The sequence below is a fragment of the Delftia sp. DS1230 genome, from assembly GCF_040112715.1.
In the GTDB taxonomy this organism is placed as follows: domain Bacteria; phylum Pseudomonadota; class Gammaproteobacteria; order Burkholderiales; family Burkholderiaceae_C; genus Comamonas; species Comamonas tsuruhatensis.
On record NZ_CP157763.1, the window covers coordinates 279994 to 334580 of the forward strand.

Here is a 54587-nt window from a genome sequence, read left to right on the forward strand (position 1 = left end):
GCGGCCAGGGCGATCACGAGAGAGGGCAGCGCCATGCGGCGAGCGAAGCGTTGGAGAGTCATGCAAGAGTCCTTGGTCTGCTGAAAGAGGGCGCGCATGCCGCGCGCAAGGGAAGGCGGAAAAACGCCGATGAAAAAAAGCAAAGACGGGGGCGCTCAGGCCGCCAGGAAGTGCAGCCGTTCGCGCAGCGCAGCCAGCGACTGGGTCTGCAGCGGCGGCAGGCCCGGCGCGATCAGCGTGGGAATGGAGCGCAGGCCCATGCGCTGTGCCAGAGCGCGGTCCTGGCGCACCTGCTCCAGCGCCTGGGCGCCTTCCATGCAGCCTGCGAAGGCGTTGCGCTCGAAGCCCGTGCGCGTGGCGATGTCCAGCAGTACTTCGGCGTCGCCGATGTTGCGGTGCTCGCTCATGTGGGCGTGCTGGATGGCGTCGAACAGATCCCAGTGCGCGTCATCGCCGCCCAGGATCTGGGCCGCCTGGCAGGCCAGTGCGCCGGCCATGCCGCTGGGGTACTCGAAGGCCTCGCGGCGCATGCCCTCGATGTCGATGCGGTCCTCGTCGTCATGCTGCGCGCAGGCCTGCCAGTGCTCCAGGATGACCTGCTTGGCGCGCTCCATGGAGCCGAAGGCCGCCACCATCTCGGCGCGCGAGGCCTGCAGCACGAAGCTGCGGTGGCGCACGCGCAGGCCCAGCTCGCGCGCCACCTGGCGCAGGCGTGGCGACATCACGTAGCACCAGCCGCAGACCACGTCATGGAAGAAGTCGATGGCGGGGGCGACCGCAGGCGCCGCTGCGGGCGCCGCCTGCAGGGCCTGCTGCGGCGAGGCGGCCGCCGCATCCTGCGCGGGCAGGGCGCAGGAAAAATCATTGCATTGCGTCATGCTTGTGTCCTTCATGGCTGTGATGGACGGCAAGCGTAGGCCGCAAGCCCGGCGCGAAAAAGGGGCGCGCGCTTGAGGAACTCTTAACGCGGCGTCAACAATCCTCGCCCATGGCGGCGGGCAGCTCCTCGGCCAGGAAGTCCACGAAGGCGCGCACCTTGGGCAGCAGGTGGCGCTGCGTGGGATAGACCGCGTAGACATGGCGGGCCTGCGCGGCCTGGTCCGCAAGGTCCAGTGCGACCAGCTGGCCTGCCGCAATCGCCGGCCGCGCCAGGAACGAGGGCAGGGCGCCAATGCCCAGGCCCGCCACCAGCAGGTCGCGCAGCATCAGGCTGTTGTTGACGTTGGCGCGCGCCTCGGACGGCGCCTGTGGGCTCTCGCCCGCTTCGCGGGGCGCATGCGCCAGGCTGTAGTTCAGCAGCGCATGGCCGCGCAGCCCGGCGGCACTGGCCGGGCGGCCATGCGCCTGCAGATAGGACGGGGCCGCGCACAGCATCTGCGACAGCGAGGCCAGGCGCCGCGCGATCAGCGAGGAGTCCGCCAGCTCCGCGCTCAGGCGGATGGACACATCGAAGCCCTGGCCCACCGCATCCACCAGCCGGTCTTCCATGGACAGGTCGATCTGCAGCTGCGGATGGCGCTGCATGAAGCGCGCCAGCAGCGGCGACAGCGTGCTCAGCGCAAACGACAGCGGCGCATTCACGCGCAGCCGGCCGGCCACCTGCTGCGACTGCGCGCGCACCGACTGCTCCAGCGCATCGAATTCATCGAGCAGGCGGCAGCACTCGGCATAGTAGGCCTGGCCCGTGTCGGTCAGGCTCATGCGGCGCGTGGTGCGCTGCAGCAGCACGGCGCCCAGATGGGCTTCGAGCGCGCGCAGCTGCTTGCTCAGCGCGGCCGAGGACAGCTCCAGCGCGTCGGCCGCCTTGGCGATGGAGCCCAGTTCTACGATGCGCCGGAAGGCGCGCAAGGGGGTCAGCGTATCCATGGGGAAAAAGCAAAGAGTGGCGCGCAGCGTAGCAGGCCGCTCGGGTTTGCCGGTGCATGCCTGCGGGGGCAGGGGCGACAATCGCCAGGTACGGCGCGCCCGCCGCGCCTCTTTGTCTTCACCGAATCTGTTCAATCCCATGCCCCAGACCACTCCCGCCTGCCCCCAGTGCGGCCTTGAAAACACCTATCCCGACGCCGCCAGCTACATCTGCCCCGACTGCGCCTTCGAATGGCCCATGCAGGCCGAAGAAGAGTCCGGCGAAGCCGCCGCTGGTGACGGCATCGTGCGCGACGCCAACGGCAATGCGCTGGCCGACGGCGATGCCGTGATCCTGGTGAAGGACCTCAAGGTCAAGGGCTCGTCCACCGTGCTCAAGAAGGGCAGCAAGATCAAGGGCATCCGCCTGGTCGATGGCGCCGACGGCCACAACGTGGACTGCAAGACCGAACTGGGCTCCATGCTGCTCAAGTCGGAGTTCCTCAAGAAGGCCTGAGCATGCTGGCGCTGTCGCTTGCGGTATCGGCGGTCCTCGGGCTGCTGGCGCTGTGGGTGTTTGCGCCCTTGTTCATTGCGCTGACCGCTGGCGCGGTGGTGGCCCTGCTGCTGCTGGCACTGGCCGGCCGTACGGGTCTCACGGGTCTCACGGGCCGCACCGCGCGCACCCTGCCCGTGGCGGGCTGGTGGGCCGTTGCGCTGTGCGCCGGCGCGGCCTGCGTGGCCATGCTGGTGCTGCTGCCCGACCGGCTCGATGGCGCGCCCTTCCTCGCCTTCGGCATGGGCCTGCTGGCGGCCACCTGCGCGGGGGCGCTGGTCTGGTTGACGGGCTGGCTGATCGCCGGGCGGCAGCCTGTGCCGGTGTCATGGTGGACCGGATCGGCCCTGGCCGGCCTGGGCGCCTTCCTCGCCCTGCTGCTGGGCGGCCCCGACACGGCGGGCTGGATGGCCTGGCGCGACCAGCTGCGCGGCTACGAGGCCGTGCCACTGCGCATCACGCTGGCCGAAGCGCCCACGGCGCAGCGCGAGCAGGCCCTGGCCGAACTGCTGCAGCCCTTGCTGGAGCAGGGCAGCCGTGCCGTCCGCCATCGCCAGTCCACGCGCTTCGGCAACTCGGTAGAGCATGCCGTGGTGCCCGCCCGCTGGCGCATCGAGGGCACTCTGCTGGAGGTCATGCTGGCCGAGAAGCCACCCGCGCCCCTGCTCAGCGCCCATGTCGCTTTGCTGGAGCAGTTCGCCGCCAGCGGCCCCGCCCAGGCGGGCCAGGCACCGTCCTGGCTGATGCTGGCCAGCGCCCAATGCCTGCCGCCGCCGCGCCTGCGCGAGCTGTCGCGCCTGCTGGGCCAGGGCAGCGAGCTGCTGGCCCGCGCGCGGCGCTGCACGCAGCAGCGCTCGGCGCAATTGCAGCGCCTGTGGCCGCTGCTGGCCGGCAGTGTGGAGCGTGTGGAGGTGGGCGAGGCGCGGCGCTTTCATCCGTGGCTCGGCCTGCAGGGCTGGCAGGCTGTGGCACCTACCGACAATCCGGAGCCTTAGGCGGGCTCCACGTCCTTCCACTGGCCGGGCTCCAGGCCGTCCAGCGTGTAGGGCCCGATGGCTGCGCGCACCAGCCGCAGTGTGGGGTGGCCAATGGCCGCCGTCATGCGGCGCACCTGGCGGTTGCGGCCTTCGCGGATGACCAGTTCGATCCAGCAGTCGGGAATGTTCTGGCGCACGCGGATGGGCGGGTCGCGCTGCCACAGCACGGGCGGCGGCTCCAGCCGGCGCGCCTGCGCGGGCAGCGTCATGCCGTCGTTGAGCTGCACGCCCTGGCGCAGGGCCTGCAGCGCGGTCTCGTCGGGCAGGCCCTCGACCTGTACCCAGTAGGTCTTCTCCATCTTGAAGCGCGGATCGGCGATGCGCGCCTGCAGCGGGCCGTCATTGGTCAGCAGCAGCAGTCCTTCGCTGTCGGCGTCGAGACGGCCTGCCGCATGCACGCCCGGCACGTCGATGTATTCCTTGAGGCCACGCCAGCGGCCCTCGGGGGTGAACTGGCTGAGTACGCCGTAGGGCTTGTTGAAGCACAGCAGGCGTGAGGGGCCGGTGTCGGGCCGGTCGGCGAAGGCGGTCTGCGGGCGCCGGGATGGGCCCGCAAAAGAGCGCGAAGGAGGGCGTTTTCTGGGTTGCATGGACTCAGCGATTGTCGTCGGGATAGACCGCACGCACGCACTCCAGCCAGGCCCTCGCCGCGCGTGACAGATAGCCGCTGCGCCACAGCTGCACCACGTCCCAGTGCAGTTCAGGCCCCACCAGCGGGCGGCTGGACACGCGCCGGGGGTCGAACCGCGCGATCACGTGCTCGAACATCACGGCCACGCCCACGCCTTCTGCCACCAGGTCGCCGATGAAGTCCCAGTAGCGCGTCTGCAGCCGCACCTGTGGGCTGAAGCCTGCCGCCGCGCAATGCTCCAGCACGGCCTGGTGCAGGGCGAAGTCCGAGGTATAGAACACAAAGGGCCGCCGGGCCAGCTCGCTCCAGTGCACGGGGGCGTCCGGGTCGGGCACCTCGTGCGCGGCAAAGGCCACGCGTGTCTTCTGGTGGGCGATGGTGCAGTACTCCAGGCCCTCTCCGGCCAGGTCGCCACCCGCCTCGCCCGCGCCGTGCAGGCCCAGCGCCATGTCCAGCTTGCCGTCCAGCAGCAGCTGGCGCTGGGCGCGTGCGCCCTGCTCCTGCACATGCAGTTCCACACCCGGATGCAGTTGCTGAAAGCGCGCGATCACGGGCGCCATATAGTGCCCGGCCGTGGGCATGATGCCCACGCTCAGGCTGCCGCGCGCAATGCCGTCCACCTCGGCCACCTCCTGCAGCAGCTGGCGTGACTGCTCCAGCACCTGCAGGCCGCGCGCATGGACCACCTGGCCTGCGTCGGTCAGTTGCACACCGCGCCCCTCGCGCAGCAGCAGCGGGCCGCCCAGCTCCTCCTCCAGCGCCCGCACCATCTTGCTGATGGTGGGCTGGGTCACATGCAGCGCCTCGGCCGCACGCGTGAAGCTGTTGCAGCGCACCACCTCGACAAAGTAGCGCAGCGCGCGCAGGTCCATGAGGATTCCTTTTGTGCATGGGAAAAATGGAGATTATTCATTTTACGAATCTGAGTGCAAACCCTAGGATTGCCCCATGTCAAAGATTTCCGCCATGCCCGTTCTGCGGCCGCAGGTGTTTCAGGGTCTGCTGCACCGCTGCTGGCCGCTGCTGCGCGGCGTGCTGCAGGTGGGGCTGCTCAGTGCGCTGTGGGTGGCCATGGAGGCCGTGCGCGCCCATTTCGGCTGGGGCATGCCGGCTGGGCTGATCGGCTTCGCGCTGCTGGCCACGGGCCTGTTCAGCGGGCTGGTCAAGGCGCGCTGGCTGCAGGGCGGCACCAACTGGCTGCTGGCCGAGATGCTGCTGTTCTTCGTGCCCGCCATGCTGGTCGTCACCGAATACACCGACCTGATCCAGCACCAGGGCCTGCGCATCCTGGGCGTCATCGTGGCCAGCACGGCCTGCGTGATGGCCGCCACGGCGCTGGCCGTGGACCGCGTCTACCGGCTGGAGCTGTGGCTGGCCCGGCGCCGCTCCACGCGCGCCGGGCTGCACAGGGAGCAGGAATGAACGCCATGTCCGACCAGGCCATAGGTCTGCTGTCGCTGCTGGCCACGCTGGCCTGCTATGCGGCCAACAAGCGCGTGTACCGCCGCCATCCGCATCCGCTGCTCATGCCCATCGTCGCCACGCCCATGGTGCTGATCGCGCTGGCGCTGCTGACCCATGTGCGCTACCCGCAGTACATCGCCCAGACGCACTGGCTGGTCTGGCTGCTGGGCCCCACCACGGTGGCCTTTGCGCTGCCCCTGCACGAAAACCGCCACTTGCTGCGCAAGCACTGGATGTCGATCGCCACCGGCGTGCTCGTGGCCAGTGGCGTGTCCATTGCCACCACCATCTGGTTCGCACAGGCCTTCGGACTGCCCGTGGACCTGCAAAAGGGCCTGGCCGTGCGCTCGGTGACCACCCCCTTCGCCATCGAGGCCGAGCGCGTGCTGGGCGGGCCCACCGACCTGGCCGCGCTGTTCGTGCTGCTCACGGGCGTCAGCGGCATGCTCATGGGCGAGACCATCCTGCGGCTGCTGCCGCACGTGCGCAGCAAGCTGGCTGCGGGCGCCATTCTGGGTGGTGCCGCGCATGGCAGCGGGGTGGCGAAGGCGCGGCAGTTTGGGGATGTGCAGGCGGTGGTTGCTTCGTTGGTGATGATGATTGCGGGGGCGTTGAATGTGGTGGTGGCGCCTTGGGTGAGGGTGCTGTTTTTCTGAAGTGATGCGGGAGCTACTATCCGTGACCGGGGTTTGATGGCTGGGGTTTTTGGGGACCCGGCTGTCTTTGGGTTTGGGGCGGGATGGGGCTACCCGTGAGGGCGTCCGCATGCCTTGCACATGTTCTTAACTCCCGCCCACCTTGTTTGTGCCTCGATTGCTTTTGGCTTAGGTGCAATCTTTTGCCCCTGCCGGGTGGTTGTTTTTCGAGGCCGGGTCTCGGCCCGGCAGCCGACTGCCCTTTCTTGATTCGCCAAGAAAGGTCAGATCAAAGAAGGCGACCCGGATGTCCGCGACCCCTTCGCTGCGCTGCGGGGCCACCTGCGCCGTGGCGGTTGCGGGGTTCGCCGTGAAACTCACTTCGCTCTGCGAGCTACGTTCAAACAATCACGGCGAGTCAGATGACGAAGCAGTCCTGTCCTGCGGCAGGACTGCAACCCCGCAACCACCACGGCGCAGGCGCGGACATACGGGGAGTGGGTGCGGGCCTTCGCTGCGCTCGGCCTGGAGTGCTGGGGCGCTTGCCATCTTGAAAGCCTCTATCATCGCGGCAGCCCCCTGTTCCGGGGCCGGTGCGTAAGAACATCCAAAACGAAGCGGTGCGGCCTCGCCGTCAAGGAGGCCTTGTCACGTCTGATTTCCGGAGCGTGGGCGCAAGCCTGCGTTCCTGCGGTTACGGACGGGATGGGGCTACCCGCAAGGGCGTCCGCACGGCTTCGTTCGTGTTCTTAACATCCCGTCCACCTGTCTGTGCGTAAGAACACGGGCCGGTGGTTTTTGTTCTCACGAAGGAGTACGAAACCATGCACGGCATTTCTTCTTTTGCATTTCCCTCTGCCACCCGAGCGCCTCACTCTCGCGCATCTGCCGTGGGAAGGGTGGCGCCATGAGTACCGCTTCCACAACCCTGACCCAGCCCAGCCCGCAGCAGTTGAGCCATGCCGTGACCGAGATCGGCCGGCTGACGCTGCAGGGCAGCAGCGAGGTGTACTCGCTGGGCCAGCTGGCGCTGGCCTGGCTGGAGCGGCCCGAGGGCTACCGCAATCTGGAGGTGGTGGCCAATGCGCTGCAGGCCATTTGCGGGGCTGCGCAGCGGATGGAGGAACTGGTGGAGGACGAGGTCAACCACGTGCATTGCCTGCAGGAAGACCCGGCGTATCTGCGGCGGATAGCGGCTGCTGCGGTGGCGTTCCAGCGCTGATTCGCTGGTCCGCTTGCCAGGGCGCCCCGGGCTGCTGACACCCGGAATCCGCCCAATGAAAAAGCACCTCGAAAGGTGCTTTTTTCTCGTCAGCCGGATGCTGTTCAGGCCAGCGTGTAGGCGGTCTTCACCGTCGTATAGAACTCCTGCGCATAGCGGCCCTGTTCGCGCGGGCCGTAGCTGCTGCCCTTGCGGCCGCCGAAGGGCACGTGGTAGTCCACGCCGGCCGTGGGCAGGTTGACCATGACCATGCCGGCCTGGCTGTGGCGCTTGAAGTGGGTGGCGTGCTTGAGGCTGGTGGTGGCAATGCCTGCGGCCAGGCCAAAGGGCGTGTCGTTGGCCACGGCCAGGGCTTCTTCATAGTCCTTGACGCGGATGACGCTGGCCACGGGGCCGAAGACTTCCTCGCGGTTGATGCGCATGGCGGCCTGGGTGTCCACGAACAGGGTGGGCGCCATGTAGTAGCCCTTGTTGCCGCTGCCGGTGTGGCAGGCGGCGGCTGCGCCGCCCGCAGCCAGCACGGCGCCTTCGGCCTTGGCGATTTCCACGTAGCTCAGGTCCTGCTCCAGCTGGGCCTGGCTGACCACGGGGCCCATGTCGGTGCCTGCGGCGCGGGCGTCGCCCACCTTGATCCTGGCCATGCGGGCCTGCAGGGCCTCGATGAAGGCGGGGTAGATCCTGTCGGTGACGATGAGGCGGCTCGATGCCGTGCAGCGCTGGCCCGTGGAGTAGAAGCCGCTTTGCGCGGACAGCTCCACGGCCTGGGTGAGGTCGGCGTCGTCCAGCACGATCTGCGGGTTCTTGCCGCCCATCTCCAGCTGCACCTTCTTGCCGCTTTCCACGCAGGCGCGGGCAATGCCGCGGCCCACGCCGACGGAGCCGGTGAAGCTGATGGCGGCCACGTCGCTGTGGCGCACCAGGGCATCACCGATGACGCGGCCCGGGCCCATGATGAGGTTGAACACGCCGGCCGGAATGCCCGAGCGGTGAATGATGTCGGCCAGCGCCCAGGCGCTGCCGGGCACGAGGTCGGCAGGCTTCAGGACCACGCAGTTGCCGAAGGCCAGGGCCGGGGCGATCTTCCAGGCGGGAATGGCGATGGGGAAGTTCCACGGCGTGATCAGGCCCACCACGCCGACGGGCTCGCGCGTGATTTCCACGCCGATGCCGGGGCGCACGGAGGGCAGGGTTTCGCCGGCCAGGCGCAGGCATTCACCCGCGAAGAACTTGAAGATCTGGCCTGCGCGGCCGACTTCGCCAATGGCTTCGGGGCGGGTCTTGCCTTCCTCGCGCGCCAGCAGGTCGCCCAGCTCTTCCTTGCGGGCCAGGATTTCGTTGCCGATCCTGTCCAGGGCGTCGTGGCGGGCCTGGATGCCCGAGGTGCTCCAGGCGGGAAAGGCCGCGGCCGCCGCGGCGATGGCGGCTTCCACATCGGCGGCATTGCCCTGGGCGTACTCGCCGATCACATCGGACAGGTCGCTGGGGTTGGTGTTGGCGCTGTAGCCGTCGGCGGCCTTCCATTGGCCGTTGATGAGGTTGTCGTAGCGGGACATGAGGTGCTCCGGGAAAGGGGTAACGGAAGGAAGGGGTCAGCGGACCATGCAGGGGCGCTTGTTGTCGAAGGTCCAGCCCGGGATCAGGTACTGCATGGCCATGGCGTCATTGCGGGCGCCCAGGCCGTGCTCCAGGTACAGGGCGTTGGCGCGCTGCAGCGCGGCGCGGTCCACGGTGACGCCCAGGCCCGGGGTCTTGGGCACTTCGACGAAGCCGCCCTTGATCTGCAGCGGGTTCTGGGTGAGGTACTGGCCGTCCTGCCAGATCCAGTGCGTGTCGATGGCCGTGACCTTGCCGGGCACGGCGGCGGCCACGTGGGTGAACATGGCCAGCGAGATGTCGAAGTGGTTGTTGGAGTGCGAGCCCCAGGTCAGGCCCCAGTCGCGGCAGGTCTGGCCCACGCGCACGGAGCCGGCCATGGTCCAGAAATGCGGGTCGGCCAGCGGGATGTCCACGGACTGCAGCGACAGCGCATGCACCATCTGGCGCCAGTCGGTGGCGATCATGTTGGTGGCCGTGGGCAGGCCGGTGGCGCGGCGGAATTCGGCCATGACTTCGCGGCCCGAGAAGCCGTTCTCGGCGCCGCAGGGGTCTTCGGCATAGGCGAGCACGCCGTGCATGTCGCGCATGAGGCGGATGGCGTCCTTGAGCAGCCAGCCGCCGTTGGGGTCCAGCGTGACGCGCGCCTGCGGGAAGCGCCTGGCCAGCGCGGTGACGGCCTCCACTTCCTGCTCGCCGGCCAGCACGCCGCCCTTGAGCTTGAAGTCGTTGAAGCCGTAGCGCGCGTGCGCCGCCTCGGCCTGGCGCACGATGGCGGCCGGGTCCATGGCGGTCATGTGGCGCACCTGCGTCCAGTCGTCGCTGCCGCTTTGGTCTTCGCCGGGCTGGACGTAGGGCAGGTCGGTCCTGTCGGTGGGGCCGGTGAAGAACAGGTAGCCCAGCATCTCCACGCGGTCGCGCTGCTGGCCTTCGCCCAGCAGGGCCGCCACGGGCACGCCCAGGTGCTGGCCCAGCAGGTCCAGCAGGGCCGACTCCACGGCGGTGACGGCATGCACGGCAATGCGCAGATCGAAGGTCTGCAGGCCGCGCCCGCCCGTGTCGCGGCCGGCCAGGGCCTGCTGCAGGTTCTGCAGCAGCTTGAGGTGGTTGCCCACGGACTGGCCGATGAGCAGGGCCTTGCTGTCCTCCAGCGCCTGGCGTATGCCTTCGCCGCCAGGCACCTCGCCCACACCGGTGTGGCCCGCGCTGTCGTGCACGAGCACGATGTTGCGCGTGAAGTAGGGCGCATGCGCGCCGCTGAGGTTCATGAGCATGCCGTCGCGGCCGGCGACGGGAATGACTTCGATCTCGGTGATGGTCGGGGTGGAGGACATGGCGTGCTCTTGGATCGTTTGGATCGGTCTCTGGGAAAAAAAGGGCTATGCGGTGGTGGCGGTGGCCGGCTGCTGCGCGGCCGACCAGGGCACTTCGGCCTCGGGCCGGCCCATGGCGATGAACTGCGCCAGGTTGCGCAGCACGAGGTCGGCCATGGCGCGGCGGGTTTCGTGCGTGCCGCTGGCGATGTGGGGCGCAAGCACCACGTTGTCCTGCGACAGCAGCTCGGCATGGGGGCGTGGCTCGTCCTCGAACACATCCAGGCCCGCGCCTGCGATGCGGCCCTGCTGCAGGGCCTGGACCAGTGCGGCCTCGTCGACCACGCTGCCGCGCGCCACGTTGATCAGAAAGCCCTGCGGGCCCAGCGCGTCCAGCACCTCGGCGTTGACCAGGTGCTGCGTGCCGTCGCCGCCTGCGGCCGTGATGACGAGGAAGTCGGCCCAGCGCGCCAGCTCCAGCAGCGAGGGCTGGTAGAGGTGGGGCGATCCCTCGACCGGGCGGCGGTTGTGGTAGGCCACCTCCATGTCGAAGCCGGCCGCGCGGCGCGCCACGGTGGAGCCGATGCGGCCCATGCCGAAGATGCCCAGGCGCTTGCCGCTGGCACGCGTGCGGATGCCGAAGCGGCCCTGGCTCCAGTCGCCCCGGCGCACGAAGCGGTCGGACTCGCTCAGGCCACGCGCGGCGTCCAGCAGCAGGGCGAAGGCCATGTCGGCCACGCAGTCGTCCAGCACGCCGGGCGTGTAGCCCACGCGGACGCCCTGGCGCAGCAGGGACTCGCGGTCCAGCGCGTCAAAGCCCACGCCGAAACTGCTCACGAAGCGCAGCCTGGGCAGGGCCTGCACCACGCTCGCGGGCACGCCCATGGCGGCCGAGGTGACCAGGTATTCGAACTGCGCGCCGTGCTCGGCGAGAAAGCGCTCGCGGTCGGGCTGCTCGGACAGCAGCGTCACCTCATAGGCCTGGGCCAGCTCGGCATCGAGCTGGGGCAGCGGCATCTTGCCGAACTGGAGAACGCGTGGACGGGAGGTCGCCATGCCTTGGAATCCTTGGAACTTGCAGGGGCTGGAAGCCCCAGTGAAAAGGGCCTGCGGTGCGCAGGCCAGCGGGCAAAGGCCGGCGGGCAAAGGCCCCGGGGCCGGCCCGTTGTTTCCAGCTCAATCAGCGGTGATCTTTCTTGTCTGGATGAGCTGCCTCCAGCGCTCCGATTCCTGGGCCTGGTAGCGCGTGAATTCCTCGGGCGTGTTGCCCACGATCTCCAGGCCCTGCTCCACGAAGCGCTTGCGGATGTCGGGCTGCTGCACGGAGGCGATGGCGGCCTTGGCCAGCTTGGCCTTCACATCGGCGGGCAGGCCCTTGGGTGCGGCCAGGCCTTGCCAGGAATAGACCTCGGCGCCCTTGACGCCGGCCTCGGCCAGCGTGGGCACATCGGGCAGCACGGGCGAGCGCTGGCTGCCGGTCACGGCGATCGCATGCAGCTTGCCGCTGCGCAGATGGGGCAGCACGGCGTTGACGTTCTGGAACGAAAAGTCCACCTGGCCGCCGATCAGGTCGGTGATGGCCGGGGCGCCGCCCTTGTAGGGAACGTGCATGCCTTCGGTGCCGCTTTGCTGCCAGAACAGCTCGGCCGACAGATGGTCCGAGGAGCCGTTGCCCGAGCTCGCGAAACTGATCTTGCCGGGGTTGGCCTTGAGCGCGGCGATGACTTCGGCCACGGTGCGGGCCTTCTGCGCGGGGCTGGCCACGAGCACGTTGGGTGCCTGCACGGGGATGGTGATGTAGTCGAAGTCCTTGCCTGCGTCATAGGGCACGTTCTTGACCAGGTGCGGCGTGACCACGAAGGGGCCCAGCGAGGCCACCAGCAGGGTGTAGCCATCGGCCGGTGCGCGCTTGACGGCGCCTGCGCCGATGGTGCCCGTGGCGCCGGGGCGGTTTTCCACCACGAAGGGCTTGCCCAGCTGTTCGCCCATGCTCAGGGCCATGGCGCGCGCCACGGTGTCGGTGGAGCCTCCGGCCGGGAAGGGCACGATGATGTTGACGGCCTTGTCCGGAAAGCTGCCGGCCGCCTGCGCCGTGAGGGCCAGTGCGGCACCCAGCGCGATCAGAATCTTTTTCATGTTCTTGTCTCCTGGGGGGCGCAAGGGCCGGACTGGCCCCTGCGCCCGGTCTTGTGGCTTATTGGGGGCCGAGCTTGTCGATCAGGGCCTTGAGCTCTTCCAGCTCGGAGGGCTTGAGGTCCGTCAGCGGGGCGCGCACGGGGCCGGCGTCGTGGCCCACCAGCTTGGCGCCGGCCTTGATGATGCTCACGCCGTAGCCTTCGACGCGGTTGCGGATCTTCAGATAGGGCATGAAGAATTCCTTGAGCAGCTTGTGCTGCGTGGCCATGTCGTCGGTGCGCACGGCTTCGTAGAACGCCATCGCCGTCCTGGGGATGAAGTTGAAGACGGCCGAGGAGTACACCGGCGTGCCCAGGGCCTTGTAGGCGGCCGCATAGACCTCGGCCGTGGGCAGGCCGCCCAGGTAGGCGAAGCGGTCGCCCATCGTCATGAAGATGGAGGACATGGTCTCGATGTTGCCCATGCCGTCCTTGAAGCCCACCAGGTTGGGGCAGCGCTCGGCCAGGATGGCCAGCGATTCGGGCGTGAAGCGGGTGCGGTCGCGGTTGTAGACGATGACGCCGAACTTCACGCTCTTGCAGACCTGCTCCACATGGGCGATCAGGCCTTCCTGGCCGGCTTCGGTCAGGTAGTGGGGCAGCAGCAGGACGCCGTGGGCGCCCAGGCGCTCGGCCTCCTGGGCGTGTGCGATGGCCGTGCGCGTGGGGCCGCCGGCGCCCGCGATGATGGGCACCTTGCCGCGGCAGGTGTCCACGGCGGTCTTGATGATCTGGCCGTATTCCTCGCCGTACAGCGAGAAGTACTCGCCCGTGCCGCCGGCCGCGAACAGCGCGCTGGCGCCGTAGGGGGCCAGCCATTCGAGGCGGGCCGCATAGCCCTTGGCATTGAAGTTGCCGTTGCTGTCGAAGTCCGTCACGGGAAAGGACAGCAGGCCGGAACTCATCACGTCTTTGAGGTCTTGGGGGGTCATGGTGCTCTCGGGAACAAGGGTGGGGAAGAAAGAAAAAAGGGTGGAATCAGTCGAGCTTCAAACCGGCTGTCTGAACCACTTTTTGCCAGCGCTGGCGCTCGGTGGCCAGGAAGCGCGCGGTCTCGGCGGGGTTCATGGTCACGACCTCGGCGCCCTGGCCCGTGAGGCGGGCGCGCACCTCGGGCGAGCGGATGGCGGTGATCAGGGCCTCATGCAGGCGCTGGACCACGGCCTCGGGCGTCTTGGCCGGAACGACCACGCCTTGCCAGGTGCCGGTCTCGAAGCCGGGCACGCCCTGCTCGGCGATGGTGGGCACGTTGGCGGCCAACGGCATGCGCGTGCCCTTGGACAGGCCCAGCAGCTTGAGCTTGCCGCTTTGCACATGGGGGTAGGTGGCCAGCATGCCGTTCATCAGCACCTGGGTCTGGCCTGCCACCGTGTCCTGGATGGACTGCACGCCGCCCTTGTAGGGCACGTATTCCCAGCGGGCGCCCGTGGCGCGCGCCAGTTCCACGCCGGCCAGGTGCGGGGCGCTGCCCGTGGCAGTGACGGCAAAGCTCAGGTCTTCCTTCTTGGACAGGGCCACCAGCTCCTGCAGGTTGTTGGCCGGCACCGAGGGATGGACCACCAGCAGGTGCGGCGAGTAGGCCAGCATGGTCGCGCCGCGCAGGTCCCGGGACAGGTCGAAGGACAGCTTGGTGTAGAGCGAGGGCGAGATGGCCAGCGCACCCAGGTCGCACAGCATCAGCGTGTGGCCGTCGGGCTGGGCCTTGGCCACCATGTCGGCGCCCAGGTTGCCGTTGGCGCCAGGCTTGTTCTCGATGACCACGGGCTGCTTGAGTTCCGCCGACAGCAGCGGGCCGATGGCGCGCGCAATGATGTCCGAGCTGCCGCCCGGCGGGTAGGGCACCACCAGGCGCAGCGGCCGCGTGGGCCAGTTGCTCTGGGCCAGCGCGCCGGCGCCGGTGGCCACGAGGGCGGTGGCGCCAGCGGCGCGCAGGAATTGCTTTCGGCTCAGGGTCATGCTTTTGTCTCCGGGTTTTATGTTGTCAGTTGTCGTACAACTGGAGCGAATTTTCAACCGAGACATGCATGCCGTGATAAAGGGTTTTCCCTTGGTTGTCTGAATTCCTGTGCCGGCGCCATCGGTCCCGCAGGGCGCAGGGCGGTCCAGGATGCCCAGAAGGCGTCAGAAGGCGTCAGAAGGCGTCAGGCGGCGCTGGTCTTTTGCGCCAGGCGCAGGCGTTCGCGGCTGTTGGTCAGGTGGATGCGCATGGCCGCGCGGGCCGAGTCGGCGTCCTGGCGCTCGATGGCGGCGAGGATTTCCTCATGCTCGCGGTTGACGCGGCGCAGGTAGTCGGGGTCGCGCTGGGGCTGGTGGATGGAGGCGATGCGCGTGCGCGGAATCAGCTGGGCGCCGAAGTGGCGCAGGATGTCGCCGAAGTAGCGGTTGCCCGTGGCCTCGGCGATCTGGGTGTGGAAGGCCAGGTCATGGGCCACCGTGTCCTCGCCGCGCGCAAAGGCGATCTCGAAGGCCTGCAGCGCCGTGCGTATGCCCTGCAGCTGCTCGGGGCTGCGGCGCAGCGCGGCCAGGCCGGCGCTTTCGGTCTCCAGGCTGATGCGCAGCTCCAGCACGGCCATCACGTCCACGGCGGCCGTCAGCTCGTCGGCATTGAGCATCAGCGTGGACGCGGGCTGGGCGGCGCGCACGAAGGTGCCTATGCCATGGCGCGTCTCCACCAGGCCCGAGGCCTGCAGGCGCGACAGCGCCTCGCGCACCACGGTGCGGCTGACTTCGTAGGTCTGCACCAGCGACGATTCCGTGGGCAGCTTCTCGCCTTCGGCCAGCAGGCCGTTGCGGATCTTGCTCGCGAACTCGTCGAACAGCAGGGCGGCCAGATTGCGGCCGCTGCGACCGGACTTTCCTCGCAGGGGAAGCTCGATCGTTGGGGGTGATGCGGGAAATCCCTTTGCCGAACTTTCCATGGTGCTGATCATAATCGCTCCAAGTTGTACGACAACGTATCACAAGACGTCAACGCTTTCGCAGATTTTTCCGATTTTCCTACCCCGTCCGCAGTCCAGATGAGCACCTCCCAAGCGACCCACGCGATCCGCCACGTCCGCATCACGCCCATTGCCTTCCGTGATCCGCCGCTGCTCAATGCGGCCGGCATCCACGAGCCCTGGGCGCTGCGTTCCATCATCGAGATCGAGACGGCATCGGGCCTGGTCGGCATCAACGAAAGCTACGGTGACCAGCCCATGCTCGATGCGCTGGCCAAGGCCGCGCCCGCGCTGGTGGGGCTGTCGCCCTGGGCGCTCAACGAGATGGAGGCCCGCGTCGCGGCCCTGGTGGCGCCGCCTGCGCTGACGGCCTCCGAATTCCTGGGCCAGCAGGTGTCGCTGGCGCCGGGCACGCATGTGTCCAAGACGGTGGCCAAGGTGGTCAGCGCCTTCGAGGTCGCCATGCTGGACCTGCAGGGCCAGATGGCGGGCGCCCCCATCGTGGACCTGCTGGGCGGCGCGGCGCGCGACAGCGTGCCTTTCTCGGCCTACCTGTTCTACAAGTATGCCGAGCACATCGACAGGCCCTATGGACCAGATTCTTCTCCCGACGCCTGGGGCGAGGCCCTGGCGCCGCAGCAGCTGGTGGAGCAGGCGCGGCGCATGATTGCGCAGTACGGCTTCCAGAGCATCAAGCTCAAGGCCGGCGCGCTGCCGCCCGAGCAGGAGGCGGCCGGTATCCTGGCGCTGGCCGATGCCTTTCCGGGCACGCCGCTGCGCATCGATCCCAATGGCAACTGGACGGTGGAGACCAGCCTGAAGATCGTGCAGCAGCTGCAGGGCGTGCTCGAGTACTACGAGGACCCGGCGCCCGGCCTGGACGGCATGGCCGCCGTGGCACGCGAGTGCGATGTGCCGCTGGCCACCAACATGGTGGTGACGGACTTTGCCGAGTTCCGCCGCAACGCCGAGATGGGCTGCCCCGTGAAGATCGTGCTCAGCGACCACCACTACTGGGGCGGGCTGCGCGCCACGCAGCGCCTGTCCACGCTGTGTCGCACCTTCGACCTGGGCCTGTCCATGCACAGCAACTCGCACCTGGGCGTGAGCCTGGTGGCCATGACGCACCTGTGCGCCAGCGTGCCCCTGCTGACCTATGCCTGCGACACGCATTACCCCTGGCAGGACGAGGAAGTCGTCGAGGGCGGCCGGCTGCAGTTCGAGCAGGGCAGCCTGCGCGTGCCCACGGCGCCCGGCCTGGGTGTGCGGCTGGACCGCGAGGCACTGGCCCGCCTGCACGACAACTACCTGCACTGCGGCATCCGCAACCGCGACGACCTGGGGCAGATGCGCAAGTACGACCCCGCGTTCACCGGCCACCAGCCGCGCTTCTGAACCCGCTTTCACACCATTCCAACGACAAGCCCTTCCCGGAGACAAGCACCATGCAACGCCGCACACTCATCCAACATTCCCTCGCCAGCGCCCTGCTGCTGGGCACGGCCCTGACCGCCATGCCCGCCGCCGCGCAGGGCAACTGGCCCACGGGCAAGCCCATCACCTACCTGGTGCCGTTCCCGCCTGGCGGCAATACCGATACGCTGGCGCGCGTGATCGCCCAGCCGCTGAGCAAGGCCCTGGGCACGCCCGTGGTGATCGAGAACAAGGGCGGCGCGGGCGGCAGCGTGGGCTCGGCCATTGCGGCGCGCGCACCGGCCGATGGCTACACCATCCTGGGCGGCACCATCAGCTCGCACGCCATCAATGTGAGCCTGTACGCCAAGCTGGACTACGACCCGGTCAAGTCCTTCACGCCGGTGGCCATGCTGGGCTCGGGCCCGCTGGTGCTGGTGGTGCCGGCCTCCAGCCCCTACAAGACGCTGGCCGACGTGCTGGCCGCCAGCAAGGCCAAGGCAGCGGCGGGCGGCCTGACCTCGGCCTCGCCGGGCAGCGGCACCTCCAACCACATGGCGCTGGAGCTGCTGGGCTACCAGACGGGCGTGAAGTTCACCCACGTGCCCTACAAGGGCAGCGGCCCGGCCGTGCAGGACGTGATCGGCGGCCAGGTGGACATGATGTTCGACACCGCCCTGGTCGTCGGCCCCCATGTGCAGGCCGGCAAGCTGCGCCCCATCGCCGTGACCAGCTCGCGGCGCCTGGAATCCCTGCCCGATGTGCCCACCATTGCCGAGGCCGGCGAGAAGGGCTTCGACATGGGCTCCTGGCAGGCCGTGTTCGCGCCCGCAGGCACGCCGGGCCCCATCGTGGAGCGGCTGCATGCGGAGATCATGAAGATCGTCGCCACGCCCGAGGTGCAGGCGCGCCTGAAGAACTTCGGCATGCTGCCTTCGCAGATGACGCCGGCCGAGCTGGGCGAGTTCCAGAAGGCCGAGGTGGTCAAGTGGGGGAAGGTGATCAAGGCTGCTGGAATAAAAGCAGAGTGACCCCCTGAGGCGCTTCGCGCCTTCCCCCTTCTCGCTTCGCGGAGGGGGACGACACCCTCGCTGCGGGGCGGCGCGGCCGGCGTAGGCCCTTGCTTGGTGTCCCTCGCTTTGGGCCGCGCCGGTTGCGTGGGCTGTGCCAGCTGCTTTACTGCTGTAGTGCCAGCCCTTTAGAAAATTGAGACATTGCCATGAGTACCCCACTTCCTCTTTCCATCCGCATGCATCCGGCCGACAACGTGGCCATCGTGGCCAATGACGGGGGTTTGCCTGCGGGCACGGTGATGCCCGGGGGGCTGGTGCTGGTCGACAAGGTGCCGCAGGCGCACAAGGTGGCGCTGGTGGACATTGCCGAGGGCGGCGAGGTGCGCCGCTACAACGTGGTGATCGGCTATGCGCTGCAGGCCATTGCCGCGGGCAGCTGGGTGCATGAGCGGCTGCTGCGCATGCCGGGGGCGCTGTCTCTTGAGGGGTTGCCGATCGCCACGGTGCAGCCGCCCGAGCTGCCGCCGCTGACGGGCTACACCTTCGAGGGCTACCGCAATGCCGATGGCACGGTGGGCACGCGCAATATCCTGGCCATCACCACGACGGTGCAGTGCGTGGCCGGGGTGCTGGATTTCGCGGTGGGCCGCATCAAGGCCGAGCTGCTGCCGCGCTATCCGAACGTGGACGATGTGGTGGGCCTGGAGCACAGCTATGGCTGCGGCGTGGCCATCGATGCCGTGGGCGCCGAGGTTCCGCAGCGCACGCTGCGCAACATCAGCCACAACCCGAATTTCGGCGGCGAGGTGATGGTGGTGAGCCTGGGCTGCGAGAAGCTGCAGCCCGAGCGGCTGCTGCCGCCGGGCTCGTTTCCCATCGTCGATGAGCGAGAACCCGCGCTGGACGTGGTCTGCCTGCAGGACGAGGCGCATGTGGGCTTCATGTCCATGGTGGACTCCATCATGGGCCGCGCCAGGGTGCATCTGGAGCGGCTGAACGCGCGCCGGCGCGAGACCGTGCCGGCCAGCGCCCTGGTGGTGGGCGTGCAGTGCGGCGGCAGCGATGCGTTCAGCGGCGTCACGGCCAATCCGGCCGTGGGCTTTTGCACCGATTTGCTGGTGCGCGCAGGCGCCACCGTGATGTTCAGCGAGGTGACCGAGGTGCGCGACGGCATCGACCAGCTCACCTCGCGCGCCTCCAGCCCCGAGGTGGCCCAGGCCATGATCGAGGAGATGGCCTGGTACGACGCCTACCTGGACAAGGGCCGCGTGGACCGCAGCGCCAACACCACGCCGGGCAACAAGAAGGGCGGCCTGTCCAACATTGTCGAGAAGGCCATGGGCTCCATCATCAAGAGCGGCACGGCGCCCATCACCGGCGTGCTGTCGCCGGGCCAGCGTCTGGCCGACCGGGGCATTCAAAGCGGCCTGGTCTACGCGGCCACGCCGGCCAGCGACTTCATCTGCGGCACGCTGCAGCTGGCCGCCGGCATGAACCTGCATGTGTTCACCACGGGCCGGGGCACGCCCTACGGCCTGGCCCAGGTGCCCGTGATCAAGGTGGCCACGCGCAGCGACCTGGCGCGGCGCTGGCATGACCTGATGGACGTGAACGCGGGCCGCATCGCCGAGGGCCAGGCCAGCATCGAGGACGTGGGCTGGGAGATGTTCCGCCTGATGCTGGACGTGGCCAGCGGCCGCAGGAAGACCTGGGCCGAGCAGTGGAAGCTGCACAACGCCCTGGTGCTGTTCAATCCAGCGCCCGTGACCTGAGCCGCGCGCACAGGCCCCTGTCGGCACAGGCTGACAGGGCGCCGGTGCGCCGCTGCGCACAATGGGGGCCATGCCCTCAGATACCCCGGAAACTCCCCCCGCCTCGTCCTGGTCCGCACGCCTGGACCGGCTGCTGGAACTGAACCCGCTGCGCGCCATGTGGAACGCCGTGCAGCTGTGGCTGGACGCCGATGGCCTGCGCATGAGCGCCGCCATGTCCTTCTACGGCATCCTGAGCCTGGCCCCGCTGCTGCTGCTGCTGGTCGGCGTGCTGGGCTGGTGGGTGGACCGCAGCTATGTGGAGCACCAGCTCATCGACCAGGTGCAGGACGTGATCGGCGAGCGCGGCGCCCAGGTGGTGCGCGGCGCGCTGGAAAGCGCCCAGCGGCCCGACGAGGGGCGGCTGGCTTCGCTGTTCGGCTTCATCCTGCTGATGTCGGGCGCCACCGGTGTCTTCGTGGAGCTGCAGTCCGCGCTGGAAAGGCTCTGGACCTCGAACGGCGAGCCGCCGCCGCCCAAGGCCGTGTGGTGGCGCATGGCCGCGCTGCGGCTGCGCGGCCTGACCTATGTGCTGGCGCTGGGCTTCTTGCTGCTGGTGTCCATGGCCCTGTCCACGGCCATCCAGCTGATCACCAACTGGGCCGGCACCAAGCTGCAGATGCAGCCGCTGGGGCCGCTGGTCAGCCTGATCAACGAGTGCGTGTCCTTCGGCATCACCGTGCTGCTCTTTGTGGGGCTGATGCGCATAGGCGGCGGCCCCAAGCCCCGGCTGCGCTATCTGATCTTCGGTGCCATCATCGGCGCCCTGCTGTTCACGCTGGGCAAGCAGGCCCTGGCCTGGTACCTGGCCACGGCGGCCGTGGTCTCGGCCTATGGCGCGGCGGGCTCGCTGGTGGTGCTGCTGATGTGGATCTACTTTTCCTCGGCCATCCTGCTGCTGTCGGCCGCCACGGCCAAGGCCTTCAGCGATGCCGGCGTGCGCTTCACCCACCCCATCCGCTGGGCGCCGCCCGCCGAGGCGGCCAGCGCCGGGGACACTCCGGGCGGCACGGGCTGAGTTCCCGCATTTCGACGAAGATGAACGCCTGCGCCGCGGCCCGCAAAGCCGCGGCGCAGGCGTTTGGGCAATGGAACAATGCAGCAAAGTCCCCTGGCACCAAGGCCGGGGGCCAAGGACAAGATGGACCGATTGCAGACCATGCGGGTATTCCAGACCGTGGCCGACGAGGCCGGGTTTTCGGCGGCGGCGCGGCGCCTGGACATGTCCGTGCCCACGGTCACGCGCCTGGTGGCCGACCTGGAGCAGCACCTGGGCACGCGGCTGCTGCAGCGCACCACGCGAAGCGTCTCGCTGACCGAGGCTGGCGAGGCCTACCTGGAGCGCGTGCGCGGCATCCTGGCCGATGTGGAGGACGCCTTCAGCCTGGCCCAGGCGCACACGCTGGAGCTGTCTGGCGCCGTGCGCGTGCTCACGCCGCCCGTGTTCGCCGAGCATGTTCTGGCGCCGCTGGTGGCGGACTTCCACCGCCTGCATCCGCGCATCTGCATCGAGGTCTTCGTGGAGTCGGCCAGCGAGGCGGCCGTGGGCGAATACGACATCACCTTCGTCAATGCCGAGGAGGGCTACGACGGCAACGTGGTGGCCCGGCCCATCGTCACCACCTGCGGCCTGGCCTGCGCCGCGCCCGAGTACCTGGACGCCCATGGCGTGCCTGTCGTGCCCGAGGACCTGGCCGGCCACCAGTGCCTGCTGCGCCGGCGCATCCAGGGCCGCTCCGACATGCTGCGCATGCGCCGGCTCGACGGCAACGCGGGCGAGGCCGAGGTGGCCGTGCGCCCCGTGCTGGTGGCCAACCACACGGGCACGCTGCTGCGCGCCACGCTGGACGGCGCGGGCATCAGCACCCAGCCGCTGGACCTGATCGCGCGCCACCTGCGCTCGGGCCGGCTGCGCCATGTGCTGCCCGAATGGACCACGGGCCGATTCACGCTCTACGCCACCCTGCCCACGCGCAAGTTCATGCCGGCGCGCGTGCGCAGCTTCCTGGACTTCGTGGCCGAGCACACGCAGCGCTCCATGCAGGGCCTGCCCGAGAACCTGCCGGCGCTGTCCATCTAGCGTTCCCCGCTCCTGCCGGCCTGCGCCTGTCATCTAGGTTACTGCCGCAGCGGTTTGCGCCTCGGGGTTTCCCAGGTGAATTCCGCTGTGCGGAATCTTCGGGTTGATGGTGCACGGCACCGCCTCCTAAGCTGGTTCACAGCAAACAAGGAGGCAAGGCAATGCGAGAACAGACCCTGGTCCGGTGGCGGCCACCGGCGGCGGCAGGCGGGAGGCGGTGATGGACGTCTTCCTGCAGCAAGTGCTCAATGGACTGACCCTGGGCGGCATCTATGGCCTCGTGGCCCTGGGCCTGACCCTGGTCTACGGCATCCTGCACGTGCCCAACTTCGCGCACGGGGGCTTCTACATGATCGGCGCCTTCGTGGCCTTCCAGGCCATGGTGGCCTGGAGCTGGGGCTACTGGGCGGCCATGCTGGTGGCGGCGGTGGCGGTGGCGGTGCTGGGCATCGTCAGCGAGCGGCTGATCTTCCATCCGCTGCGCAAGGCCTCTCCCCTGCATCCCAAGATCGCCTCCATCGGCCTGCTGCTGTTTCTGGAAGCGGGCGCCCAGGCGCTGTGGGGCGCGGACTTCCAGCGCATGCCCACGCCCTACACCTCCATCGTGGAGATGGGCGGCATCACGGCGCCTGCGCAGCGCCTGCTGATCATAGTCGCGGCCTTTGCGCTGATGGTGGCGCTGCACCTGTTCCTGACGCGCACCACCACGGGCTCGACCATCATCGCCATGGCCCAGAACCGCGAGGGCGCATCGATGGTGGGCATCGATGCCAACCGCGTGTCCATGCTGACCTTTGCCATCTCGGGCGTGCTCGCGGCCGTGGCGGCCACGCTGTATGCGCCCATCAACCTGGTCTATCCGGCCATGGGCCACCTGGTCATCACCAAGGCCTTCGTGATCATCATCCTGGGCGGCATGGGCAGCATCCCGGGCGCCGTGCTGGGCGGGCTGATCATCGGCTTTGCCGAGAGCTTCGGCGCCTACTACATCTCCACCGACTACAAGGACATCATCGCCTTCGTGCTGCTGGTGGTGATCCTGTCGCTGCGCCCGCAGGGCCTGTTCGCCAAGAGGAGTCATTGAATGAACGGATTCATCGACTCCCGCGTTGCCTGGGGCCTGCTGCTGGCCGCCGGCATCGCCTTCCCCTGGCTGGCGGGCAACGACTACCACCTCACGGTGATGAGCACGGCCTACATCTTCGCCATCGCCACGCTGGGCCTGAACCTGATCACGGGCTACACGGGCCAGCTCAATCTGGCGCATGCGGGCTTCATGGCCGCGGGCGCCTATACCGTGGGCATCCTTACGGTGGACCATGGCTGGCCGTTCTGGGGCGGGCTGGTGATGTCGGGCGTGGTGTGCGCGGTGCTGGGCTACCTGATCGGCATCGTCTCGCTGCGGCTCAAGGGCCACTACTTCTCCATCTTCACGCTGTGCGTGGGCTACATCATGTTCCTCGTCATCGAGAAGTGGGAGGGCCTGACCCACGGCACGGTGGGCATCATGGGCATCCCCGCGCCCGAGGCCCTGGGCGCGCTGAGCTTCGAGTCGCCGCTGGCGCTGTACTACCTGGTGCTGGCCTTCCTCGTGGTCTCGGTCTGGGTGATGCGGCGCATCGTCCGGTCGCTGCTGGGCCGCACCTTCATGGCCATCCGCAACAGCGACGAGCTGGCCGAGGCGCTCGGCATCAACCTCATGCGCAACAAGGTGCTGGCCTTCATGCTGAGCGTGGTCTACGCGGGCGTGGCGGGCGGCCTGTACGCCGGCTTCGTGCGCTTCATCGGGCCGGACATGGCGGGCGTGCACCACACCTTCGACATGATGATCTTCGCCATGGTCGGCGGCATGGGCACGGTGCTGGGGCCGCTGCTGGGCGCCATCGGCATGCCCTGGATCACGCAGTACCTGCAGTTCCTGCAGGAGTACCGCTTCATCGTCTTCGGCCCCATTCTCGTGATGCTGGTGATCTTCATGCCCTACGGCGTGGTGGGCAGCGTCACCGCCTGGCGCGCGCGCCGCAATGCCAAGGAGGGCAAGCCGCATGCTCAAGATTGACCACCTGACCAAGCGGTTCGGCGGACTGGCCGCCGTGAGCGATGTCAGCACCGTGATCGAGGAAGGCCGCATCAACGCCATCATCGGCCCTAACGGCGCCGGCAAGACCACGTTCTTCAACCTGATCAGCTGCGTGCACAAGCCCACCTCGGGCACCATCACCTTCAATGGCCAGGACGTGACCTCGCTGCGCACCGACCAGGTGGCGAAACTGGGCGTGGCGCGCACCTTCCAGACCACGGCGCTGTTCGACCGCGCCACGGTGCTGGACAACCTCATCGTGGGCCACCGGCTGCGCACGCGCTCAGGGCTATGGGATGTGCTGCGCGGCTCCAGCCGCCTGCGCGAGGAAGAGCGCGTGTGCCGTGAAAAGGCGCGCGACGCGCTGGACTTCGTGGGCCTGTCGCACGTGGCCGGCCGCATCGCGGGCGACATCACGCAGGAGGAGCGCAAGCGCGTGGCCTTCGCGCTGGCCCTGGCCACCGACCCCAAGCTGATGCTGCTCGACGAGCCCGCCGGTGGCGTCAACCCCGAGGAGACCGAGGGCCTGGCCGAGCTGATCCGCAAGCTGGTGCGCCACGGCATCACGGTGGCGCTGATCGAGCACAAGATGGGCATGATCATGAGCCTGGCCGACAAGATCCTGGTGCTCAGCTACGGCGAGAAGATCGCCGAGGGCACGCCCGAGGAGATACGCCGCAACCCCGCCGTCATCGATGCCTACCTGGGGAGCGAGCATGCTGAAGTTTGAGAACGTGTCGCTGCGCTACGGCAGCTTCCTGGCGCTGGACGGCGTGAGCCTGCATGCCGACCGGGGCGAGCTGGTGGTGCTGCTGGGCGCCAACGGCGCGGGCAAGAGTTCGCTGTTCCTCACGGCCAGCGGCATCCACAAGGCCGCGGGTGGCTCCATCGTCTGGAATGGCAAGGAGCTGGCTGGCAGCAAGCCCTCGGCCATCGTGCAGTCCGGCGTGGTGCAGTGCCCCGAAGGGCGCAAGCTGTTCCCCCAGATGTCGGTGCTGCGCAACCTGCAGCTGGGCGCCTACGTGCACCGCCGCGACCCCGGTCCCAGCCAGAAGACGCTGCAGGAGGTGATGGAGCTGTTTCCCATCCTGCGCGAGAAGCAGCACGACCCGGCCGGCTCGCTGTCGGGCGGCCAGCAGCAGATGGTGGCCATCGGCCGCGCCATGATGGGCCGGCCCCAGGCCCTGCTGCTGGACGAGCCCTCGCTGGGCCTGGCGCCCCTGGTCATCAAGCAGATGTTCGAGGCCATACAGCGCATCAACGCGGCCGGCACCACCGTGCTGCTGGCCGAGCAGAACGCCTATGCGGCGCTGAAGATCGCGCACCGCGCCTATGTGATGGAAAGCGGCCGCATCGTGCGCGAGGGCAGGCCCGCCGAATTGCTGGCCGACGACTCCATCCGCAAGGCCTACATCGGCGCATGACGCCGCCTCTTGCCTCTACCCAAGCCACCACCACCAACGATCCAAGGAGACAGACATGACAGCATTCGCACCATTGACCCGCCGCAGGGTGGGCACGCTGGCCCTGGCCTGCGCCGCCGTGGCCGCCGCCGGCCCTGCGCTGGCCCAGGAAGTCGTCAAGATCGGCTACTCCGGCCCGCTGTCGGGCGGCGCTGCCCAGTACGGCAAGAACGTGCTCGACGGCATGCAGATGGCCGTCTCCGAGATCAATGCCGCAGCGCCCGAGATCGGTGGCAAGAAGGTCAAGATCGAGATCGTTCCGCTGGACGACAAGTACAACCCGTCCGAGACCGCGATCAACGCCCAGCGCCTGGTGCAGCAGCACAAGACGGCGGCCATCCTGGTGCCGCATTCGGGCGGCATCTTCGCGCTGCAGACCACCAACGAGCGCAGCAACTTCATCGTGCTGGCCTACAGCTCGGTGCCGCAGATCACCAACCGGGGCAACAAGCTGACCCTGCGCATCCCGCCCGAGTTCACCTCGTACATCGACCCTTTCTCCAAGTACGTGATGGGCCGCTTCGGCAAGAAGGTGGCCCTGGTGGGCGCCGACCACGACTACGCCAAGGCCTGGGTCGCCGCCTTCAAGCCCGGCTGGGAAAAGCTGGGCGGCACCGTGGTGGCCGAGAACGCCATGAGCTACAACCGTGCCACCGATTTCTACAGCGGCGTGAGCAAGGCCCTGGCCGAGAAGCCCGACGTGCTCTTCGTGGGCGGAGCCTCCGAGCCCACGGCCCTGGTCGTCAAGCAGGCGCGCGAGCTGGGCTTCAAGGGCGGCTTCGTGGTCATGGACCAGGCCAAGCTCGACGAAATGGCCCGTGTGGTCGGCGGCTATGCGCCGCTGGAAGGCGCCATCGGCGTCATGCCCGTCTCCGAGGACACCAAGCCCGAGAACAAGGCCTTCGTCGAACGCTTCGGCAAGGTCTACCCTGGCCGCATCCCCGGCTCGGAGGCGCAGTGGAACTACACGGCCGTGCACGCCACCGTCAAGGCCATGCAGCTGGCCGGCTCTGCCTCGGACACCAAGGCCATCCACGCCAAGCTCGACGAGGCCTACAAATCCCTGCGCCCCGACGTGAACCCCGGCGGCGTCAAGGGCGTGGATGATCGCGGCGGCACGTTGACCACGGAACGCGGCGCCGCTGTGCGCGATGGCAAGATTGAGGCGGTGATGACGGTGGCGAACAAGTAGAGCGCCGCTCAGTTTTTCGACCGAAAGCGCCTGGTGCCAGCTTGATCTGGCCCAGGCGCTTTCTTGTGGACTCAGTTGTCCGGTACTTGCGTTTGACGTTACTGACGCGGCACGTTATTATTTGCTTCCATGACGATCCAGTCATTCAAGTGCCCCGACACCGAGCAACTGTTCCAGCAGAGGCGGGTGCGTCGGTGGAGCAGCATTGAAGTGGTTGCGCTGCGCAAGCTTCGGATGCTGCATGCCGCTCATGTGCTTCAGGACTTGAGGGTCCCGCCCGGAAACCGGCTGGAGGCGCTGCACGGAGACCGCAAGGGGCAGCACAGCATCCGCATCAATGACCAGTGGCGCGTGTGCTTTGTGTGGACCCATGAAGGCCCGAGTCAGCTGGAGATCGTCGATTACCACTGAAGCGAAAGCGTTGATCCTGGATCTGGCGCAGGAGTGCTGACCATGAACAAACCTTTGAACCTCCCCACGCCAGGCGAAATCCTGGCCACTGAATTCCTGGAGCCCATGGGCCTGACGCAATACCGCCTGGCCCAGGCCATCCATGTCCCGCAGACACGCATCGCGGCCATCGTCAAGAACGGCCGCTCCATCACGGCGGATACGGCGCTGCGGCTGGCGCGCTTCTTTGGCACGTCCGTGGAGTTCTGGATGAATCTGCAAAGCCAGTACGACGCCGATATCGCGCGCGAAGCCATAGGCGACGAACTGGAGTCCATCGAGCCCTTTGCTCTGCAGGCTTGAAGAAGACATGCTGAGTCGCTGCGCAGCGGCTCACGTAAGAAAGGCCCCTGCACCGCGGTACAGGGGCCTTTCTCATTGCAGGGCTGCGTTGTTTACAACAAGCTCGCTCCACCATCCAGCACCAACGCCTGCCCCGTCATGTGCCGCGATGCATCGGACGCCAGGTAGACCACGGCGCCCTTGAGGTCCTCCTCGCCGCCGATGCGTCGCAGCGGGGCGCGGGCGATGAGCTGGTCGCCGAGCTTGTCGATGAGGCCGTTGGCCAGCTTGCTGGGGAAAAAGCCCGGGCAGATGGAGTTGACGCGGATGCCGTAGTGGCCCCATTCCGAGGCCAGGGTGCGCGCCAGGTGCACGGCGGCCGCCTTGGAGGTGTTGTAGGCCACGGTGTTCATGCCGGGCGGCGTGCCCTTGAAGGCCGCGACCGAGGCCGTGATGATCACGTTGCCCCGGCCCTTGGGGATCATCACGCGCCTGGCCACTTCGCGGGTGAGGAAGAAGGGCGCGGAGACGTTGAGGTTCATGACCTTGTTCCAGGCCTCGTCCGGGTATTCCTCGGCCTTGGCGCCCCAGGTGGCGCCCGCGTTGTTGACGAGGATGTCGATGTCGCCGCAGCGCGCCAGCACGTCCTCGACCAGGGCGGGGATGGTGTCGAACTTCTGCAGGTCGTTGGTGAAGGTCTCGACCTGGTAGCCGAGGCCCTGCAGGTGGGCCTTGGCCTCGGCCAGCTCGTCGGACTTGCGCGCCGTGATGGCGAGCCGGGCGCCCATCTCGCCCAGCGCCTCGGCCATCTGCAGGCCCAGGCCGCGCGAGCCTCCGGTGATCAGGGCGGTCTTGCCCGTGAGGTCGAACAATGCTTTCACGCTCATGCTGTATGTCTCCTGGCTTGGGTTTCTGGTGGTTGAGCAACACCTGCATGCTAGGGCGCCGGCACCGTGCACGCTGTCGTCTTGGCTACTTTGCCGTGCTGCGCCGTGCTGAGCGGTACCGCGCGGGCACCTGCGGGACAGGCGTTCAGGCCCTGTCGATGTCCTGCTGCAGCCGCCGCACCATGCGCTGCAGCGCGGGCACGCCGTCCTGGCGCAGCGCGTCGGCCGTGACGAAGCGCGAGGGCCCGCCCAGGCTGACGGCCATCAGCGGCAGGCCGCGCCCCGGCGAGAAGGCCAGGGCAATGGCGTTGACCTCGGGCTGCCAGTCGCCGAACGAGCGCGACAGCCATGGCTGGGGCTGGTTGCCTGCCTCCGGCCACAGCGGCAGCTGGGCCTGTGCGGCGGCCCATTGCTCGGGCGCGTGAGACTGCAGATAGTCCAGCGCGCGCTGGCGCTCGGACGCGGGGCTGGCGGCCAGCCAGGCACGGCCCACGGCCGTGGTGGCCAGGGGAATGCGCGAGCCCATGTCCAGGTCGCGGTGCATGAAGCGCGCGCTGGGGCAGTGCTCGATGTAGACCATGTTGTGCCGGTCGCGCGTGGCCAGGGCCACCTCGGCATCGGTGGCGGCCGCCAGCTTGCGCATCAGCGGGCGCGCGATCTGGCGCACGTCCAGGCGCGAGAGCATGGCGCTGCCCAGCGCCAGCGTGGCCGTGCCCAGGCGGTATTTGCCCTCTTCGGGCACATGGATGAGGTAACCCAGCGTGGTCAGCGTGTGCGTCAGGCGCGAGACCGTGGACTTGGGCAGTCCGCAGCGCCTGGCGATGTCCTGGTTGCCCAGCAGCTTCTCGCCGGAGCGAAAGCACGACAGCACGTCCAGCCCGCGCGCCAGTGCGACGATGAAGTTGCGGTCTTCGTCGCCTGGCGGGGCTGAAGGAAGGGAGGAGGGCGGCATGCGCCGATTATCGGCAGCCGCCCCGCCACGGGGTGTCGTGGGCTTTACTTCTCGACGAAGGCGCGCTCGACCACGAAGTCGCCGGGCGTGGTGGTGTTGCCTTCCTTGAAGCCGCGGTGCTCCAGCAGCTCCTTGAGTTCGTTCAGCATGGCGGGGCTGCCGCACAGCATGACGCGGTCGGTCTCGGGGTTGAGCTCGGGCAGGCCGATGTTCTGCGGGAAGGTTCCGGCCGTGATCTGGTTGGAGATGCGGCCCTGGTTGCGGAAGGGCTCGCGCGTCACCGTGGGGTAGTAGATGAGCTTGTCCTTGACGATCTCGCCGAGGAACTCGTGCTCGGGCAGTTCCTTCTCGAACAGCTCCTGGTAGGCCAGCTCGTTGGCATGGCGCACGCCGTGCACCACGACCACCTTCTCGTAGCGCTCGTAGGTCTCGGGGTCGCGCGCCACGGCCAGCCAGGGGGCCAGGCCCGTGCCGGTGCCGATCAGGTACAGGTTCTTGCCGGGCAGCAGGTAGTCGATCAGCAGCGTGCCCGTGGGCTTCTTGCCGACGATGATGGTGTCGCCCACCTTGATGTTCTGCAGGCGCGAGGTCAGCGGGCCGTCGGGCACCTTGATGGACAGGAACTCCAGGTGCTCCTCGTAATTGGGGCTGGCAATGGAGTAGGCGCGCAGCAGGTTCTTGCCGTCGACCTTCAGGCCGATCATCGTGAAATGGCCGTTGGAAAAGCGCAGCGCAGTGTCACGGGTGGTGGTGAAGGAGAAAAGGCGGTCGGTCCAGTGGTGGACGGACAGCACGCGTTCTTCAAGAAAAGCACTCATGTTGGCAATACGGTGAATTCGGGGCGGACAGTGCCCGCCGGGACGTTGCAATGAGAGGTCAGTGCCATTCAGGCACGCGGTGGCGGGAAGCACAGGGGGCAGGCGCGGTGTGCGCGTTGCCGCTGCTTCGTGGCGGCCGGTGACCGGGGCAAGGTCGCTATTGTCCGGTAAATGGCGTCAAAAGGGGCAGGCGCGAACCTTTGTCTTGATACGGATTAGTGATAAGCAAAATGACGCTGGCCGAGTCCATCGGGCCATCGCCTATTGCTTTTCGGGCAGGCCAGCGTCGAGTGTCCAGGGCTGTATGGCCTGTGCCAGCCAGTCCATGAGCACGCGCACGCGGCGTGGCAATTGGCGGCGGTGGGCATAGACCAGGTGCAAGGGCATGGGCGGGGGCGGATGGCGGGGCAGCACCTCGACCAGTTCCCCTGCGTCCAGCAGCGGCTGCACGGCCAGGCGCGGAACCTGGATCAGCCCCAGGCCGGCCTGGCAGGCCGCGAGATAGGCCTCCGCGTTGTTCACGGTGAGCGCGCCCGCCATCGGCAGGTACCGGGGCTGGCCATCCTCCTCGTACTCGAAGCCCAGCGGCCGCGCGCCCAGCGTGCGCTGGTAGTGCACCAGCCGGTGACCGCCCAGATCCTGCAGCGTGGCGGGCAGCCCGTGGGCCTGGACATAGCCGGGGCTGGCGCAGGTGGCCAGCGCCACCAGGCCCAGCGGGCGGGCGACCAGCCCGGGCTCGTCCACGGGGCCCAGGCGCAGCACGCAATCAAAGCCTTCGCGCACCAGGTCCACGCGACGCTCGGTGCAGCTCAGCTCCAGCTCCAGCGCCGGATGGCTTTGCAGCAGTTGCGGCAGCAAGGGCATGACGACGTGGCGCGCCAGGCCGGTGGTCATGTCCAGCCGCACCTTGCCTTGCAGCGGTGCGTCGCCGGCCTGCTGGAACTGGCCCTGGAATTCGTCCACGTCGGCCAGCAGGTCCTGACAGCGTTCGTAGCAGGCCTGGCCGTCCTGGGTGAGCTGCACGCGCCGCGTGGTCCGGTGCAGCAGCCGCGTGCCCAGCCGCGCCTCCAGCTGCTGCACGGCCTGGGAGACGCTGGCCTTGGGCAAACCCATGCTGTCGGCCGCACGCGTGAAGCTGGCCATCTCGGCCACGCGGCTGAAGATCTGCATCTGCTCCAGAAGCTTGATTGTTTGCATGGTACGAACAAATAAATCAGAAACAGCCAATTTATCCAGAAAACAGCCTTCAATACAGTCGCCGTCATTGCAACCCACTGCCGAGGTCCGTCATGACAGCTTCTCCTTCGACCGCTTCTTCCCCTGCCGCCCGCCGCATCGTCCTCGTCACGGGCGGCAGCCGCGGCCTGGGCCGCAACACGGCCGAGCACCTGGCGCGCCAGGGCCTGGACGTGGTGCTGACCTACCGCGAGCGTGCCGACCAGGCCCAGGCCGCCGTGGCCGCCATCGAGGAGCTGGGCGGGCGGGCCGCCGCCCTGCAGCTGGACGTGGCGCGCAGCGCGGGCTTTGCGGACTTTGCGGCCCGCGTGCGCCGGGCCCTGGCCGAGACCTGGCAGGCCGACCGCCTCGATGCGCTGGTGCACAACGCCGGCATCGGCATCAATGCGCCATTCGCCACCACCACCGAGGCGCAGTTCGATGAATTGGTCGCCATCCACCTGAAGGCGCCGTTCTTCCTGAGCCAGCACCTGCTGCCCCTGCTGCGCGATGGCGGCAGCATCATCCACCTGTCCAGCGGGCTCACGCGCTTCACCCAGCCGGGCTATGCGGCCTATGCATCCATGAAGGGCGGGGTGGAGGTGCTGACGCGCTACCTGGCGCGCGAGCTGGGGGCGCGCGGCATTCGCGTCAACACGGTGGCGCCGGGGGCGATTGCCACGGATTTTGGCGGTGGCCGTGTGCGCGACGATGCGCAGGTAGGCGCGGCCCTGGCCAGCCAGACGGCACTGGGCCGCGTGGGCCAGCCCGACGACATCGGCCCCGTGATGGCCGCCCTGCTGCAGCCCGGCATGGGCTGGGTGCAGGGCCAGCGCATCGAGGCCTCGGGCGGCATGTTTCTCTGAAGGCGCCAGGAGGGCCGTCAGCGCAGGCGCTCGCGCGCCACCATGGACAGCAGCACGATGGCCGCTGCTGCGGCGATGTGGCCGAACCAGGCCACCAGCCCCAGCGACCAGGGCTCCACCTGCAGCGCCGCCCACAGCGACAGCGCCAGCAGCACCCAGCCGGCCGCGCGCAGGCGCCGTGTGCGGGCGGGTGGCAGTTCCTTGCCGAACAGGTCGCTCTGGTGGCGGTCCATGGCCAGGGCCAGGCAGGCGAAGGCGCCCAGGGCCAGCAGCTGACAGAACAGATGGGCCATGCTCATGCGCTGGTCTCCGCTGCGGCGGCCGCTGCTGTGGCGGCCACAGCCGTGGCAGCCACTGCCGTGGCGGCTGCTGCAGTGGCGGCTGCCGTAGGCGCGGGCCGGGCGGCGCGCACCGGTTTGGCCTTGGGCTGGTGGCGCTGGGTGCGCAGGGCCAGATGGGCATGCAGTGCGGCCAGGGCCAGCAGCATGAGGTCCATGCCGGCAAACACCCAGTCGCCCGCGCGCAGGCTGGCCAAGAGGCCGCGATCCGTGGTCAGCGCGTTGACCACGGGCAGCAGGGCCAGGGCGGCGGCGCCAGCCCACAGCAACTCGATCCAGGCCCGCCTGGCGGGCCGGCCCATCGCCCAGAACAGGGTGGCACCCCAGGCGATGAACATGGCGTGCACCTCCCACTCGGCGCGCTGCGCCATCTCCACCGGCAGCAGGCGGTTGGCCCAGAGCATGCCGGCCATGCCGATGGACAGGCCGGCGATGGTGGCGATGTTCAGCCGTTCCACGAGCCGGAAGCCGAAATGCGGCCTTTCCGGGTCGGGCAGCTTGCTGCGCCGCTTCACGTTCCACAGCACCAGTCCTGTTCCCACCATGGCCGTGCCCGCAAGGCTGACGATGAAGTACAGCCAGCGCGTGGGCAGGTCGCCGAAGCGGCCCATGTGCAGCGCATAGAGCACGCCGCGCGTCTCGGCGGCGGCGCCCACGCTGTCCTGGGCCTTGAGCAGTTGGCCGCTGACGCCGTCGAACGTCATGAACTGCGGGCTGATGGAGACGCGGCCGTTGTCGCCGCGCACCACGACCACGCTGGCCTTGGCATCGCCGGGCAGATTGACGTTCAGGCGCTCCACCTGGCCCGCGCCCCAGCGCTGCTCGGCCTGGCGCACCATGTCGGCCAGCGGTGCCAGGCGCGCGGCCTGCCCCGAGGGCTTGCCAGCCGGAACGAAGGCGCTGAGCTGCTGGCCTGCCACCACGCGCTGCTCGGGCGTCATGGTGGTGGCCAGGCTGGCCCAGGGCATGTACATCAGGGCCAGCGTCACCAGGCCGGTGTACGTGATCATCAGGTGAAAGGGCAGGCCCAGCACGGACAGCGCGTTGTGCGCGTCCAGCCAGGAGCGCTGGCCCTTGCCCCAGCGGAAGGTGAAGAAGTCGGCAAAGATCTTCTTGTGCGTGATCACCCCGCTGACGATGGCCACCAGCATGAACATGGCGCACAGCCCCGCCAGATAGCGGCCCCAGAGCACGGGCATGTAGTGGAACTGGAAGTGGAAGCGGTAGAAGAACTCGCCGCCGCGCGTCTCGCGCACCGGGCCTTCGAGGCGCGTGCCGGTGGCCGGGTCGAAGCGGCCGTTCTCGAAGCGGCGCCTGGCGCCCTTTTCGGTCTGCGGCGGGCTCCAGAACACCGTGGCCACCGTGCTGCGCGCATCGGGCAGGTTGATCAGCCATTGCGGGCTTTGCGGCGCCACATGGGCCATGGCGTCGCCGATCCGCTGGGCCACGAGCGCGGGCTCGCTCGCCTGGCTCTGGTGCGGCTGCTCGGGCTGCATCCACTGCGTGATCTCGTTCCTGAAATAGCTCACCGTGCCCGTAAGGAACATGGCGTAGAGGAACCAGCCCAGCAGCAGGCCGACCCAGGTGTGCAGGTCGGACATGGTCTGGCGGATGCCGGGCGCCTTGGCGGCTTTCCCGGGCTTGGCGGCTTTCGCGGGCTTGGCAGACTTGCCGGCCGTGTCCGTGGTGTTCGTGGTGTTCGTGTTCATGCGCCCAGCCCCTTGCCCCAGGTCCACCACGCGGCAGGCGCCAGCACCAGGGCGGCGACCAGCAGGCCGGCCCAGGCGCGTCGGGCGCTGCGCACGGCAAACACCCAGATCACCGCGCCCGCATAGACGGCAAAACTCAGCAAGGTGCCCGAGATCGCCGCCTGCGTGCGGTCTGCGGGCAGGGCCAGCACGGCCACGCTGGCCAGCGCCGCCACGGCGTAGCCGCCAAACAGCGCGGCGAGGATGCGGGAGATCAGCGGCCCGTAGTCACGGAACCAGTCACGGAACCAGTCATGGGTGCGGGCAAGAGTGGGAGATGGCATGGCACGGGGCCTGGAAAGGCTCGAAAAACGCCGGCTGGAGGGGGCGGCGGTGGCGCGGATGTTATTTGAGAATAAGTCCCATTACAAGCGGTGCAGTCAAGTGCGCCGCCACATCCAGCGCTGCCGCGCGCCAAGCGCCCCGGCGCTCAGCTCGCCGGCTGGCGCATGCGGGCCTGCAGGTTCTCGAAGATCTGGCGTGTCACGGGGCTGATCACATGGCTGCGGATGTACAGGCGGTAGGCCAGGTCCGGCAGCGGTGGCATGCCGTCGCCCGCGCCCAGCACGCGCAGGCCCGGGTCGAGCTGCTCCACGCCGCGCGCCGTCACGCCCAGGCCGGCGCGCAGCGCTGCGCGTATGCCGACCAGGCTGGTGCAGGTGTGGCGCGGCGTCCAGGCGATGCCGGCCGCATCCAGCGCATCGCAGCCCAGGCGGCGGAAGATGCTGGGCCCGTCGGCCATGACCAGGGGCACGGGCTTGCCCGGGTCATGGGCATAGCCCGCGCCGCACAGCCACACGGTGGGTGTGGAGCGCAGGGCAAAGCCCTCGAAGCCTTCATCCTCCCGGTTGGAGATGGCCAGGTCCAGCTCGCCCTGCTTGAGCGACTCCATCAGGAAAGGGCTGCGCCCCACATGGATGTCGATCTGCATGCCCGGAAAGTTCAGCGCGATCTCCTGCAGCACGGGCGGCAGCATGTTGTCGGCCGCGTCGTGCGGCGCGCCAATGCGCACCAGGCCCTGCACCTGGCGGTGCTGCAGATTGCGCAGCGCCTCGTCGTGGATGGCCAGCATGTGGCGCGCATAGCCCAGCAGGCGCTGGCCATGGTCGGTGAGGCGTTTTTGCCGGCCCTGCTTCTCGAACAGCGCGTGGCCGATCTTCTCCTCCAGTCGCTGCATCTGCTGGGTGATGGCCGATTGCGTGCGCCCCATCTGCACGGCGGCGGCGGCAAAGCTGTCATGGCTGGCAATGGCGGCCAGGGTGCGCAGCAGGTCCAGGTCAAGCGTCTCCATACTTCAATTTTATTGAAGTATTTATTGGGCATGCGTGGATTGTTGCGGACCGGGCGCCTCACTACAGTGGACTTCAACGACGACAAGGAGCCCCCTTTGAACACCACCACTAACAACACCATCACCGAACAGCGCAGCGCCGCCGTGACAGCAGCCATCGACAGCATGAAGCAGGCCATTGGCGAGGACGCGGCCACGCGCGCCAGCCTGGACGCCGTGCTCCAGCAACTGCTGGGCCTGGCCGCGCGCCGAGACTTCTGGCAACAGGCCGACTACGCTGCGCCCGAAGAGGGCGAGCACCAGGCGCGCTACCTGATCGCCGAGGACGCCGACCAGAGCTATGCGCTGTACCTCAACGTCATGCGCCCGGGCAAGCGCATCGTGCCGCACAACCACACGACCTGGGCCTGCATTGCCGCCGTGGAAGGCACGGAGCACAACCGCGTCTACGAGCGCACCGACGACGGCTCCGTCCCCGGCAAGGGCACGCTGCGCGAGACGGAACTCGTGGTGGTCGCACCAGGCCAGGGCATCGCCCTCATGCCCGAGGACATCCACTCCGTGGAGATCCAGGGCGAGCAGGTCATCCGCCACCTGCACATGTACGGCCGCGCGCTGGAGACGCTCAACGAGCGCACCAGCTACGACCTGTCCACCGGCACCTGCCAGACCATGGCCATCGGCGTGCAGACGCGCCGCTGAGCCCAGGCCTTCCGGCCGCTATCTCCCGCTTCCTGCCTTTTCACTGTCCATGCCGCAGCGCGCCCCACGGGGCGCGCGTGGCACGGCTTTGCCCGAAATTCCTTGCCGATCTTTTTCCCGGACCGCATGCAATGACCGCATCCATTGACGCCCACACCCTCAAATCCTGGCTGCACGACGGCCAGGAGATCGCGCTGCTCGACGTGCGCGAGCACGGCCAGTACGGCGAGTCGCACCTGTTCTACGCCACGCCCCTGCCCTACAGCCGGCTGGAGCTGGATGTGCTCCGCCTGGTGCCGCGCAGGCAGGTGCGCGTCGTCACCTACGACGGTGGCGAGGGCGATGCCAGCGCGGGCGTGGCCGAGCGTGCCGCGCGCCGCCTCGAAGCCCTGGGCTATACCCAGGTCGCCGTGCTCGAAGGCGGTGCCAAGGCCTGGAGCGCTGCGGGCTACACGCTGTTCGCCGGCGTGAACCTGCCCTCCAAGACCTTTGGCGAACTGGCCGAACACGCCTATGGCACGCCGCGCATCACGGCACAGCAGCTGGCGGCGCGCCAGGCGGCGGGCCTGCCCCTGGTGGTGCTGGACGGCCGGCCCGTCTCCGAGTTCCACAAGATGAACATCCCCGGCGCCATCTGCTGCCCCAATGGCGAGCTGGCGCTGCGCGTGAGCCGCCTGGTGCCCGATGCGGCCACGCCCATCGTGGTCAATTGCGCGGGCCGCACGCGCTCCATCATCGGCGCGCAGACCTTGATCAACCTGGGCATTCCCAACCCCGTCTACGCGCTGGAGAACGGCACCCAGGGCTGGTACCTGGCCGACCTGCCGCTGGAGCACGGCGGCACGCACCGCTATGGCGACGACTCGGCCAGCAGCGCGCTGCAAGCCCAGGCCCGTGCCCTGGCCGAACGCTTCGACGTGCCCGAGGTCGATGCCGACACCGTGCGCGCCTGGAGCCAGGATGCTGCGCGCACGCTGTTCCTGTGCGATGTGCGCACGCCCGAGGAATTCAAGGCCGGCTCGCTGCCCGGCGCCCAGCACACGCCCGGCGGCCAGCTCATGCAGGCCGGCGACCAGTACGTGGGCGTGCGCGGTGCGCGCCTGGTGCTGTTCGACAGCGATGGCGTGCGCGCCCCCGTGGTGGCCAGCTGGCTGCGCCAGCTCGGCCATGACGCCTGCGTGCTGCGGGGCGGCCTGCACAGCGGCCTGGACCTGGCACCGGCCCAGCCGCCCCAGGTCCCCGCACTGGCAGGCATCACGGCGCAGGCCCTGCACGAGCGCATGCGCCAGGGCGAGGTGGCCGTGGTCGATCTGCGCGCGGGCATGAAGTACCGCGCAGGCCACATCGCCGGGGCCCGCTGGTCCATCCGCCCGTGCCTTGCCAGCGATCTGGCCGGCGAGACGCGCCAGATCGTGCTGGTGGCCGACGAGCCCGGCATGGCGCAATGGGCCGCGCTGGAGCTGCAGGGCGCCGCGCCGCTGCTGCTGGAAGGCGGTCTGGCCGCATGGCAGCAGGCCGGCCTGCCCGTCGAGGCTACGCCCGACAGCCCCACCGACGCCGAGTGCATCGACTACCTGTTCTTCGTGCACGACCGCCACGACGGCAACAAGGAAGCGGCACGCCGCTACCTGGCCTGGGAGACGGGCCTGGTGCCGCAGCTCGATGCCCAGGAACTGGCCGCCTTCCGCCTGCCGAGTGCATGAAGCTCCCCCTGAGCGGCTTCGCCGCTTCCCCCTCTCTCGCTGCGCGGGAGGGGGACGGCACCCTCGCTGCGGGGGCGGCCCTTGCTTGGTGCCCCTGGCCAAAGTCACGTCAGTTGCAAAGGCAGCGCCATATATCGCTGACTTGCCGTAGAGCGACATAAATCAGATCACATAACGACAGGAGACAAGACATGTTCGCAATCCCCACCCTGGCCAGGATGCTGGCCGCCAGCCTCGCGGCCCTGGCCATGCTCTCGCAGGCCACGGCCGAGCCGCTGGCTGCGCGCAACGGCTATCCGGGCCAGCCGATCCGCTTCATCTCGCCCTTCCCGCCGGGCGGCGGCAACGACGCCAGCACGCGCTGGGTCACCACGCGGCTGACCGAGGCCACGGGCCAGCCCTCCGTGGTGGAAAACCGGGGCGGCGCGGGCGGCAACATCGGCGCCAAGGCCGTGGCCGAGGCCAAGCCCGATGGCTACACCGTGCTCACGGGCCAGGTCTCGCTGATGGCGGTGAACCCCGCGCTGTACAGCGCGCCGGGCTTTGATCCGCTCAAGAACTTCGTGCCCATCACGCAGATCAACGCGGCGCCGCTGGCCATCGTGGTCGCCTCGGCCTCGCCCCTCAAGAGCTTTGCCGACCTGGTGGCGCGCAGCAAGGGCGAGCCGGGCCGCGTCACCTATGCCACGCCCGGCAACGGCACGCTGTCGCACCTGGTGGGCGTGGTGCTGTCCAAGGAAAACGGCGTGCCCATGACCCATGTGCCCTACAAGGGCGCGGGGCCGGCCATCAACGATCTGCTGGGCCAGCAGGTCGATGTGCTGATCACCTCCACCTCGTCCGTGGCCGGCATGATCCAGGCGGGCCAGGTGCGTGCGCTGGCCGTCACCAGCCCGCGCCGCATCGGCGTGTTCGGCAAGGTGCCCACGCTGGAGGAACTGGGCCTGCGCAATGCGCGCTTCGAGGACTGGTACGGCTTCTTCGCTCCCGCCGGCACGCCGCCCGAGCGCGTGGCTTTCTTGCACGACGCCATCGTGCGCACCCTGCAACTGCCGGAAGTGACCAAGCTGGTCGTCGATGGCGGCAGCGAAGTCGTGGCCAATACGCCCGAAGCCTTTGCCGCCCAGCTGCGCCAGGACATGGAGCGCTGGTCGCGCGTGGTCAAGCTCTCGGGCGCGAAGATCGACTGATGGCTGCCGAACACGTCCCCGTGCCTGGATCATCGGCCTCTGGCGCCCCCGCGCTGGACCTGCAGACCCGGCTGCTGCATGCGGGCAAGCGCCCGGCCTATGCGGGCGGCACGGCCGTCAACCCGCCCCTGGTGCGCGCCAGCACCGTGCTGTTCGAGAGCACGGCACAGCAGCGCGAGATGCGCGAGCGCCGCGCCGGCGAGCGCATCTTCAGCTACGGCGCGCGCGGCACACCCACCGGCTTTGCGCTGGAAGATGCCGTCAGCGAGCTGGAAGGCGCCCACCGCACGCGGCTGCTGCCTACCGGCCTGGCGGCCATCGGTATGGCCCTGCTCAGCTACCTGCGCCCCGGCGACCATGTGCTGCTGACCGACAGCGCCTACCAGCCTGTGCGCCACCTGGCCGGGCAATGGCTGCAGCCCTACGGCATCGAGTACGACTTCTTCGCGGCCGATGGCAGCGACGCCCAGGCGCGCATGCGCCCCAACACCCGCATGGTCTATGCCGAATGCCCGGGATCGCTGGTCTACGAAATGTGCGACTTGCCCGCGCTGGCCGCCATGGCCCATGCGCGCGGCGCCCTGGTCGTGGCCGACAACACCTGGGGGTCGGGCTGCCAATACCGGCCGCTGGCGCTGGGGGCCGATGTCTCGGTGATGGCAGCCACCAAGTACCTGTCAGGCCACTCCGACGTGATGATGGGCACCGTGGCCACCACCGAGGCCGCCTGGGAGCCGCTGGCCGCGCGCTGCGATGCCTTCGGCATGGCGGTCAGCCCCGACGATGCCTGGCTGGTGCTGCGCGGCATGCGCTCGCTGGCCGCACGGCTGCAGATGCACGAGGCGCATGCGCTGGAGGTGGCGCACTGGCTGCAGCAGCACCCGGCCGTGGCCACCGTGTTCTGCCCCGCGCTGCCCACGCACCCCGGCCATGCGCTGTGGCTGCGCGACTGCCAGGGCACCAACGGCCTGGTGTCGCTGGAGCTGCAGCCCGGCACCGCCGAGGCCGCCGTGGACCGCTTCATCGACGGCCTGCGGCTCTTCGGCATCGGCGCCTCCTGGGGCGGCTACGAGAGCCTGGCGACGGCCGCGCACATGGCGCAGGCGCGCAGCGTCACCGACTGGAGTGCGCGCGGGCCCGTGGTGCGCCTGCACATCGGCCTGGAGTCGCCGCGCGACCTCATCGCCGACCTGGAGCAGGGGCTGGCGGCACTTTAGTGGATAACACGCTCTAGCGGCCTGCCTGAGCGCTCGCCAGCTCGCCGGCCAGCGTCTGCACCAGCGCAGCGGCCGGCATCTCGCGCGCCAGCGGCGCACCCTGGCCGGCCCAGTGGGCTGCGTAGTCGGAGCTGCCCTGCGCCGAGGCCGCCTGGTGCAGCGCCTTGCCTGCGTCGTAGACGCGCGGATAGTCGGGCAGGGGCTGGCCATGGCTGGCGCCCAGCGCATGCAGCCGGTTGACCATGCCGCGCGCCGGCCGGCCCGAGATGGCGGCGGTGATGCCTGTGTGGTGGGCGCGTTCGCTGCGCAGCTCGGCACGGTAGGCCGGGCTGGCGGACGATTCAGGGCAGAGGATGAAGGCCGTGCCCAGCTGCGCCGCGCAGGCGCCCAGGCCCAGCGCGGCCGCGATGCCTTCGCCATCCATGATGCCGCCGGCCGCGATCACCGGCAGGGCCGTGTTGCGCGCCAGCACGCGCACCAGGGCGAAGGTGCCCATCATGCGGTCCTGCGCGGGATCGAACGTTCCGCGGTGTCCCCCGGCCTCCACGCCCTGGGCCACGATGGCCTCGACACCGGCCTGCTCCACCTGGCGCGCCTCGTCCAGCGACGTGGCGCTGGCCAGGGTCACGACGCCGGCCGCGCGCAGCGCGTCGATGAAGCCCTGCTCAGGCAGCCCGAAATGAAAGCTCACCACGGCGGGCCGCTCCTGCAGCAGCATGGCCTGCAGCGCGGCGTTGCCGACGGCGGTGGCGTAGATCTCGTTGAGCGTGGCAGGCGGCGTGGCGCCAAAGCGCGCGAACTCGGGCGCCAGATGGGCCAGCCAGGCGGCCTCGCGCTGCGCATCGGCCCGGGCCGGCCGGTGGCAGAACAGGTTGACGTTGAAGGCGCCCGAAGTCAGCGCGCGCGTCTGCACGATCTGCTGGCGTGCCTGCTCCGTGCCGCTGGCGCCAATGCCCAGCGAGCCCAGGCCGCCCGCATCGGTTACGGCTGCCGCCAGCGCGGGCGTGGACGTGCCGGCCATGGGGGCCTGGATGATGGGATGGCGCATGCCCAGGCGGGCCATCCACGCGGTCTTTGCGGTGCTCATACGACTCCTTGTTTCCTGCCTCGAATCCGCGCACTCATGCGGCGGCCTGCCGGCGCGCGCTGGCGCGGCTGGCGGCGATCATCAGCGTGCCCAGCAGCAGCGACACGCTGCCGATGACGAACAGGCGCTGGTACGAGCCCAGGCCCGCATAGCTCCAGGCCATGAAATACCCCGACACGGCCTGCATCAGCGCAAAGGCCGCCGTGGCATAGCCCCACATGCGCTTGTGCTGCACGGGGCCGATCAGCTGCATCAGGTAGCCCGAGGTGATGGCCGCCATCCCCGGCGACAGCGCGCCCACCAGAAAGGACGAGGTCGCATGCCCCGCAAATCCCACCCAGAACAGCGGAATGGCAATGGCCAGGGTCTTGACCGCATAGGCGCCCGTGGTCGTGCCCCACCAGCCAAAGCGCGTGGCGCACAGCGAGGCCACCAGCGGCCCGGCAATGGCGCCCAGGCCGAACACGGCCCACTGCGTGGAGGCATAGGCATCGCCCAACTGCAGCTCGCGCGCCAGGTAGTCCACCCAGAACACCGTGTGCGGCACAAAGCCGAAGGCGTCCGTCATATAGGCCAGCATCACCAGCACCACGGGCAGCGTCCACAGGGGCGCGGCGGGCACGGGCCGGGCATGGGGCGTGATGGCGATGGGCGCAGGCACCGGCAGCCGCCGCACATGGCGCCAGCCCAGCCAGCCGGCCCAGGCGCAGACCGCCGCCAGCGCCCACCAGACGGCGCCCAGGCTCTGGCGCGCCAGCAGCGGTATCAGCGTGGCCGACAGCAGGGCGCCGGCACCTATGCCGCAGAACATCAGCGGCCCCAGGGCCGCACGCCGCTGCAGGGGGGTGGCCGCCAGGGCCACGGAGGGGCCCAGCACCATCAGGATGGCGCCGCCAATGCCCGAGATGCAGCGCCAGGCAAAGAACCAGGGCATGGGCAGAGGCCAGGCGCAGGCCGCAAAGCTCAGCGCCAGGGCCACCCAGCACCACAGCAGCACGCGCAGCGCGCCCAGGCGTTCGGCCAGCGGCGCGGCCGCCAGCGCCCCGATCAGATAGCCCAGCAGGTTGGCCGCGCCCAGATAGGCCACCTGCTCGCCGCTGAACCAGCCGGCATGCACCATCTGCGGCATCAGCGCCGTGTAGGCAAAGCGCGCCAGGCCGACGCCGCTGAGCGTGGCCATGAAGCCGGTCAGCAGCAGGGAAGTTTCGTTGCGTTGGATCACGGGAGTGGGCGCCATGCGGGGAGGATGGGCATACCTTAAGCCGCCGGAATCATCATGTCCAATGATTCAAAATGATGGCATCGATCTCGATTGAAGATGAATGCCACTGGAGCCGCGATGCAATTGAAGTCCCTGCGCATGTTCCTGGCCGTCTGCGACAGCGGCAGCTTCGGCGCTGCCGCGCAGCAACTGCACACCGTGCAGTCCAACGTGACGGCCCATGTGAAAAAGCTCGAGGACGAGGCCGGCGTGCAATTGCTGGAGCGCAGCGCTCCCGTGCACGCCACGCCTGCCGGCCGCCTGCTGGAGCAATACGCGCGGCGCATGCTGGCCGACCACGACGAGGCGCTGGCCCTGCTGCAGGGCAGCGCCCGGGCCGCAGGCGCGCTGCGCATAGGCTCCATGGAAACCACGGCTGCGCTGCGCCTGCCGCCGCTGCTGGCGCGCCTGCACCAGGCCCGGCCCGGCCTGGACCTGGAGCTGCGCACGGCCACCACGGCCGAGCTGCTGGCCGACCTGCTGGCAGGGCGGCTGGACTGCGCCTTCGTCTCGGGCATGCCGCCCCAGTCGCGGCTGCAGGGCTGGAAGGTTTTCGAGGAGGAACTGGTGCTGGTCACCGCATTCGCGCTGCCGCGCTTTCCCGATGCCGCCCAGCTCAGCGCCGTGCCCTTCCTGGCCTTCCGCCAGGGCTGCAGCTACCGCCAGCGCATCGAATTGCTGCTGGCCACGCGCGGCGTGGCCGCACGCATCATGGAAATGGGATCGCTGGACGCCATCCTCGGCTGCGTGGCCGCCGGCATGGGCTACGGCCTGCTGCCGCGCAGCGTGGTCCAGGCCCAGCAGCACCGCTTCGGCGTGCACATCACGGCCCTGCCCGGCACACTCGCCCAGGAAGTCGCCCGCGTGGAAACCTGGTTCGTCGTGCCCGCGCGCCAGGGCTGGTCGCCTGCGCTGCATGCGTGCGTGGAGGTGCTGGGGATCGAGGGTGTGCAGGGCGAAGAGGCCCTGGGCATGGAAGCCGTCCCGGCAGCGTCTGCCTGAGACTCAGAACAGGTCGGAAGGCAAGGCTGCTGCCTTCTGGGCGATGTCCACCAGTCTTTGGGCCTGGGTGGTCGCATAGGCGGCGATGCGCTGGGCGAAGGCGTGTTCTTCTGGCGTGTAAGGCGATTCGCGCAGAACCTTGGTCGCCGCACCAGGGGCTGCCTTGGCCATGCGCTGGGCTTCACGTGCGAGCAGCCTGCGGTCTATTGCACACAGGTGCGCGAAATGCGCAAACTCGAAGGGTGTGAGTTCCTCCAGCGCAAAGCAGTCGCCGAAGGCCATGGCCAGTTCCTGGGACACATCGGGATACTGGGCCACGCTGACGAGGTCGTACCAGGGTGCGGTCGCCAGGCCCTGCGGCAGCACGTGGAAGGAGAAGTTCTTGCCATGTGCGTCGCCATTGCCGATCAGTATCTGGAACAACGCCCATCGGATCATTGCCAGCTTGTCCGCAGCCTTCGCCACCGAGTGCTCCAGTAGACCGAACAGCCGGGGAAAGCTCATGCCGTCGCGGTATAGCCGGGCATCGCCCACGCTGCCGATGTGGTGCTCGTACTTGTAGCTGACGGGAAGATCGCCCGCTTGGCATGCATCGATGATGTGGGTGCGCAGGACCCGCCTTTGTGGCGCCTGCCGCACGCGGTCAAAGCGCCTGACTGCCAGCACCGGCTGTGGCACGTGCAGCATCTGCACCTCGGCTGCAGGCAAGCGCATGGCCGCTGCCAGGCGCATGCAGAAATGCTCGTTCACCACCATGTGCGGCACCGCGCTGTCGCGCGGCTGGGGTTTGAGGATGTGGGTGGACGGAACGTTGTCGGGAAGGAAGATGGAGCCCTCCTGCACGCTCTCGCCTTCCACGTGCACGGGCAGCTTGTCCTGGTAGCCGGCCACCGACATGCGCACTTTGCCATCCCACTCGATGAAAGGGCGTGTCTCTCGGTCTGCAATGCGTTGGGAGAGTTCTGCGGTCGATATGGTGCGAGCGGCATTGGCGGCCTGTGGATCGGGCCTGCTGCCATCGGCCTGAAACCGGAAGGCCCCGGTGGTCTCGGCGCCGAGGGCGCGTATCAGACCGAAGATGTTGCCCTTGCCTATGCCCTGACTTCTGGCCACCACATCCAGCGCCGCGCCTTCAGGCAGCAGGTTCTCGATGAAACGCCGGATGGAGCGCGAGTCGTAGCCCCCTTCGGGAGCGGCCAGCGGCAGGCAGGGCGCCAAGTAGAAAGGCCGTTCATGCTCCAGCCATGCAGGCGCATACCGCAGTCCCCAAAGATCGTTGTGCGGGTCATGGGTCACATCGGCCACGTGCGTGCCGACATCGTTCCACAGCGAAAGCGAAAGCGACGGCGGCGTGGCCATGTGCGCTTCAGGCCCGTGGAAGCCGTGCCATCAGGGCGTCCTGCTTGGGCGCGATGACCATGGCGAGACCCAGCCCGTCGAGTACGGCCAGCAGCTTGTCGGAGCCCACGCCGCCCTTGCCGTTCTCCAGACGGGAGAGCAGATCCAGCGACACGCCGCACAGGGCTGCCGTGTCATCGATGCGCAGGTGCTGGGCCTTGCGCATGGCACGGATCTGGGCGCCGAGCCTGGACAGGTCAGCGATGACCACGGCCCCGGGCTGCAGGGGATCCTGCTGCGGGCCGTTCATGGGCGTGGAAGACGGCATGGATGGATTGGCTTTATTTCTGATATTCCGAAATTCTAGGATTTCTTAGGGAATTTTCAAAACAATTTCCAATATTCCGAAATTCAGGAGTACTTCGTTTCATTCAGGAGGAAATTTCGGAATATCAGAAATAATTCCGACAACCATGCAACCGCGTCCAATGCAGATCCTCATGAAGGCAACCGCAACACCCTCCGATACTGCATGGCCTCGGCCACATGCCCGGTCTCCACAGCCGCGCTGCCGGCCAAGTCGGCAATGGTGCGCGCCACCTTGAGCGCGCGGTGGGTGCTGCGGGCCGACCAGCCCAGGCGTGCGGCGGCCTTGTGGGCGAAGGCCAGGGCCTCGGGCGACAGGCCCAGGTGGTCGTCCAGGGCCTGGCCCTGGAGCTGGTGGTTGGCACTGCCCTGGCGCTGCAGGGCCAGCGCGCGGGCCTGGACCACGCGCTCGCGCACGGTGTCGCTGGCCTCGCCAGAGCGCGCGGCCAGCAGCTCCTGCGGGGGCAGGGCGCCGACTTCCACATGCAGGTCGATGCGATCCAGCAGCGGGCCGCTGATGCGCGCCTGGTAGCGCGCCACCTTGTCGGGCGTGCAGCGGCAGCGCTGCACCGTCGACCCCCAATGGCCGCAGGGGCAGGGATTCATGGCCGCGACGAGCTGGAAGCGCGCGGGGAATTCGCAGCGCTGGGCGGCTCTGGCGATGGTGATCTGGCCGGTCTCCAGCGGCTCGCGCAGCGCCTCCAGCGCGCTGCGTGCGAACTCGGGGAATTCGTCCAGAAACAGTACTCCGTGATGGGACTGCGAGATCTCGCCAGGGCGCGGTGGCGAGCCTCCTCCGACCAGGGCCACGGCGCTGGCCGTGTGATGCGGACTGGCCGTGGGGCGCTGGCGCCAGCGCTCGGGCGTGAAGCGGCCGGCCAGGCTGGCGATGGCAGCGGCCTCCAGCGCCTCGTCATCGCTCATGGGCGGCAGCAGGTCGGCAAAGCGCTGGGCCAGCATGGACTTGCCCGAACCCGGCGGCCCCACCAGCAGCAGGCCGTGGCCTCCGGCCGCAGCGATTTCCAGCGCGCGCCGCGCCTGGGCCTGGCCGCGCACCTCGGCCAGGTCCAGGCTGCTGCGCACGGCGACGGCGGGCTGTGGCTGCACCGCATGCCAGCCCGGGCCGGGGCATGTCTGGGTGTCGCCTGCTGCCGGCATGGCGTCGGTTTCGTCGGTCTCTTCGGTGTCCTCGCTTTCGTCGCTGCAGCAGGCATCGTCCGTGTCCTGCTCCGCCTGCACCAGGGCATTGGCCGAGCGTGTGATGAAGCGGCGCACCACGTCCAGCAGGTGGTGCGCGCAGAACACCTGGGCCGACGGCACGAAGGCCGCCTCCTGCGCGCTGCCCGGCGGCAGCACCAGGCGGGCGCCGTCCTGCTGGCGGTGCAGGGCCAGGGCCGTGGCCAGCGCGCCGCGCACGGGCCGCAGCGCGCCCGACAGCGACAGCTCGCCCGCGAATTCGTAGTCGGCCAGCGCATCGCCATTGATCTGGCCGCTGGCCGCGAGAATGCCCAGCGCAATGGGCAGGTCGAAGCGCCCCGAATCCTTGGGCAGGTCGGCGGGTGCCAGGTTGACGATGATGCGTTTGTTGCTCGGGAACTCCAGCCCTGAGTTCAGCAGCGCCGAGCGCACGCGTTCACGCGCTTCCTTGACCTCGACATCGGCCAGACCCACCAGCGTGAACGACGGCAGGCCGTTGGCCAGATGCACTTCCACGGTGACACGCGGGGCGGCCAGCCCCAGCAGCGCACGACTTTGAACCAGGGCCAGACCCATGGGCACCTCGCAGGAACGGCAGACACAAAGCCAGACACGAAGGAAGAGGCGCCAGCGGTGCTGCGGCCTCGGTGGGCCAGTATGGCCAGGGTCCAGGGGGTTGGAGGCGTGATGGCGACAATCTCGGAGTAGTCCGATGCCTGCACCGCAAAAATCAGAATAGCCTGATGTTGCTGGGCGAGTCTTGCCCGACTGCCTCATGGTGTGGATGCTGACCTCCGCTGAGCAAAAAAATGGGTTTCTGACGGATCAATCACCTGTTTTCGAGAGCAGAAGCAGATAAGGCATCCGTGGTTATTTCTCGCCGGGAAGAGATGGCCCCATTGGGTATAGAGAAGAGTGGTGTGCTAACTTGATTTTTGATGGACACCTCTTGCAAAATTCCAATGTGCCGGGATGAGTAGGCCTCGAGGGATTTGTCTGCTATCAATTTGCACACCCAATCCCGGTGTATTTGCGTGAGTTCCAGACTACGGAATGTGGTTATTTGTGTCGGGCTGGTATTTCAGAAGAACAATGCTTTGGCACATGGCTGAATGCCAATAAAAAATGGCCATGTCTTAAGCATCTCCATCGATTGATGGAGATCCCATCATTGATTCGCATGCCATCCAATCCGATCTTTGAATTTCGATTTGGGTGTGGCGTTGTATTTGAATTTTCAATTCCCATACAAATGCTTTGCGCCTTTCTTGAAGGCGTAGTGCGAACCCGTGTCGTCTTGGCGGACCACTGATGCTTTCGCAGGGAGGAAAGATGTTGAATCGAATAAGAGTTTTCGGGCGTCTTGAGGGTGTAGCTGCACTCCATCGGCAACTCTTGGAGACACGGCGGTTGATGAAGTCCGCCATGCTCCTTGGCTGTGCCTCTTTCTGTATGTCAGGTGTGTTTGCACAAGGGTCCAATGACACCAGCCTTCCCAGCATTCCTGATTTTTTCCAGCAAAAGGGACTGCCTCGCGCACAGGGCGTGGAGGCCCAGTCCGCCAATGAATTGATCAATACCTTCACAGGAAAGCTCCAGTACCACTTCACTGACTTGCTCCTTCCTGGAAATGGCGGTATGGATCTGGCCATTCGGAGAAGCTACAACAGCATCGACGATCCCCTGGCGACACCCACGACATGGGCCAGTTATGAGTACAGCCCCGTTGGACTGGGTTGGACCATGCACATGGGCAGGGTGATTCGGGGGGCCAACAAGGCCATTTGCTCTGCATCCTGGGCTTCGGCTTCGGCCAATCCGGTGCTGGAGTTGCCCGACGGAAGCCGACAGATCCTGTATGAATACTACGAGGCCGGTGCCAGCACTCCCACCTGGCTTACCAAGGACTTCTGGCGCGCCAAGTGCCAAAGCGGATTTTTGCATGTGCAGTCCCCCGATGGCACCACCTACGAAATGACGGCGATGGGGCATTCTTTTGGCGAGCCCGGCAGCCTGCAGCGTACGTTCTATGCGGGCCGGATCGTTGATCGCAACGGCAACTGGTTCAACCTGAGCTATAGCTTTTTGCCGATTGGCGTCTATGCACTGAGCCAGATCACCACGAGCGATGGACGCTCCGTCTCGTTTGCATACAGCGGATCGACCTTGGCGAGCATCACGGACACCTTGTCCAACCGGGTATGGCAGTACACGGTGGGGGCGGGATTGGCGGGGCATATGCAACTGAATCGCGTGCAGCGGCCCGATGGGCTTTCGTGGAAGTACGCCTACCGGACGGGGACGCCCGGGACGGGTTCAATGAGTCGTGTCGAGTATCCGAGCGGTGCTTCCATCGACTATGTCTACAGCCATGTGGATTTCAGGGCAGGAACAACACGCAGCGGAAACAGCACCGTTGTCTCGAGCAAAACCGCCAGTACCAATACGTCCGATGGCAAGTCCGGCACATGGAACTGGGCGTATGAAGTGGCGACCGACGAGCTGCCCTACACGGTCAATGGATCGCAATACACCTATACCTATGGGGTACCGCCCGATGTGCGGTCCCAGGTGAATGTGACGACCGTGACGGATCCGCTGGGCAAGGCCACGGAGCACTTCCACTTGGGCGTGCATTCCGTGCGGGTGGTCCCGACGGACGTAGGCCTGCTGATGGGCAGCGTCAGCGAGTCGGAAAACACGCTTTTCGGCTACACATCCGTGCCGATCTCCGAGCAGCAGGACGTGGTGGCCAACTATTTCTCGAACAGCTACTTCTATCCGGCCGCGGCGATCGCCAGTGACCAGTACCGGTTCCGGCCAGGTGAGACTTTCGTGGTTTCCAAGTCTGGCTATGACGAGTGGGGAAATCCTTCCTTCATCGATGAAACCGGAACGAACAATGACCGGACCTATACCCGGCAGACCGAACTGACCTACAACGTCAACACAAGCAAGTGGTTGCTGCGCCAGGTGAGCAATGCGTTGGTCACGGTAGGGGCTCAAACCCATGCCACCACGCGGCAGTTCGATATCAACGGCAATCTGCAGTCGCAATCGGTTGCCGGCGTACCAACCTCCTTCACTTATCACGGCACAGGGGACGTACACACCACCACCAATGCCAAGGGGCAGGTGACAACGTACAACAGCTACCTGAGAGGCATTCCCCGCAGCGAGTCCCAGCCAGAAGGCGTGGCTATTTCACGAAACGTCGATGCTGCGGGCAATGTCACATCGATCACCAACGGGCGCGGCAAAACGACAACGTACACCTACGATGGGCTGAATCGTCCGACGTCCATCACAAAGCCCGTCGGCAGCCCCGTCGCCATCACCTGGGGCGCTACAACCCGCCAGGTGCAGCGAGGGGGGATGACGGACAAAGCCACATTTGACGGGCTGGGCCGCCAGTTGCGCCGTGAGGTCAGTGCGGCAGGGGAGACACCGATCTGGGTCGACTTCAGCTATGACATGCTGGGACGGCGCCTTTACCAGTCCTATCCGAACAGCGCCAAGGGCACAGGGTTTCGCTACGACACCCTGGGGCGGGTGGTGCAGACGCTGCACGGCAACCCCGTGGGCACCAACTCCGCCAATGTCATCGAGGAGACCTTCTATGACAGCCTGCAGGTGCTTCGCTACGACACCACGAACCGGGCATCGCTTGTGTGGTTCCGCGCTTTTGGCAATCCGCAGGAGCAGCACGCCGTGCGCTCGCTTGCCGGGGAAATATCCGCTCAGGGCATGTATGTGGACTACGACGTGACCATGACCCGTGACCTGCTGGGGCAGATGACGACAGCCACGATGGGAGACAAGGCGCGAACCTACGGCTACGACAGTCGCTACTACCTGGTTTCGCGCGCTGATCCTGAAACCGGCACGACGGTATTCGGACGCGATGCGCTGGGCAATTTGACCAGCAAGAGCATAGGCACCCAGCCGGCAACAACCTATGCCTACGATGGCCGCAACCGCCTGACAGGCATCACATACCCGAGTTCCGAGCAGCCGGGCGTTCCCAATGCTTCCAATGTCACGCGCACCTACAACGGCAACGATCTTGTGACAGGCATCAGCAGTGGCGGTGTCGTGCGCGGATTCGACTACGACGACGGAGACAATCTGATTGCGGAAGAGCTGGCGATGGGTGGCGCCACCCAGCAGGTCTCCTACACCTACAACTCCAGCGAAGCACTGGCCAGCATTACCTATCCCTCGGGGCACCAAGTGCAGTACAGCCCGGATGCGTTTGGCAGGGCCCGTGCCGTGCTGCCCTATGTGAACCAGGTTCGCTACCATCCCAATGGCATGCCCAGTGAGCTTCACTATGCCAATGGCGTTGTGTCCACCATGGGCGTCAATGATCGCCAGTGGCCTGCCGGCCTCAAGATGACGCGCGCCGGAAGCAGTTTCATTGACAGCACCTATGCGTATGACCCGGTGGGCAACCTCACCGGCATCAACGATTCGGCGGACTCCGCATATTCGCGCTACTTCGAGTACGACAAGCTCAACCGACTCACGCTGGACAACGACGTAGGCGGTTACCGGGAGTATTTCTACGATGGTGTTGGAAACATCACCCATGTGGCCCAACCGGGATCGCTGCGTACCTACTCCTATGCCGCAACCTCGGGGCTGCTCACAGGTGTTTCAGGCGGCGGTCTAAGCCGTGCATACCAGTACGACTCTGCCGGCAACGTCAAGGACGATGGAGTCTGGACGTTTGGCCATGACCGGGCCAACAACCTGCGCTGCATCGCCTGCGCGGCCACCGTGCCCACGGCGCATACCTACGACGGCGACAACACACGCGTGCAGACAAGCGATGCCACAGGAACTACGCAGTACCTGCACGGACAGCAAGGTCTGCTGCTGCAGACGCTGGTACCTGGCGTGGAACGCAAGGAACACATCTATCTGGGTCGCCGCCAAGTGGCGCAGCGACGTGTGGTGGACTGAGGGCACAGGAGGAGAAACGCCATGACATCAACGCATATCCATTCATCGCGCCGTAGCCGACCGGGCGAGGGGCTGCTGCAGCTTGGACTGCTGCTGGCCTTGAGTCCCGTGGCCGCCCTCGCAGCCGCGCCGCAAGATGGCGCAGAGCCGCAAGGCCCGTCGATGCCGGAGCAAAGGCAGGAAGCTGCTCCCCTGCTGCAGGCCATCAAGCCGCAGGCGGCCAAGTCCGTGTCCCGCACCCTTTCCGGTCGTGGTTGCCAGGTGGATGCAGCTGCGCAATCGCCCGGGCCGCGACCAAGCATGGCGCCCAACGAAAAAGCAAGCGCTCATGGTAGCCAGGGCTGTGCCCCCGTGAGAAAGGGGCCGGCTTCCTCTTTTGAGGTCCAACCCTCTGCCACTCCGCATGGCCGATCAGGTGGATTCGACCATGGCGGCCTGCAGCAATTGGCCCTCCTGGAGAGAGCGGCATCGGCGCGCGTTCCACCGACGGCCATGGCCATCGCATCCGGTGAGTATGGACGCGCAAACATGCTTGTTCCGAACTTGCCGACGGCTGCCACCGGTGGGGAAGTTCTTGTTCGTGCGCAAGCTGCAGGCGAGCCGGTCGGCATACCGACACTGTCGCAAGGGGGGCTGGTGTTGCTGGCGGCCCTGGTAGGCGCGGCCAGCATGCGCATGTCGCGCAAGCGCGGTTGATCGGAGTGGAGCCGGGGCCTGGGCGATCGATTCCCAAGGCGCTGCTCCCGTAGCAATCACGACTTCTTTTGGCCGGCATCGGTAAATGCTGCGCTATCCACCGTTGCTGCACAGGTGCGGCGGTTGTATCGACCGCAGTGCTGTGCCGCGCCATCCAGGCTATTCGGAGGCAATATGTACTCAAACGATAAACAGGGGCTGTGGCACGCATGGCTCAGCGTGACGCTGATGGCGCTGTCGCAATGGACTGGCGCGCTTCGGTCCAGAACCCGGGGCCTTTGGCTTCAGGTCGCGCTGCCGCTGATGCTCGGCTGTGCGCTGTTGGTGGCGGCAAGTGCCGCCAGTGCGGCCACCGAAACGGTCACCTACATCCATACCGATGTCAGCGGCAGCCCGCTGGCGGCCACGGACAGCAATGGCGCTGTGGTCTGGAAGGAAAGTTACCGGGCCTATGGCGAACGCTGGCTGCAGCAGTCCGGTACTGGCCAACAGACGCAGTGGTTCCATGGCAAGGAACAGGATGCGGCCACGGGCCTGCAGTACTTCGGCGCCCGCTACTACGACCCTGCGGTAGGGCGTTTCCTGGGGGTGGATCCCGTAGATTTCCAGGAAGGAAATCTGCACAGCTTCAACCGGTTCACCTACGGAAACAACAATCCAGTCAAATACATTGATCCCGATGGCAAATTTCCTCTCTTGGTATTAATACCAGTCGTCTGGAGTGCTACGGGTGCAGTTACAAGTGGTGCTGTAAGTGCAGGCGCTCAGCAAATGATGGCTGGCCAGATTCGTTGGGGGGGCGTTGGAGGTGTGCTGGATGCTGCGGGCGACGGATTAATATTGGGGCCAGTGTTTGGTGCCAGCGCAGCGAAAGGAAGTGGGGCTGATGTTGTTAAGAGCGGACTTTCTGAAGCGCGAGCTGCGCGCGATGCGCTTGCTGCAGAACTGGCACCACTTAGAGGCAGAGCTCCAGCAACGGTAACAGGGGGATACAACGTTAAGACTGGTGAAGTGGCGGCGCGTTCATGTGGTGGAGGACTTTGTGCGGAAAATCACGTGGTGGATGCTCTTGGTGGAGTGAAGAGTGACATACGCTTCACAGAAGCTGTAAGACCAAGAACTGGAGCAGAGGTGCCTGTTTGCACTCGTTGTGAGGTTACATTTGGACGGGAGCCATTTCCGTCAAATACTCGATTCAAATCCGATGAATAAAAGGATAGGTGTGAATTTGAAGAGTTATCCAGATGGAATTGATTGTGTGTGGATTGCCGCTGATAGAGCGGGTAATTTGGGGGTATTCATAACTGCTGGCATGGGACCAATCCCTAGTGTTGCCTTAGACTTTGAATCAAAGTCAATCTATGAAATTGAGGCGGAGATTTGCCTTCTGCCTGTATCGTCCACAGCGAATCTGTTGGTATCGGTTAAGAGGCCTGATGACTATATTGATTTTGCAGAGCGCGGCTTATTTGTTTACGATTGGACTGATGTAACTCGAACAAAAAGAGAATCTCTTGAATTATATGAGCAGGTGGCGATGCCATCTATGCCGTTAAAATTGGATTCTCTTCCTTCGAATATTTTCTCAATTGCTGAGTCGGTGATATTTGCTGAGATTTTGTTTTCCGGAAGCAGGACGCTGGATGTTCCTGCCTTCTTTGAATGTGTTAAATAAATTTGGATTGCACAAATTTCAATATGCAAAATGTGGGTGCTTCTTCAATGGGTTTAATCTTTCTTGAGCAGCTTCCGCGGTAGCGAGCGGGGTAGTATGCCGTTGACCTACAATGAATCATTGCAGCAGGCAATTAGTTCTCATAATAGCCCGGCGATCGTTGAAGCTCTTGAGCCCAGAGTATATGCAGGCGAGGCCACGGAGGCGGAATGCCTCCTGTGCGGCATATCGCTGCTCATGCCTCCTTTTGCAGATTACGAGGCAGCATCAAAAATCTTCTCGAAGATTCTGAATGGAGAACGCTACTTGGAGGCAGCGATATGGGATGCTTACCGTTTTGCAGTACTCCTTCCAACTGGGTCGCAGGCTTTTGATGGAGTTCTTGAGTTTAATAAAGAATCTTCCGTTGCTGCACATATGCGTGGCATGGTCGCGGCCGCAAATTCTGATTTCGCTCTTGCTTTGCAGGAAAACAGGCGATCACGTTCGCTGAGGATTTTTCCCTTCAACGCGATTGAAGGGTTGAGACGAGATGTCGATCTGGACGCCAGTGCAAAGATCAATCTCTGGAGACTAGCCGGTGACTTGATGGTAAGTCGAGCGGCAGAAAGGGATGCTGCTCCATCAACGGTCGAAGGTGCATTGCAGTGCCACTGGGATAATCTGATTCTCGGGACAAGGATTACCAGTTATTTATGGGATGATTATTGAAAGATCTTTGATGGATTCTCTCTGCGAAATCAATGACTTGATATCGAGCTTTTCAATGTGGCTGTAAATATCTGCTGAGATGCTGTGTTCCGTTTCTCAACCGCTTCCATCAGCGTGAGCGTCGATCAAGTTTATGCACAAGAGATCTGAAGCATAGATTTACCCA

At 67.0% G+C, this 54587-nt stretch carries 53 protein-coding genes (1 of these 53 running past the window's edge); 28 read left to right on the top strand and 25 right to left on the bottom strand.

Translation table 11 applies throughout. From position 1 onward, the window contains the following. The 3 genes from AAN986_RS01215 to AAN986_RS01225 all read right to left on the bottom strand — a co-directional run. Positions 1–62, bottom strand: the start of a protein-coding gene (locus tag AAN986_RS01215; RefSeq protein WP_016448695.1) for a cyclase family protein. Its footprint begins 970 nt before the window's first position; 62 of the gene's 1032 nt are visible here — the first part of the coding sequence; it begins with the start codon at positions 60–62; its stop codon lies beyond the left edge, outside the window. A 93-nt stretch (positions 63–155) separates the two neighbouring features. After that, complete coding sequence (locus AAN986_RS01220) at positions 156–878, bottom strand: DsbA family protein (RefSeq protein WP_016448694.1); 723 nt, start codon at positions 876–878, stop codon at positions 156–158. Between the two features lie 94 nt (positions 879–972). Then, positions 973–1866 carry a LysR family transcriptional regulator gene (locus AAN986_RS01225; RefSeq protein WP_047218555.1) on the bottom strand — a complete coding sequence of 298 codons (894 nt, stop codon included), beginning with the start codon at positions 1864–1866 and terminating at the stop codon, positions 973–975. A gap of 139 nt (positions 1867–2005) precedes the next feature. On the opposite strand from AAN986_RS01225, the gene AAN986_RS01230 reads away from it, so the two are divergent. Both AAN986_RS01230 and AAN986_RS01235 read left to right on the top strand, forming a co-directional pair. Further along, a complete protein-coding gene (locus tag AAN986_RS01230; RefSeq protein ID WP_016448692.1) occupies positions 2006–2362 on the top strand; it encodes a zinc ribbon domain-containing protein YjdM in 357 nt (118 codons plus the stop codon). Positions 2363–2364: 2 nt separating this feature from the next. After that, positions 2365–3396: a hypothetical protein gene (locus AAN986_RS01235; protein ID WP_047218556.1), complete on the top strand. Its 1032-nt coding sequence runs from the start codon at positions 2365–2367 to the stop codon at positions 3394–3396. Here AAN986_RS01235 and AAN986_RS01240 read toward each other — a convergent pair. Further along, entirely contained in the window at positions 3393–4028 is a 636-nt protein-coding gene (locus AAN986_RS01240) for a pseudouridine synthase (protein WP_047218557.1), read from the bottom strand. The genes AAN986_RS01235 and AAN986_RS01240 overlap by 4 nt on opposite strands. Before the next feature lie 4 nt (positions 4029–4032). Continuing rightward, positions 4033–4941 carry a LysR substrate-binding domain-containing protein gene (locus AAN986_RS01245; protein WP_012202182.1) on the bottom strand — a complete coding sequence of 303 codons (909 nt, stop codon included), beginning with the start codon at positions 4939–4941 and terminating at the stop codon, positions 4033–4035. Between the two features lie 76 nt (positions 4942–5017). Here AAN986_RS01245 and AAN986_RS01250 point away from each other — a divergent pair, with 76 nt between their 5' ends. From AAN986_RS01250 to AAN986_RS01260, 3 genes are all read left to right on the top strand, one after another. Further along, the gene (locus AAN986_RS01250) at positions 5018–5491 is read left to right on the top strand and encodes a CidA/LrgA family protein (RefSeq protein ID WP_012202183.1); all 474 of its coding nucleotides are present in this window, start codon (positions 5018–5020) and stop codon (positions 5489–5491) included. A 5-nt stretch (positions 5492–5496) separates the two neighbouring features. Continuing rightward, on the top strand, positions 5497–6189 hold the full coding sequence (locus AAN986_RS01255; RefSeq protein ID WP_013800125.1) for an LrgB family protein: 693 nt from the start codon (positions 5497–5499) through the stop codon (positions 6187–6189). Positions 6190–7075: 886 nt separating this feature from the next. Continuing rightward, positions 7076–7390 carry a hypothetical protein gene (locus AAN986_RS01260; protein WP_047218558.1) on the top strand — a complete coding sequence of 105 codons (315 nt, stop codon included), beginning with the start codon at positions 7076–7078 and terminating at the stop codon, positions 7388–7390. 104 nt (positions 7391–7494) lie between these two features. Here the strand turns inward: AAN986_RS01260 and AAN986_RS01265 are convergent, their stop codons facing one another. From AAN986_RS01265 to AAN986_RS01295, 7 genes are all read right to left on the bottom strand, one after another. After that, the gene (locus AAN986_RS01265; RefSeq protein WP_349335550.1) at positions 7495–8943 is read right to left on the bottom strand and encodes an aldehyde dehydrogenase family protein; all 1449 of its coding nucleotides are present in this window, start codon (positions 8941–8943) and stop codon (positions 7495–7497) included. 36 nt (positions 8944–8979) lie between these two features. Further along, complete coding sequence (locus AAN986_RS01270) at positions 8980–10317, bottom strand: enolase C-terminal domain-like protein (RefSeq protein ID WP_034397726.1); 1338 nt, start codon at positions 10315–10317, stop codon at positions 8980–8982. Between the two features lie 45 nt (positions 10318–10362). Further along, entirely contained in the window at positions 10363–11352 is a 990-nt protein-coding gene (locus tag AAN986_RS01275) for a 2-hydroxyacid dehydrogenase (RefSeq protein ID WP_047218560.1), read from the bottom strand. Between the two features lie 120 nt (positions 11353–11472). Then, positions 11473–12432 (bottom strand): tripartite tricarboxylate transporter substrate binding protein, encoded by a 960-nt coding sequence (locus AAN986_RS01280; protein ID WP_047218561.1) that lies wholly within the window; start codon positions 12430–12432, stop codon positions 11473–11475. 58 nt (positions 12433–12490) lie between these two features. Continuing rightward, positions 12491–13402 carry a 5-dehydro-4-deoxyglucarate dehydratase gene (kdgD, locus tag AAN986_RS01285; RefSeq protein WP_016448682.1) on the bottom strand — a complete coding sequence of 304 codons (912 nt, stop codon included), beginning with the start codon at positions 13400–13402 and terminating at the stop codon, positions 12491–12493. A 46-nt stretch (positions 13403–13448) separates the two neighbouring features. After that, positions 13449–14426, bottom strand: a complete 978-nt coding sequence (locus AAN986_RS01290) for a tripartite tricarboxylate transporter substrate binding protein (protein WP_047218562.1) — start codon at positions 14424–14426, stop codon at positions 13449–13451. Positions 14427–14611: 185 nt separating this feature from the next. Beyond that, positions 14612–15388: a FadR/GntR family transcriptional regulator gene (locus AAN986_RS01295; protein ID WP_227472514.1), complete on the bottom strand. Its 777-nt coding sequence runs from the start codon at positions 15386–15388 to the stop codon at positions 14612–14614. 99 nt (positions 15389–15487) lie between these two features. Between AAN986_RS01295 and AAN986_RS01300 the strand changes: the two genes are divergently transcribed. From AAN986_RS01300 to AAN986_RS01355, 12 genes are all read left to right on the top strand, one after another. After that, positions 15488–16804 (top strand): glucarate dehydratase family protein, encoded by a 1317-nt coding sequence (locus tag AAN986_RS01300; RefSeq protein WP_047218563.1) that lies wholly within the window; start codon positions 15488–15490, stop codon positions 16802–16804. Between the two features lie 50 nt (positions 16805–16854). Next, complete coding sequence (locus AAN986_RS01305) at positions 16855–17853, top strand: tripartite tricarboxylate transporter substrate binding protein (protein WP_047218564.1); 999 nt, start codon at positions 16855–16857, stop codon at positions 17851–17853. 188 nt (positions 17854–18041) lie between these two features. Next, the gene (gene garD / locus AAN986_RS01310; RefSeq protein WP_047218565.1) at positions 18042–19607 is read left to right on the top strand and encodes a galactarate dehydratase; all 1566 of its coding nucleotides are present in this window, start codon (positions 18042–18044) and stop codon (positions 19605–19607) included. 70 nt (positions 19608–19677) lie between these two features. Then, complete coding sequence (locus AAN986_RS01315) at positions 19678–20664, top strand: YihY/virulence factor BrkB family protein (RefSeq protein ID WP_034366599.1); 987 nt, start codon at positions 19678–19680, stop codon at positions 20662–20664. Positions 20665–20787: 123 nt separating this feature from the next. Continuing rightward, positions 20788–21726, top strand: a complete 939-nt coding sequence (locus tag AAN986_RS01320; protein ID WP_047218566.1) for a LysR family transcriptional regulator — start codon at positions 20788–20790, stop codon at positions 21724–21726. A 220-nt stretch (positions 21727–21946) separates the two neighbouring features. Beyond that, positions 21947–22810 (top strand): branched-chain amino acid ABC transporter permease, encoded by an 864-nt coding sequence (locus AAN986_RS01325; protein WP_016448674.1) that lies wholly within the window; start codon positions 21947–21949, stop codon positions 22808–22810. Next, complete coding sequence (locus tag AAN986_RS01330; protein ID WP_043792260.1) at positions 22811–23785, top strand: branched-chain amino acid ABC transporter permease; 975 nt, start codon at positions 22811–22813, stop codon at positions 23783–23785. Next, positions 23772–24536, top strand: coding sequence for an ABC transporter ATP-binding protein (locus AAN986_RS01335; RefSeq protein ID WP_016452146.1), 765 nt, complete (start codon positions 23772–23774; stop codon positions 24534–24536). The genes AAN986_RS01330 and AAN986_RS01335 overlap by 14 nt, the downstream gene beginning before the upstream one ends. Continuing rightward, entirely contained in the window at positions 24523–25230 is a 708-nt protein-coding gene (locus AAN986_RS01340) for an ABC transporter ATP-binding protein (RefSeq protein WP_013800138.1), read from the top strand. The genes AAN986_RS01335 and AAN986_RS01340 overlap by 14 nt, the downstream gene beginning before the upstream one ends. 55 nt (positions 25231–25285) lie before the next feature. Beyond that, positions 25286–26461, top strand: a complete 1176-nt coding sequence (locus AAN986_RS01345; RefSeq protein WP_016452145.1) for an ABC transporter substrate-binding protein — start codon at positions 25286–25288, stop codon at positions 26459–26461. 129 nt (positions 26462–26590) lie between these two features. Beyond that, positions 26591–26872, top strand: a complete 282-nt coding sequence (locus tag AAN986_RS01350; RefSeq protein ID WP_016452144.1) for a type II toxin-antitoxin system RelE/ParE family toxin — start codon at positions 26591–26593, stop codon at positions 26870–26872. Positions 26873–26914: 42 nt separating this feature from the next. Next, positions 26915–27214 (top strand): HigA family addiction module antitoxin, encoded by a 300-nt coding sequence (locus AAN986_RS01355; protein ID WP_026062357.1) that lies wholly within the window; start codon positions 26915–26917, stop codon positions 27212–27214. A 92-nt stretch (positions 27215–27306) separates the two neighbouring features. Here AAN986_RS01355 and AAN986_RS01360 read toward each other — a convergent pair whose 3' ends face one another. The 4 genes from AAN986_RS01360 to AAN986_RS01375 all read right to left on the bottom strand — a co-directional run bounded on the left by AAN986_RS01360 (position 27307) and on the right by AAN986_RS01375 (position 31047). Beyond that, positions 27307–28080 (bottom strand): SDR family oxidoreductase, encoded by a 774-nt coding sequence (locus AAN986_RS01360; RefSeq protein WP_016448669.1) that lies wholly within the window; start codon positions 28078–28080, stop codon positions 27307–27309. Positions 28081–28225: 145 nt separating this feature from the next. Continuing rightward, complete coding sequence (locus tag AAN986_RS01365; protein WP_016448668.1) at positions 28226–29032, bottom strand: IclR family transcriptional regulator; 807 nt, start codon at positions 29030–29032, stop codon at positions 28226–28228. A 44-nt stretch (positions 29033–29076) separates the two neighbouring features. Further along, a complete protein-coding gene (locus AAN986_RS01370; RefSeq protein ID WP_016448667.1) occupies positions 29077–29850 on the bottom strand; it encodes a ferredoxin--NADP reductase in 774 nt (257 codons plus the stop codon). 261 nt (positions 29851–30111) lie between these two features. After that, a complete protein-coding gene (locus tag AAN986_RS01375; RefSeq protein ID WP_047218567.1) occupies positions 30112–31047 on the bottom strand; it encodes a LysR family transcriptional regulator in 936 nt (311 codons plus the stop codon). Positions 31048–31139: 92 nt separating this feature from the next. Here AAN986_RS01375 and AAN986_RS01380 point away from each other — a divergent pair, with 92 nt between their 5' ends. Continuing rightward, a complete protein-coding gene (locus AAN986_RS01380; RefSeq protein WP_047218568.1) occupies positions 31140–31931 on the top strand; it encodes an SDR family oxidoreductase in 792 nt (263 codons plus the stop codon). Positions 31932–31948: 17 nt separating this feature from the next. Here the strand turns inward: AAN986_RS01380 and AAN986_RS01385 are convergent, their stop codons facing one another. The 4 genes from AAN986_RS01385 to AAN986_RS01400 form a co-directional block, all read right to left on the bottom strand. Further along, positions 31949–32230: a DUF3325 domain-containing protein gene (locus tag AAN986_RS01385; protein ID WP_012202210.1), complete on the bottom strand. Its 282-nt coding sequence runs from the start codon at positions 32228–32230 to the stop codon at positions 31949–31951. After that, on the bottom strand, positions 32227–33978 hold the full coding sequence (locus AAN986_RS01390) for a PepSY-associated TM helix domain-containing protein (RefSeq protein WP_047218569.1): 1752 nt from the start codon (positions 33976–33978) through the stop codon (positions 32227–32229). Before AAN986_RS01390 ends, AAN986_RS01385 begins: the two co-directional genes overlap by 4 nt. Further along, positions 33975–34301 carry a DUF3649 domain-containing protein gene (locus tag AAN986_RS01395; protein WP_047218570.1) on the bottom strand — a complete coding sequence of 109 codons (327 nt, stop codon included), beginning with the start codon at positions 34299–34301 and terminating at the stop codon, positions 33975–33977. Before AAN986_RS01395 ends, AAN986_RS01390 begins: the two co-directional genes overlap by 4 nt. A gap of 146 nt (positions 34302–34447) precedes the next feature. Next, complete coding sequence (locus tag AAN986_RS01400; protein ID WP_047218571.1) at positions 34448–35308, bottom strand: LysR substrate-binding domain-containing protein; 861 nt, start codon at positions 35306–35308, stop codon at positions 34448–34450. Positions 35309–35473: 165 nt separating this feature from the next. On the opposite strand from AAN986_RS01400, the gene AAN986_RS01405 reads away from it, so the two are divergent. The 4 genes from AAN986_RS01405 (at position 35474) to metC (ending at position 40120) form a co-directional block, all read left to right on the top strand. Continuing rightward, positions 35474–36010, top strand: a complete 537-nt coding sequence (locus AAN986_RS01405; RefSeq protein ID WP_047218584.1) for a cysteine dioxygenase family protein — start codon at positions 35474–35476, stop codon at positions 36008–36010. Between the two features lie 131 nt (positions 36011–36141). Continuing rightward, positions 36142–37713 (top strand): rhodanese-like domain-containing protein, encoded by a 1572-nt coding sequence (locus AAN986_RS01410; RefSeq protein ID WP_047218572.1) that lies wholly within the window; start codon positions 36142–36144, stop codon positions 37711–37713. 191 nt (positions 37714–37904) lie between these two features. Continuing rightward, positions 37905–38903, top strand: a complete 999-nt coding sequence (locus tag AAN986_RS01415) for a tripartite tricarboxylate transporter substrate binding protein (RefSeq protein ID WP_047218573.1) — start codon at positions 37905–37907, stop codon at positions 38901–38903. After that, positions 38903–40120, top strand: a complete 1218-nt coding sequence (gene metC, locus AAN986_RS01420; protein WP_047218574.1) for a cystathionine beta-lyase — start codon at positions 38903–38905, stop codon at positions 40118–40120. Before AAN986_RS01415 ends, metC begins: the two co-directional genes overlap by 1 nt. Positions 40121–40133: 13 nt before the next feature. Here metC and AAN986_RS01425 read toward each other — a convergent pair whose 3' ends face one another. Both AAN986_RS01425 and AAN986_RS01430 read right to left on the bottom strand, forming a co-directional pair. Beyond that, entirely contained in the window at positions 40134–41207 is a 1074-nt protein-coding gene (locus AAN986_RS01425; protein ID WP_349335551.1) for a nitronate monooxygenase, read from the bottom strand. Between the two features lie 34 nt (positions 41208–41241). After that, positions 41242–42444: a YbfB/YjiJ family MFS transporter gene (locus AAN986_RS01430; protein WP_047218576.1), complete on the bottom strand. Its 1203-nt coding sequence runs from the start codon at positions 42442–42444 to the stop codon at positions 41242–41244. Between the two features lie 102 nt (positions 42445–42546). Between AAN986_RS01430 and AAN986_RS01435 the strand changes: the two genes are divergently transcribed. Then, positions 42547–43470 carry a LysR family transcriptional regulator gene (locus AAN986_RS01435; RefSeq protein WP_017405297.1) on the top strand — a complete coding sequence of 308 codons (924 nt, stop codon included), beginning with the start codon at positions 42547–42549 and terminating at the stop codon, positions 43468–43470. Positions 43471–43473: 3 nt separating this feature from the next. Here AAN986_RS01435 and AAN986_RS01440 read toward each other — a convergent pair whose 3' ends face one another. The 3 genes from AAN986_RS01440 to AAN986_RS01450 all read right to left on the bottom strand — a co-directional run bounded on the left by AAN986_RS01440 (position 43474) and on the right by AAN986_RS01450 (position 46947). Then, the gene (locus AAN986_RS01440) at positions 43474–44829 is read right to left on the bottom strand and encodes a HipA domain-containing protein (RefSeq protein WP_047218577.1); all 1356 of its coding nucleotides are present in this window, start codon (positions 44827–44829) and stop codon (positions 43474–43476) included. Positions 44830–44836: 7 nt separating this feature from the next. Then, positions 44837–45136, bottom strand: coding sequence for a helix-turn-helix domain-containing protein (locus AAN986_RS01445; protein ID WP_016448653.1), 300 nt, complete (start codon positions 45134–45136; stop codon positions 44837–44839). Positions 45137–45306: 170 nt separating this feature from the next. Continuing rightward, positions 45307–46947: a YifB family Mg chelatase-like AAA ATPase gene (locus AAN986_RS01450; protein WP_349335552.1), complete on the bottom strand. Its 1641-nt coding sequence runs from the start codon at positions 46945–46947 to the stop codon at positions 45307–45309. A gap of 837 nt (positions 46948–47784) precedes the next feature. Between AAN986_RS01450 and AAN986_RS01455 the strand changes: the two genes are divergently transcribed. From AAN986_RS01455 to AAN986_RS01475, 5 genes are all read left to right on the top strand, one after another. After that, positions 47785–51339 (top strand): RHS repeat protein, encoded by a 3555-nt coding sequence (locus AAN986_RS01455; RefSeq protein ID WP_162233981.1) that lies wholly within the window; start codon positions 47785–47787, stop codon positions 51337–51339. Positions 51340–51360: 21 nt separating this feature from the next. Further along, on the top strand, positions 51361–52035 hold the full coding sequence (locus AAN986_RS01460) for an IPTL-CTERM sorting domain-containing protein (RefSeq protein ID WP_082138142.1): 675 nt from the start codon (positions 51361–51363) through the stop codon (positions 52033–52035). A 174-nt stretch (positions 52036–52209) separates the two neighbouring features. Continuing rightward, the gene (locus AAN986_RS01465) at positions 52210–53247 is read left to right on the top strand and encodes an RHS repeat-associated core domain-containing protein (protein WP_082138141.1); all 1038 of its coding nucleotides are present in this window, start codon (positions 52210–52212) and stop codon (positions 53245–53247) included. A gap of 10 nt (positions 53248–53257) precedes the next feature. Further along, on the top strand, positions 53258–53710 hold the full coding sequence (locus AAN986_RS01470) for a hypothetical protein (protein WP_156180019.1): 453 nt from the start codon (positions 53258–53260) through the stop codon (positions 53708–53710). Positions 53711–53806: 96 nt separating this feature from the next. Further along, positions 53807–54421, top strand: coding sequence for a hypothetical protein (locus AAN986_RS01475; protein ID WP_156180016.1), 615 nt, complete (start codon positions 53807–53809; stop codon positions 54419–54421). Positions 54422–54587 lie beyond the last annotated feature (166 nt).

Excerpts from the sequence above, each read along its gene's own strand:
- AAN986_RS01245 (WP_012202182.1), bottom strand. The coding sequence starts at position 4,941 with ATGGACCTGCGCGCGCTGCGCTACTTTGTCGAGGTGGTGCGCTGCAAC.
- AAN986_RS01240 (WP_047218557.1), bottom strand. The coding sequence starts at position 4,028 with ATGCAACCCAGAAAACGCCCTCCTTCGCGCTCTTTTGCGGGCCCATCC.
- AAN986_RS01265 (WP_349335550.1), bottom strand. The coding sequence starts at position 8,943 with ATGTCCCGCTACGACAACCTCATCAACGGCCAATGGAAGGCCGCCGAC.
- AAN986_RS01440 (WP_047218577.1), bottom strand. The coding sequence starts at position 44,829 with ATGGCCACGCCGCCGTCGCTTTCGCTTTCGCTGTGGAACGATGTCGGC.
- AAN986_RS01400 (WP_047218571.1), bottom strand. The coding sequence starts at position 35,308 with ATGGAGACGCTTGACCTGGACCTGCTGCGCACCCTGGCCGCCATTGCC.
- AAN986_RS01220 (WP_016448694.1), bottom strand. The coding sequence starts at position 878 with ATGACGCAATGCAATGATTTTTCCTGCGCCCTGCCCGCGCAGGATGCG.
- AAN986_RS01395 (WP_047218570.1), bottom strand. The coding sequence starts at position 34,301 with ATGCCATCTCCCACTCTTGCCCGCACCCATGACTGGTTCCGTGACTGG.
- AAN986_RS01460 (WP_082138142.1), top strand. The coding sequence starts at position 51,361 with ATGACATCAACGCATATCCATTCATCGCGCCGTAGCCGACCGGGCGAG.
- AAN986_RS01350 (WP_016452144.1), top strand. The coding sequence starts at position 26,591 with ATGACGATCCAGTCATTCAAGTGCCCCGACACCGAGCAACTGTTCCAG.
- AAN986_RS01325 (WP_016448674.1), top strand. The coding sequence starts at position 21,947 with ATGGACGTCTTCCTGCAGCAAGTGCTCAATGGACTGACCCTGGGCGGC.
- AAN986_RS01365 (WP_016448668.1), bottom strand. The coding sequence starts at position 29,032 with ATGCCGCCCTCCTCCCTTCCTTCAGCCCCGCCAGGCGACGAAGACCGC.
- AAN986_RS01405 (WP_047218584.1), top strand. The coding sequence starts at position 35,474 with ATGAAGCAGGCCATTGGCGAGGACGCGGCCACGCGCGCCAGCCTGGAC.
- AAN986_RS01355 (WP_026062357.1), top strand. The coding sequence starts at position 26,915 with ATGAACAAACCTTTGAACCTCCCCACGCCAGGCGAAATCCTGGCCACT.
- AAN986_RS01330 (WP_043792260.1), top strand. The coding sequence starts at position 22,811 with ATGAACGGATTCATCGACTCCCGCGTTGCCTGGGGCCTGCTGCTGGCC.
- AAN986_RS01320 (WP_047218566.1), top strand. The coding sequence starts at position 20,788 with ATGGACCGATTGCAGACCATGCGGGTATTCCAGACCGTGGCCGACGAG.
- AAN986_RS01455 (WP_162233981.1), top strand. The coding sequence starts at position 47,785 with ATGAAGTCCGCCATGCTCCTTGGCTGTGCCTCTTTCTGTATGTCAGGT.
- AAN986_RS01300 (WP_047218563.1), top strand. The coding sequence starts at position 15,488 with ATGAGCACCTCCCAAGCGACCCACGCGATCCGCCACGTCCGCATCACG.
- AAN986_RS01255 (WP_013800125.1), top strand. The coding sequence starts at position 5,497 with ATGTCCGACCAGGCCATAGGTCTGCTGTCGCTGCTGGCCACGCTGGCC.
- AAN986_RS01230 (WP_016448692.1), top strand. The coding sequence starts at position 2,006 with ATGCCCCAGACCACTCCCGCCTGCCCCCAGTGCGGCCTTGAAAACACC.
- AAN986_RS01380 (WP_047218568.1), top strand. The coding sequence starts at position 31,140 with ATGACAGCTTCTCCTTCGACCGCTTCTTCCCCTGCCGCCCGCCGCATC.
- AAN986_RS01415 (WP_047218573.1), top strand. The coding sequence starts at position 37,905 with ATGTTCGCAATCCCCACCCTGGCCAGGATGCTGGCCGCCAGCCTCGCG.
- AAN986_RS01305 (WP_047218564.1), top strand. The coding sequence starts at position 16,855 with ATGCAACGCCGCACACTCATCCAACATTCCCTCGCCAGCGCCCTGCTG.
- AAN986_RS01435 (WP_017405297.1), top strand. The coding sequence starts at position 42,547 with ATGCAATTGAAGTCCCTGCGCATGTTCCTGGCCGTCTGCGACAGCGGC.
- AAN986_RS01430 (WP_047218576.1), bottom strand. The coding sequence starts at position 42,444 with ATGGCGCCCACTCCCGTGATCCAACGCAACGAAACTTCCCTGCTGCTG.
- AAN986_RS01410 (WP_047218572.1), top strand. The coding sequence starts at position 36,142 with ATGACCGCATCCATTGACGCCCACACCCTCAAATCCTGGCTGCACGAC.
- AAN986_RS01425 (WP_349335551.1), bottom strand. The coding sequence starts at position 41,207 with ATGAGCACCGCAAAGACCGCGTGGATGGCCCGCCTGGGCATGCGCCAT.
- AAN986_RS01390 (WP_047218569.1), bottom strand. The coding sequence starts at position 33,978 with ATGAACACGAACACCACGAACACCACGGACACGGCCGGCAAGTCTGCC.
- AAN986_RS01360 (WP_016448669.1), bottom strand. The coding sequence starts at position 28,080 with ATGAGCGTGAAAGCATTGTTCGACCTCACGGGCAAGACCGCCCTGATC.
- metC (WP_047218574.1), top strand. The coding sequence starts at position 38,903 with ATGGCTGCCGAACACGTCCCCGTGCCTGGATCATCGGCCTCTGGCGCC.
- AAN986_RS01345 (WP_016452145.1), top strand. The coding sequence starts at position 25,286 with ATGACAGCATTCGCACCATTGACCCGCCGCAGGGTGGGCACGCTGGCC.
- AAN986_RS01340 (WP_013800138.1), top strand. The coding sequence starts at position 24,523 with ATGCTGAAGTTTGAGAACGTGTCGCTGCGCTACGGCAGCTTCCTGGCG.
- AAN986_RS01450 (WP_349335552.1), bottom strand. The coding sequence starts at position 46,947 with ATGGGTCTGGCCCTGGTTCAAAGTCGTGCGCTGCTGGGGCTGGCCGCC.
- AAN986_RS01475 (WP_156180016.1), top strand. The coding sequence starts at position 53,807 with ATGCCGTTGACCTACAATGAATCATTGCAGCAGGCAATTAGTTCTCAT.
- AAN986_RS01225 (WP_047218555.1), bottom strand. The coding sequence starts at position 1,866 with ATGGATACGCTGACCCCCTTGCGCGCCTTCCGGCGCATCGTAGAACTG.
- kdgD (WP_016448682.1), bottom strand. The coding sequence starts at position 13,402 with ATGACCCCCCAAGACCTCAAAGACGTGATGAGTTCCGGCCTGCTGTCC.
- AAN986_RS01295 (WP_227472514.1), bottom strand. The coding sequence starts at position 15,388 with ATGGAAAGTTCGGCAAAGGGATTTCCCGCATCACCCCCAACGATCGAG.
- AAN986_RS01445 (WP_016448653.1), bottom strand. The coding sequence starts at position 45,136 with ATGCCGTCTTCCACGCCCATGAACGGCCCGCAGCAGGATCCCCTGCAG.
- AAN986_RS01385 (WP_012202210.1), bottom strand. The coding sequence starts at position 32,230 with ATGAGCATGGCCCATCTGTTCTGTCAGCTGCTGGCCCTGGGCGCCTTC.
- AAN986_RS01270 (WP_034397726.1), bottom strand. The coding sequence starts at position 10,317 with ATGTCCTCCACCCCGACCATCACCGAGATCGAAGTCATTCCCGTCGCC.
- garD (WP_047218565.1), top strand. The coding sequence starts at position 18,042 with ATGAGTACCCCACTTCCTCTTTCCATCCGCATGCATCCGGCCGACAAC.
- AAN986_RS01290 (WP_047218562.1), bottom strand. The coding sequence starts at position 14,426 with ATGACCCTGAGCCGAAAGCAATTCCTGCGCGCCGCTGGCGCCACCGCC.
- AAN986_RS01465 (WP_082138141.1), top strand. The coding sequence starts at position 52,210 with ATGTACTCAAACGATAAACAGGGGCTGTGGCACGCATGGCTCAGCGTG.
- AAN986_RS01335 (WP_016452146.1), top strand. The coding sequence starts at position 23,772 with ATGCTCAAGATTGACCACCTGACCAAGCGGTTCGGCGGACTGGCCGCC.
- AAN986_RS01315 (WP_034366599.1), top strand. The coding sequence starts at position 19,678 with ATGCCCTCAGATACCCCGGAAACTCCCCCCGCCTCGTCCTGGTCCGCA.
- AAN986_RS01375 (WP_047218567.1), bottom strand. The coding sequence starts at position 31,047 with ATGCAAACAATCAAGCTTCTGGAGCAGATGCAGATCTTCAGCCGCGTG.
- AAN986_RS01235 (WP_047218556.1), top strand. The coding sequence starts at position 2,365 with ATGCTGGCGCTGTCGCTTGCGGTATCGGCGGTCCTCGGGCTGCTGGCG.
- AAN986_RS01370 (WP_016448667.1), bottom strand. The coding sequence starts at position 29,850 with ATGAGTGCTTTTCTTGAAGAACGCGTGCTGTCCGTCCACCACTGGACC.
- AAN986_RS01260 (WP_047218558.1), top strand. The coding sequence starts at position 7,076 with ATGAGTACCGCTTCCACAACCCTGACCCAGCCCAGCCCGCAGCAGTTG.
- AAN986_RS01275 (WP_047218560.1), bottom strand. The coding sequence starts at position 11,352 with ATGGCGACCTCCCGTCCACGCGTTCTCCAGTTCGGCAAGATGCCGCTG.
- AAN986_RS01250 (WP_012202183.1), top strand. The coding sequence starts at position 5,018 with ATGTCAAAGATTTCCGCCATGCCCGTTCTGCGGCCGCAGGTGTTTCAG.
- AAN986_RS01280 (WP_047218561.1), bottom strand. The coding sequence starts at position 12,432 with ATGAAAAAGATTCTGATCGCGCTGGGTGCCGCACTGGCCCTCACGGCG.